This window comes from Salmonella sp. SAL00653 (genome assembly GCF_046552515.1).
GTDB lineage: Bacteria > Pseudomonadota > Gammaproteobacteria > Enterobacterales > Enterobacteriaceae > Salmonella > Salmonella enterica.
This window is the reverse complement of record NZ_JBGDTY010000018.1, coordinates 1-56698: the sequence shown is the minus strand read 5'-3', so window position 1 is coordinate 56698 and position 56698 is coordinate 1. Positions and strand designations below refer to the sequence as shown.

55 protein-coding genes, 3 tRNA genes and 2 pseudogenes (1 of these 60 cut by a window edge) are annotated in these 56698 nt (G+C 53.5%); 29 read left to right on the top strand and 31 right to left on the bottom strand.

From position 1 onward, the window contains the following. Window positions 1–394: the 3' portion of an inosine/xanthosine triphosphatase gene (yjjX, locus tag ACLJRU_RS19290; RefSeq protein WP_000554305.1), read on the top strand. 122 nt of this gene lie to the left of the window's left edge; only the last 394 of its 516 coding nucleotides appear in the window; its start codon lies off the left edge, out of view; its stop codon occupies window positions 392–394. 101 nt (window positions 395–495) lie between these two features. Here the strand turns inward: yjjX and trpR are convergent, their stop codons facing one another. Next, window positions 496–822 carry a trp operon repressor gene (gene trpR, locus ACLJRU_RS19285; RefSeq protein ID WP_000192005.1) on the bottom strand — a complete coding sequence of 109 codons (327 nt, stop codon included), beginning with the start codon at window positions 820–822 and terminating at the stop codon, window positions 496–498. A 57-nt stretch (window positions 823–879) separates the two neighbouring features. Then, entirely contained in the window at window positions 880–2850 is a 1971-nt protein-coding gene (gene sltY, locus ACLJRU_RS19280; RefSeq protein ID WP_223121673.1) for a murein transglycosylase, read from the bottom strand. A gap of 175 nt (window positions 2851–3025) precedes the next feature. On the opposite strand from sltY, the gene ettA reads away from it, so the two are divergent. Next, window positions 3026–4693, top strand: coding sequence for an energy-dependent translational throttle protein EttA (gene ettA / locus ACLJRU_RS19275; RefSeq protein WP_000046769.1), 1668 nt, complete (start codon window positions 3026–3028; stop codon window positions 4691–4693). Window positions 4694–4810: 117 nt separating this feature from the next. Here the strand turns inward: ettA and nadR are convergent, their stop codons facing one another. The 3 genes from nadR to serB all read right to left on the bottom strand — a co-directional run bounded on the left by nadR (window position 4811) and on the right by serB (window position 8628). Further along, window positions 4811–6043, bottom strand: coding sequence for a multifunctional transcriptional regulator/nicotinamide-nucleotide adenylyltransferase/ribosylnicotinamide kinase NadR (nadR, locus tag ACLJRU_RS19270; protein WP_001532645.1), 1233 nt, complete (start codon window positions 6041–6043; stop codon window positions 4811–4813). A gap of 150 nt (window positions 6044–6193) precedes the next feature. After that, window positions 6194–7576 (bottom strand): DNA repair protein RadA, encoded by a 1383-nt coding sequence (gene radA / locus ACLJRU_RS19265; RefSeq protein WP_001029720.1) that lies wholly within the window; start codon window positions 7574–7576, stop codon window positions 6194–6196. Between the two features lie 83 nt (window positions 7577–7659). Then, entirely contained in the window at window positions 7660–8628 is a 969-nt protein-coding gene (gene serB / locus ACLJRU_RS19260; protein WP_001541499.1) for a phosphoserine phosphatase, read from the bottom strand. Between the two features lie 116 nt (window positions 8629–8744). On the opposite strand from serB, the gene ACLJRU_RS19255 reads away from it, so the two are divergent. Both ACLJRU_RS19255 and lplA read left to right on the top strand, forming a co-directional pair. Continuing rightward, window positions 8745–9389, top strand: coding sequence for a YtjB family periplasmic protein (locus ACLJRU_RS19255; protein ID WP_000090067.1), 645 nt, complete (start codon window positions 8745–8747; stop codon window positions 9387–9389). A gap of 33 nt (window positions 9390–9422) precedes the next feature. Further along, window positions 9423–10439 carry a lipoate--protein ligase LplA gene (gene lplA / locus ACLJRU_RS19250; RefSeq protein ID WP_023235514.1) on the top strand — a complete coding sequence of 339 codons (1017 nt, stop codon included), beginning with the start codon at window positions 9423–9425 and terminating at the stop codon, window positions 10437–10439. Between the two features lie 4 nt (window positions 10440–10443). Here lplA and yjjJ read toward each other — a convergent pair whose 3' ends face one another. From yjjJ to deoC, 5 genes are all read right to left on the bottom strand, one after another. Beyond that, window positions 10444–11772: a type II toxin-antitoxin system HipA family toxin YjjJ gene (yjjJ, locus tag ACLJRU_RS19245; protein ID WP_024131409.1), complete on the bottom strand. Its 1329-nt coding sequence runs from the start codon at window positions 11770–11772 to the stop codon at window positions 10444–10446. 178 nt (window positions 11773–11950) lie between these two features. Continuing rightward, entirely contained in the window at window positions 11951–12670 is a 720-nt protein-coding gene (gene deoD / locus ACLJRU_RS19240; protein WP_000224865.1) for a purine-nucleoside phosphorylase, read from the bottom strand. Window positions 12671–12879: 209 nt separating this feature from the next. Next, entirely contained in the window at window positions 12880–14103 is a 1224-nt protein-coding gene (gene deoB, locus ACLJRU_RS19235) for a phosphopentomutase (RefSeq protein ID WP_000816459.1), read from the bottom strand. A 51-nt stretch (window positions 14104–14154) separates the two neighbouring features. Continuing rightward, a complete protein-coding gene (gene deoA, locus ACLJRU_RS19230) occupies window positions 14155–15477 on the bottom strand; it encodes a thymidine phosphorylase (RefSeq protein ID WP_000477844.1) in 1323 nt (440 codons plus the stop codon). Window positions 15478–15600: 123 nt separating this feature from the next. Next, window positions 15601–16380 (bottom strand): deoxyribose-phosphate aldolase, encoded by a 780-nt coding sequence (gene deoC, locus ACLJRU_RS19225; protein ID WP_001519713.1) that lies wholly within the window; start codon window positions 16378–16380, stop codon window positions 15601–15603. Window positions 16381–16639: 259 nt separating this feature from the next. Here deoC and ACLJRU_RS19220 point away from each other — a divergent pair, with 259 nt between their 5' ends. Both ACLJRU_RS19220 and ACLJRU_RS19215 read left to right on the top strand, forming a co-directional pair. Continuing rightward, a complete protein-coding gene (locus ACLJRU_RS19220; protein ID WP_001541493.1) occupies window positions 16640–18190 on the top strand; it encodes a YjjI family glycine radical enzyme in 1551 nt (516 codons plus the stop codon). Next, entirely contained in the window at window positions 18162–19025 is an 864-nt protein-coding gene (locus tag ACLJRU_RS19215) for a YjjW family glycine radical enzyme activase (protein ID WP_001064945.1), read from the top strand. The genes ACLJRU_RS19220 and ACLJRU_RS19215 overlap by 29 nt, the downstream gene beginning before the upstream one ends. Window positions 19026–19057: 32 nt before the next feature. On the opposite strand, the gene ACLJRU_RS19210 is transcribed toward ACLJRU_RS19215, so the two are convergent. From ACLJRU_RS19210 to ACLJRU_RS19175, 8 genes are all read right to left on the bottom strand, one after another. Beyond that, window positions 19058–19831 (bottom strand): metal-dependent hydrolase, encoded by a 774-nt coding sequence (locus tag ACLJRU_RS19210; protein WP_000119005.1) that lies wholly within the window; start codon window positions 19829–19831, stop codon window positions 19058–19060. Beyond that, entirely contained in the window at window positions 19828–20901 is a 1074-nt protein-coding gene (locus tag ACLJRU_RS19205) for a patatin family protein (RefSeq protein WP_011264475.1), read from the bottom strand. The genes ACLJRU_RS19210 and ACLJRU_RS19205 overlap by 4 nt, the downstream gene beginning before the upstream one ends. A gap of 123 nt (window positions 20902–21024) precedes the next feature. Beyond that, window positions 21025–21186 carry a DUF1328 domain-containing protein gene (locus ACLJRU_RS19200; RefSeq protein ID WP_000490276.1) on the bottom strand — a complete coding sequence of 54 codons (162 nt, stop codon included), beginning with the start codon at window positions 21184–21186 and terminating at the stop codon, window positions 21025–21027. 127 nt (window positions 21187–21313) lie between these two features. Beyond that, window positions 21314–21931 (bottom strand): molecular chaperone OsmY, encoded by a 618-nt coding sequence (osmY, locus tag ACLJRU_RS19195; protein WP_001541489.1) that lies wholly within the window; start codon window positions 21929–21931, stop codon window positions 21314–21316. 401 nt (window positions 21932–22332) lie between these two features. Next, entirely contained in the window at window positions 22333–23922 is a 1590-nt protein-coding gene (prfC, locus tag ACLJRU_RS19190) for a peptide chain release factor 3 (protein ID WP_000175965.1), read from the bottom strand. 91 nt (window positions 23923–24013) lie between these two features. After that, window positions 24014–24691 (bottom strand): pyrimidine 5'-nucleotidase, encoded by a 678-nt coding sequence (yjjG, locus tag ACLJRU_RS19185; protein WP_000870689.1) that lies wholly within the window; start codon window positions 24689–24691, stop codon window positions 24014–24016. A 21-nt stretch (window positions 24692–24712) separates the two neighbouring features. After that, the gene (gene rimI, locus ACLJRU_RS19180) at window positions 24713–25159 is read right to left on the bottom strand and encodes a ribosomal protein S18-alanine N-acetyltransferase (RefSeq protein ID WP_001092435.1); all 447 of its coding nucleotides are present in this window, start codon (window positions 25157–25159) and stop codon (window positions 24713–24715) included. Beyond that, window positions 25104–25541, bottom strand: a complete 438-nt coding sequence (locus ACLJRU_RS19175) for a DNA polymerase III subunit psi (protein WP_000203998.1) — start codon at window positions 25539–25541, stop codon at window positions 25104–25106. Before ACLJRU_RS19175 ends, rimI begins: the two co-directional genes overlap by 56 nt. 102 nt (window positions 25542–25643) lie before the next feature. Here ACLJRU_RS19175 and rsmC point away from each other — a divergent pair, with 102 nt between their 5' ends. The 4 genes from rsmC (at window position 25644) to ACLJRU_RS19155 (ending at window position 27181) form a co-directional block, all read left to right on the top strand. Continuing rightward, window positions 25644–26672 (top strand): 16S rRNA (guanine(1207)-N(2))-methyltransferase RsmC, encoded by a 1029-nt coding sequence (gene rsmC / locus ACLJRU_RS19170; RefSeq protein ID WP_001541483.1) that lies wholly within the window; start codon window positions 25644–25646, stop codon window positions 26670–26672. Window positions 26673–26862: 190 nt separating this feature from the next. Beyond that, window positions 26863–26949: transfer RNA gene (locus ACLJRU_RS19165), tRNA-Leu, on the top strand. Window positions 26950–26976: 27 nt separating this feature from the next. Then, window positions 26977–27063: transfer RNA gene (locus ACLJRU_RS19160), tRNA-Leu, on the top strand. A gap of 31 nt (window positions 27064–27094) precedes the next feature. Continuing rightward, a tRNA-Leu gene (locus tag ACLJRU_RS19155) sits at window positions 27095–27181 on the top strand. A 31-nt stretch (window positions 27182–27212) separates the two neighbouring features. Here ACLJRU_RS19155 and ACLJRU_RS19150 read toward each other — a convergent pair. Then, on the bottom strand, window positions 27213–27449 hold the full coding sequence (locus ACLJRU_RS19150) for a DUF1435 domain-containing protein (RefSeq protein ID WP_000941876.1): 237 nt from the start codon (window positions 27447–27449) through the stop codon (window positions 27213–27215). Between the two features lie 250 nt (window positions 27450–27699). On the opposite strand from ACLJRU_RS19150, the gene ACLJRU_RS19145 reads away from it, so the two are divergent. The 3 genes from ACLJRU_RS19145 (at window position 27700) to ACLJRU_RS19135 (ending at window position 30282) form a co-directional block, all read left to right on the top strand. Then, the gene (locus tag ACLJRU_RS19145; RefSeq protein WP_001541478.1) at window positions 27700–28764 is read left to right on the top strand and encodes a GGDEF domain-containing protein; all 1065 of its coding nucleotides are present in this window, start codon (window positions 27700–27702) and stop codon (window positions 28762–28764) included. 120 nt (window positions 28765–28884) lie between these two features. Continuing rightward, complete coding sequence (fhuF, locus tag ACLJRU_RS19140) at window positions 28885–29673, top strand: siderophore-iron reductase FhuF (RefSeq protein WP_187790668.1); 789 nt, start codon at window positions 28885–28887, stop codon at window positions 29671–29673. A 150-nt stretch (window positions 29674–29823) separates the two neighbouring features. Next, window positions 29824–30282, top strand: coding sequence for a YbaK/EbsC family protein (locus tag ACLJRU_RS19135; protein WP_001541475.1), 459 nt, complete (start codon window positions 29824–29826; stop codon window positions 30280–30282). A 50-nt stretch (window positions 30283–30332) separates the two neighbouring features. On the opposite strand, the gene bglJ is transcribed toward ACLJRU_RS19135, so the two are convergent. Together bglJ and ACLJRU_RS19125 are read right to left on the bottom strand one after the other, a co-directional pair. Beyond that, entirely contained in the window at window positions 30333–31007 is a 675-nt protein-coding gene (bglJ, locus tag ACLJRU_RS19130) for a DNA-binding transcriptional activator BglJ (protein ID WP_015899532.1), read from the bottom strand. Continuing rightward, a pseudogene (locus ACLJRU_RS19125) lies at window positions 30968–31692 on the bottom strand (helix-turn-helix domain-containing protein). Before ACLJRU_RS19125 ends, bglJ begins: the two are co-directional and overlap by 40 nt. Window positions 31693–32404: 712 nt before the next feature. Here ACLJRU_RS19125 and ACLJRU_RS19120 point away from each other — a divergent pair. The 6 genes from ACLJRU_RS19120 to opgB all read left to right on the top strand — a co-directional run bounded on the left by ACLJRU_RS19120 (window position 32405) and on the right by opgB (window position 38110). After that, on the top strand, window positions 32405–33181 hold the full coding sequence (locus ACLJRU_RS19120; RefSeq protein WP_001727653.1) for a threonine/serine exporter ThrE family protein: 777 nt from the start codon (window positions 32405–32407) through the stop codon (window positions 33179–33181). After that, the gene (locus ACLJRU_RS19115) at window positions 33172–33645 is read left to right on the top strand and encodes a threonine/serine exporter (RefSeq protein ID WP_000511329.1); all 474 of its coding nucleotides are present in this window, start codon (window positions 33172–33174) and stop codon (window positions 33643–33645) included. The genes ACLJRU_RS19120 and ACLJRU_RS19115 overlap by 10 nt, the downstream gene beginning before the upstream one ends. A 92-nt stretch (window positions 33646–33737) precedes the next feature. Next, on the top strand, window positions 33738–34277 hold the full coding sequence (gene dnaT, locus ACLJRU_RS19110) for a primosomal protein DnaT (RefSeq protein WP_000098578.1): 540 nt from the start codon (window positions 33738–33740) through the stop codon (window positions 34275–34277). 2 nt (window positions 34278–34279) lie between these two features. Continuing rightward, window positions 34280–35017 carry a DNA replication protein DnaC gene (dnaC, locus tag ACLJRU_RS19105; RefSeq protein WP_000799929.1) on the top strand — a complete coding sequence of 246 codons (738 nt, stop codon included), beginning with the start codon at window positions 34280–34282 and terminating at the stop codon, window positions 35015–35017. A 57-nt stretch (window positions 35018–35074) separates the two neighbouring features. Beyond that, window positions 35075–35536 (top strand): DUF2501 domain-containing protein, encoded by a 462-nt coding sequence (locus tag ACLJRU_RS19100; RefSeq protein ID WP_001090314.1) that lies wholly within the window; start codon window positions 35075–35077, stop codon window positions 35534–35536. A gap of 282 nt (window positions 35537–35818) precedes the next feature. Then, on the top strand, window positions 35819–38110 hold the full coding sequence (gene opgB, locus ACLJRU_RS19095) for a phosphatidylglycerol--membrane-oligosaccharide glycerophosphotransferase (RefSeq protein WP_023235510.1): 2292 nt from the start codon (window positions 35819–35821) through the stop codon (window positions 38108–38110). Between the two features lie 133 nt (window positions 38111–38243). On the opposite strand, the gene ACLJRU_RS19090 is transcribed toward opgB, so the two are convergent. The 7 genes from ACLJRU_RS19090 to ACLJRU_RS19060 all read right to left on the bottom strand — a co-directional run bounded on the left by ACLJRU_RS19090 (window position 38244) and on the right by ACLJRU_RS19060 (window position 45742). Further along, the gene (locus ACLJRU_RS19090) at window positions 38244–39254 is read right to left on the bottom strand and encodes an SIS domain-containing protein (RefSeq protein WP_001541465.1); all 1011 of its coding nucleotides are present in this window, start codon (window positions 39252–39254) and stop codon (window positions 38244–38246) included. A 17-nt stretch (window positions 39255–39271) separates the two neighbouring features. Beyond that, a complete protein-coding gene (locus ACLJRU_RS19085; RefSeq protein WP_000075421.1) occupies window positions 39272–40333 on the bottom strand; it encodes an SIS domain-containing protein in 1062 nt (353 codons plus the stop codon). A 12-nt stretch (window positions 40334–40345) separates the two neighbouring features. After that, complete coding sequence (locus ACLJRU_RS19080; protein ID WP_000178065.1) at window positions 40346–41194, bottom strand: PTS system mannose/fructose/sorbose family transporter subunit IID; 849 nt, start codon at window positions 41192–41194, stop codon at window positions 40346–40348. Continuing rightward, complete coding sequence (locus tag ACLJRU_RS19075; protein ID WP_000228865.1) at window positions 41172–41951, bottom strand: PTS mannose/fructose/sorbose/N-acetylgalactosamine transporter subunit IIC; 780 nt, start codon at window positions 41949–41951, stop codon at window positions 41172–41174. Before ACLJRU_RS19075 ends, ACLJRU_RS19080 begins: the two co-directional genes overlap by 23 nt. A gap of 25 nt (window positions 41952–41976) precedes the next feature. Next, window positions 41977–42438: a PTS sugar transporter subunit IIB gene (locus ACLJRU_RS19070; protein ID WP_000634729.1), complete on the bottom strand. Its 462-nt coding sequence runs from the start codon at window positions 42436–42438 to the stop codon at window positions 41977–41979. Between the two features lie 14 nt (window positions 42439–42452). Continuing rightward, on the bottom strand, window positions 42453–42875 hold the full coding sequence (locus tag ACLJRU_RS19065) for a PTS sugar transporter subunit IIA (protein WP_000820693.1): 423 nt from the start codon (window positions 42873–42875) through the stop codon (window positions 42453–42455). 101 nt (window positions 42876–42976) lie between these two features. Next, complete coding sequence (locus ACLJRU_RS19060; protein ID WP_001224211.1) at window positions 42977–45742, bottom strand: sigma 54-interacting transcriptional regulator; 2766 nt, start codon at window positions 45740–45742, stop codon at window positions 42977–42979. Window positions 45743–45878: 136 nt separating this feature from the next. Between ACLJRU_RS19060 and ACLJRU_RS19055 the strand changes: the two are divergent. Next, window positions 45879–45953: pseudogene (locus ACLJRU_RS19055) on the top strand (GNAT family N-acetyltransferase); the annotation flags it as partial. Between the two features lie 111 nt (window positions 45954–46064). On the opposite strand, the gene tsr reads toward ACLJRU_RS19055, so the two are convergent. Beyond that, complete coding sequence (gene tsr / locus ACLJRU_RS19050; protein WP_001541463.1) at window positions 46065–47726, bottom strand: methyl-accepting chemotaxis protein; 1662 nt, start codon at window positions 47724–47726, stop codon at window positions 46065–46067. Window positions 47727–48092: 366 nt separating this feature from the next. On the opposite strand from tsr, the gene btsT reads away from it, so the two are divergent. The 7 genes from btsT (at window position 48093) to ACLJRU_RS19015 (ending at window position 54482) form a co-directional block, all read left to right on the top strand. Beyond that, window positions 48093–50243, top strand: coding sequence for a pyruvate/proton symporter BtsT (gene btsT, locus ACLJRU_RS19045; RefSeq protein ID WP_000379933.1), 2151 nt, complete (start codon window positions 48093–48095; stop codon window positions 50241–50243). A 94-nt stretch (window positions 50244–50337) separates the two neighbouring features. Further along, entirely contained in the window at window positions 50338–50541 is a 204-nt protein-coding gene (locus ACLJRU_RS19040) for a YbdD/YjiX family protein (protein WP_000460616.1), read from the top strand. A 10-nt stretch (window positions 50542–50551) separates the two neighbouring features. Next, the gene (gene yjiA, locus ACLJRU_RS19035) at window positions 50552–51508 is read left to right on the top strand and encodes a GTPase (RefSeq protein WP_000187840.1); all 957 of its coding nucleotides are present in this window, start codon (window positions 50552–50554) and stop codon (window positions 51506–51508) included. 37 nt (window positions 51509–51545) lie between these two features. Beyond that, the gene (locus ACLJRU_RS19030; RefSeq protein WP_001128426.1) at window positions 51546–52361 is read left to right on the top strand and encodes an AraC family transcriptional regulator; all 816 of its coding nucleotides are present in this window, start codon (window positions 51546–51548) and stop codon (window positions 52359–52361) included. 47 nt (window positions 52362–52408) lie between these two features. Continuing rightward, window positions 52409–53050 carry a LysE family translocator gene (locus ACLJRU_RS19025; protein ID WP_000438687.1) on the top strand — a complete coding sequence of 214 codons (642 nt, stop codon included), beginning with the start codon at window positions 52409–52411 and terminating at the stop codon, window positions 53048–53050. Between the two features lie 324 nt (window positions 53051–53374). Further along, a complete protein-coding gene (symE, locus tag ACLJRU_RS19020) occupies window positions 53375–53707 on the top strand; it encodes an endoribonuclease SymE (RefSeq protein WP_001541462.1) in 333 nt (110 codons plus the stop codon). A 73-nt stretch (window positions 53708–53780) separates the two neighbouring features. Continuing rightward, window positions 53781–54482, top strand: coding sequence for a hypothetical protein (locus tag ACLJRU_RS19015; RefSeq protein ID WP_001237618.1), 702 nt, complete (start codon window positions 53781–53783; stop codon window positions 54480–54482). 74 nt (window positions 54483–54556) lie between these two features. Here the strand turns inward: ACLJRU_RS19015 and yjiS are convergent, their stop codons facing one another. Next, window positions 54557–54721, bottom strand: coding sequence for a DUF1127 domain-containing protein YjiS (yjiS, locus tag ACLJRU_RS19010; protein WP_001541461.1), 165 nt, complete (start codon window positions 54719–54721; stop codon window positions 54557–54559). Between yjiS and ACLJRU_RS19005 the strand changes: the two genes are divergently transcribed. Next, window positions 54688–54831 (top strand): hypothetical protein, encoded by a 144-nt coding sequence (locus ACLJRU_RS19005; RefSeq protein WP_001541460.1) that lies wholly within the window; start codon window positions 54688–54690, stop codon window positions 54829–54831. The genes yjiS and ACLJRU_RS19005 overlap by 34 nt on opposite strands. 95 nt (window positions 54832–54926) lie before the next feature. Here the strand turns inward: ACLJRU_RS19005 and ACLJRU_RS19000 are convergent, their stop codons facing one another. Further along, window positions 54927–56297, bottom strand: coding sequence for an NAD-dependent succinate-semialdehyde dehydrogenase (locus tag ACLJRU_RS19000; RefSeq protein WP_023235509.1), 1371 nt, complete (start codon window positions 56295–56297; stop codon window positions 54927–54929). Between the two features lie 183 nt (window positions 56298–56480). Here ACLJRU_RS19000 and ACLJRU_RS18995 point away from each other — a divergent pair, with 183 nt between their 5' ends. After that, window positions 56481–56618: a hypothetical protein gene (locus tag ACLJRU_RS18995; protein ID WP_023235508.1), complete on the top strand. Its 138-nt coding sequence runs from the start codon at window positions 56481–56483 to the stop codon at window positions 56616–56618. Window positions 56619–56698 lie beyond the last annotated feature (80 nt).

Sequence of the window (56698 nt, the reverse complement as noted above, 5' to 3'; positions counted from 1 at the left end):
ACCGGAGCAGCCCTTCGGAAGCGAGGAAACGCGTGCTGGCGCACGAAATCGCGTGGATAATGCGCAACGCCTGCACCCACAAGCTGATTTCTGGGTAGCCATTGAAGCCGGAATTGACGATGACGCCACCTTCAGTTGGGTGGTGATTGATAACGGCGTTCAGCGCGGTGAAGCGCGATCGGCCACGCTACCGCTGCCCGCCGTCATTCTCGACAGAGTCCGCCAGGGAGAAGCGCTTGGCCCGGTGATGTCCCACTATACCGGTATTGACGAGATTGGTCGTAAAGAGGGCGCCATTGGCGTATTTACCGCCGGAAAATTAACGCGCTCCAGCGTTTACTACCAGGCGGTGATCCTGGCGCTCAGCCCGTTTCATAACGCGGTGTATCGATAATTATTTGCGCTATATTGTAAGCCTGATAAGCACAGCGCCATCAGGCATTTCGCGGCGATGTTGCCGGATGGCCGCTTCGCCTTATCCGGCCTACGAGCAAATCAGGCGCTTTTCAGCAGTATCTGCTCAAGCCAATGACGCAGTTCAACCGGCGCGGATTTCAGGCTGTTTGACCCGCGCGTGATGGTGGCGATGCCCGCCCCCAGCTCGGTTTTCAACTCGCGCTGGCTCATTTCGCCACGCAACAACTCCTCAATAATGCGCACGCGCGTTCCCAGCGCTTCACGCTCGTCCGGCGTAAGCATCAGTTGTAATAAAGGCAGATGCAGATCCTCTGCATATGCCTGACGGAGTAACTCCACAAAACGAAGCCACTCCTGATTACGTTGTTCGGCGATAGCCGATGAATAAGGGGAATGCTGGGTCATGTTATACCGCCGTTTGTACTGTTACACGAGTACAAATGATAACATAACCCGTCTGCATTAATACCGTCGCTGCCACTCAGAGTCGCTCATTAAGGACTCTTTCTGCCCCATAAAGTGGCGATAGTAAGCGTCATAGGCCAGAACGTTTTTCACGTAGCCGCGCGTTTCCGAAAAGGGAATGCTTTCGACAAACGCTACGGCATCGATACGCCCGGCGCTATTGCCAAGCCAGGTGCGCACGCGCCCCGGCCCGGCGTTATACGCCGCCGAGGCGAAAATACGGTTATTACCAAACTGCTGATAGACATACTGCAAATAGCTGGTGCCAATGTTGATGTTGGTCTCCGGCTCCAGCAGTTGACCGGGGCCGCGGTAGTCCGGAATCGAAAACATTTTCACCGTATGGGTGGCCGTTCCCGGCATAATCTGCATTAAGCCGCTGGCCCCTACCGGCGATTTTACTTTCGGGTTCCAGGCGCTCTCCTGGCGGGCAATCGCCATGGCATAGCTTTGTGAGATATCTTTTCCGCGGGTATAGCGGGTAAAAAGATCGTTATACGCCAGCGGGAAACGCTCCTCCAGATGATCCCACAGTTTTCCGGCGATCGTCGCCTGTACGCTCAGATCCCACCAGTGCTGGTTAAACGCATAGCGCGCCAGCTGCGCCTGTTCAGATTTACTACGGCTTTTTACCAGATTCGCCCATTCGCTGCGCGCCGTGTTATCCAGGTTCCAGTACATCAGCTCCCGTACACGCGCCATCTCCGGCCCCTGCGTCAACGCGCTGTTTACGTTGGCGGGCGCTTTATCGATTTTAAGCGTGTACTCTTCGCCTAAACGCTGCGCCGCGACCATCGGATAAAAACCGCGCTTCTGCATTAAAGCATGAAGGATCTCTTTCGCTTCGGCGTCACGACCGCGCTCCAGCAATAAATCCGCCTGCCAGTAACGCCACTCGTCTTTCTCTTTCGCCTCCATCGGCAGGCGGGCAAGCCAGGTATTGAGACCGCGACGATCGCCCATCCCCAGCGCCATACGCACGCGCCGCTCGATAAGCGACGTCGATTGCGAGCGCATAATCGCGTCATCGCGCCATTTCGCTTGCGCATCGGTCACATCGTTGCCCATCAGTCGCCAGGCAACGATATCGCGCAGCGCCTGCGTTTGTTCCTCATTAAGTTTCTGCGCCTGTACCAGCGAGGGGATCATCAGACGCGCATTTTCCGCGTCCTGGTAGGCGACGCTGGCAAACGCGACTTCCGCCATCTGGCGGGTAAAATCGGTGGCGCCGGTGGTGCGTGCGAAGGTCAACACGTTATTAGGGTCATTAGCCAGGGTAATGATCGCTGAGGCGATCGTTTGATATTCCGCCGGCATCTGTCCGGCCAGCACCGTAACCAACCCCGTATTCCCGGCTTTCATCGCCAGCCGAATACGTTCCAGATACGCCAGCGGGTCTTGCTTGCCGGAGGCCCGCCAAACGCTGAAAAGTTTATCGCAGGCATTCGGCTGACTTTTGCCGGTCAGCCAAAGGTCTTTCGCGCCCTGCCAGGCCGCTTCCGTTTGCCCGGTACTCCATTTCGCGTAGTAATAGTTACATTGCGCTTCCGTGGTGCCGGGTTTCTCCGGGCTAAACGCCAGCAAGCCGCGCCAGTCTTCACGACGCGCCAGCTCATTGACGAAGCGTGATTGCAGCGTACGCGCAGGCGGAAGCGTAGGATTGGCGCGCACAAACTGCGTGACAGCAATCGCCGGTTGGTTCATCAAATCGTCGGTGATCTTACGGTATTCCAGATACGGGTAGAGCGGATAATCTTTCAGACCCGGCATCATCTGCTCTACCACATCCATCTGGCGGTTGTCCCAGGCCTGCTTAATCTGCGCATAGCGGTTACGCTGCTCTTCCAGTGAGTCGGCCCGCGCGAGGTGACAAAAGGTCAGCAGGCATACGCTGGCGGCGACGAGACGCCAGACAAATGGTTTGGCTCTATCCACAAGCACTTCCTCAATTGTTATCCAATGCAGCATCATGCCGCGTAATGAATTTATGCTAACCAGTCATAGCCATTTGCGCCACGTTACGGACACTTTTTTACTTTTATTGCGAGTGCGATCTGCTGGCTGGGCTTAGGCAGGGAAAAAGGCTACACTTCGCCTTTGACATCTATTCACCATCACGATAAACATAGAGGCGAAGTCCAACGTGGCTCAATTCGTTTATACCATGCATCGTGTCGGCAAAGTGGTTCCGCCGAAACGTCATATTCTGAAAAACATCTCGCTGAGCTTCTTCCCTGGCGCCAAAATCGGCGTGCTGGGCCTTAACGGCGCCGGTAAGTCTACCCTGCTGCGCATCATGGCGGGGCTCGATAAAGATATCGAGGGCGAAGCGCGCCCGCAGCCCGGCATTAAGATTGGCTACCTGCCGCAGGAACCTCAGCTAAACCCGGAACACACGGTACGCGAGTCGATTGAAGAGGCCGTTTCGGAAGTGGTTAACGCCCTCAAACGTCTGGATGAAGTGTACGCGCTGTATGCCGATCCGGATGCCGACTTCGACAAGCTGGCCGCAGAGCAGGGCCGGCTTGAAGAGATTATCCAGGCGCACGACGGTCATAACCTGAACGTGCAGCTTGAGCGCGCTGCTGACGCTCTGCGTCTGCCGGACTGGGATGCCAAAGTCGAAAAACTGTCCGGCGGCGAGCGCCGCCGCGTGGCGCTGTGCCGTCTGTTGCTAGAAAAGCCAGATATGCTGCTGCTCGACGAACCCACCAACCACCTGGATGCCGAGTCTGTTGCGTGGCTGGAACGTTTCCTGCACGACTTCGAAGGCACCGTCGTGGCGATTACCCACGACCGTTACTTCCTCGATAACGTTGCCGGTTGGATTCTGGAACTTGACCGCGGCGAAGGTATTCCGTGGGAAGGCAACTACTCCTCCTGGCTGGAACAGAAAGATCAGCGTCTGGCGCAGGAAGCGTCTGCCGAAGCGGCGCGCCGTAAATCCATTGAGAAAGAGCTGGAGTGGGTGCGTCAGGGCGCGAAAGGCCGTCAGTCGAAAGGTAAGGCGCGTCTGGCTCGCTTTGAAGAACTGAACAGCGTTGAGTATCAGAAACGTAACGAAACCAACGAACTGTTTATTCCACCAGGACCGCGTCTGGGCGACAAAGTCATTGAAGTCAGCAACCTGCGTAAATCCTACGGCGACCGCGTACTGATCGATGACCTGAGTTTCTCGGTGCCGAAAGGCGCTATCGTCGGGATCATCGGGCCAAACGGTGCGGGTAAATCGACCTTGTTCCGCATGATGTCCGGTCAGGAGAAGCCTGATAGCGGCACCATTACGCTGGGTGAAACCGTCAAGCTGGCCTCGGTCGATCAGTTCCGCGACGCGATGGACAACAGCAAAACCGTCTGGGAAGAAGTGTCCGGCGGGCTGGATATCATGAAGATCGGCAACACTGAAATGCCAAGCCGCGCCTATGTAGGCCGCTTCAACTTCAAAGGCGTCGATCAGGGCAAACGCGTTGGCGAACTGTCCGGCGGTGAGCGCGGTCGTTTGCACCTGGCGAAACTGCTGCAGGTGGGCGGCAACGTCCTGCTGCTCGACGAACCGACGAACGACCTGGATATCGAAACCCTGCGCGCGCTGGAAAACGCCCTGCTGGAGTTCCCTGGCTGCGCGATGGTTATCTCGCACGACCGTTGGTTCCTTGACCGTATCGCCACCCACATCCTGGATTATCAGGACGAAGGTAAGGTGGAATTCTTCGAAGGCAACTTTACCGAATACGAAGAGTACAAGAAACGCACGCTGGGCGCCGAGGCGCTGGAGCCGAAGCGTATCAAGTACAAGCGTATTGCCAAATAAATGTCTGAATGCCGGGTGGCGCTTGCGCTTACCCGGCCTACAAACCCAGCGATTCCAGTACGTTGTGAAACTGTAGGCCTGATAAGACGCGGTAAGCGTCGCATCAGGCATTGGTTCTTATCCCTGCTCGCCCATCATCTCTTTCACCAGTTCCACACAGCGCAAAAAGCGGCCATCGTAATCAGCCTCTTTAACGTGAACGAACTCAATGTTGTTTTCTTTCAGCATCTCGACCAGCAGGTTCTGGAACGCTTTGCGATCCACTGAACTGCCCAGGCTTCGCAGTCCGTCAGCTATCCACGGCGTATTATTCTCCAGCAAAATCACCAGGTCGAAGCGATACTCGTCGATCAGCGCCTGGACAAAGGGATGCTCGCGCCCTTCGTATTTTTTGCAAAATGCCTGGGTGGTGACGAAATCGGTATCGATAAACGCCACTTTATTCGCATATTTTACTGCGAAATCAATATATTGCGCATGACCCAGCGCGATTTTATCGTAGTCGGAATACTGTAACGCCATCTCATCGCCGCCCAGATGCGAAAAGACATAGTCGCGGCCATATTCCCAGGCGCTGGTGGTATTAAAAATATTGGCGAGCTTATTGACCAGCGTAGACTTGCCGCTTGATTCCCCGCCCAGAATCGCGACGGTACGCACGAAAAACGGCTTCACTTCGGTAGGAATATATTCCCAGTAACGAAACGGATTTTCGCGGATTTGCGCCCCGCTGATATTCATAAACGTGCGTTCAGGATCGACCAGCACCGTCTCAATCCCTAAATGCTCAAGGTACTGCGGCGCATCAGCCTCTTCGGAAGTGTAGATCCAGCTCGGCTGTATTCCCTTCTCTGCCATAAACGCTTTAATGCCGTTGCTCCAGACGTCCCAGCCATGCGGATAAGGCTCCATCCCCTCTTCATTAAAGGCGTGGATGCGAATATTTTTTTGGTATTTGAAGGTTTGCAGCAACCAGCGCAGGCGATCCGACACGGTGGGCTGCTGCGACATGGCGCTATCCTCAAACAGCCCGCGGTCGCGCGTATCGTCATATCCCATAATGATATGCAACTCATCCACCTGGCTACAGGCGCGCTGGATCAAGTAGATGTGTCCGGTATGCAATGGATAAAATTTACCGAACACCACGCCAATGTTTTTCTGTCGGCGGGGAAACTCCAGCCCGAGAAAACGGTGTAGCGCCTCCAGTTTTTGCGCGCTGGGGCTTTTGATTTTGGCGTTAAGTAACTGACTCAGATACCCCTTGGTCATACCGCTGGCGTCAGCCACCTGTTGCAGAGTGCAACCTTGCTGCTTAATCGCGGTTTTGAGATAGTCGAACGATGACACAAGAGCCTCCTGCTGGAAAAATCGCATAACACTGCCTGACGGCGCTTCGCTTATCAGGCCTACAACATCAATCCGTATCAATCCGTAGGCCGGATAAGACACATTGCATCGCCATCCGGCAAATTATACAACATCACTACATACAGAGAATTATAAGTCGTCAAACACGCTTAACGCATCTGCGAGCTTTTTAACACCGAACACCTGCATTCCTTCCGGCGGCTTTTTCGGTACGTTGGCGGCAGGCACAATCGCCCGACGAAAGCCGTGTTTCGCCGCCTCGGAAATACGCTCCTGCCCGCTCGGCACCGGACGAATCTCGCCTGCCAGCCCCACTTCGCCAAACACCACCAGATCCTGCGGCAACGGCCTGTCACGCAGGCTGGAGACCATCGCCAGCAGTAAAGCCAGATCCGCGCTGGTTTCGGTGACTTTCACGCCGCCGACCACGTTAACGAAGACGTCCTGATCCGACATTTGCAGACCGCCGTGTCGGTGTAGCACCGCCAGCAGGATTGCCAGACGGTTTTGTTCCAGACCGACCGCCACGCGTCTGGGGTTCGCCATCATCGAGTGATCGACCAGCGCCTGAATCTCCACCAGCAACGGTCGCGTGCCTTCCCAGACGACCATCACTGAACTGCCGGAAGTGACCTCATCGCCACGGCTTAAAAAGATGGCGGACGGATTGCTCACTTCGCGCAACCCCTGTTCGGTCATGGCGAAGACGCCCAGCTCATTGACTGCGCCAAAGCGGTTTTTGTGGCTGCGCAGCGTGCGAAAACGAGAATCGGCGTCGCCGTCGAGCAATACTGAGCAATCGATACAGTGTTCCAGCACTTTCGGCCCGGCCAGCGACCCGTCTTTGGTGACGTGGCCGACCATCACGATCGCCACGCCGCGCGTTTTGGCGAAGCGCGTCAGGTAGGCTGCCGTTTCGCGGACCTGGGCGACACTGCCCGGCGACGACTGGATGTCCGCCATATGCATCACCTGTATGGAGTCGATCACCATCAGTTTCGGCTGTTCTTCTTCCGCTATCAGGCAGATCTGCTCGATGCTGGTTTCGGAGAGCATATTCAGATTAGCGGTCGGCAGGCCGAGACGGTGCGCGCGCATCGCCACCTGCTGTAGCGATTCTTCGCCGGTGACGTACAGCGTTTTCATCTGCTCGGCGAGCTTGCACAGCGTTTGCAGCAGCAACGTCGATTTGCCCGCGCCGGGGTTACCGCCAATCAAAATGGCGCTGCCGGGTACCACTCCGCCGCCCAGCACACGGTCAAACTCTTTAAAACCGGTAGAAAAGCGCGGCAGTTCCTCAAGACTGATGTCAGACAGTTTCTGCACTTTTGATACGCCCGCACTGCCGGCGTATCCGCTCAGACGTTCGTTACGCGCCACCGTCGGCGACGCGGCAAGGCGCACCTCGGTAATGGTGTTCCAGGCCTGGCAGGCGCTGCACTGCCCCTGCCAGCGTGGGTAATCGGCACCACATTCATTACAAACAAAGGCGCGTTTGGGAGCTTTTGCCACGTTTTACCTCTTTCGTTAACGCTGTTGCCGGATGGCGCTGGCGCTTATCCGGCCTACGGTCGCCTTGCCATTGGGCAGGTTAATCATTTCTGGTTCATGCTGCCGGAGAGAATGCAAAACACGCCCATCAGGTCAGCGTGGCGGATCGTAATCTCCGTCTTTTCGTTTACTTTTGGCTTGGCATGGAAGGCAATACCTAACCCTGCCGCTTTGATCATTGGCAGATCGTTAGCGCCGTCGCCAATCGCCACCGTCTGCGCCAGCGGGATGTCATGCTCTTGCGCCAGACGAAGCAAGGTATTGGCTTTATACTCAGCATCCACAATATCGCCGATAACGTGACCGGTAAATTTACCGTCCATGATCTCCAGCTCATTGGCGACCGCCGCCATCAGGCGTAGCTGGTCACACAGATAGTCGGCGAAGAAAGTGAAGCCGCCGGAGGCGATAGCGATTTTCCAGCCGAGCGCTTCCAGTTTTAGCACCAACTGCGTTAATCCTGGCGTTAGCGGCAGATTCCCGCGCACCTGGCGCAAAATATCGGCATCCGCGCCTTTCAGCGTCGCCACGCGGCTGCGCAGACTGGCGGTAAAATCAAGCTCGCCGCGCATCGCGCGCTCCGTCACTTCAGCCACCTTCTCACCGGTACCAGCCAGCTTCGCGATTTCATCGATACACTCAATTTGGATCGCCGTGGAATCCATATCCATCACCAGCAGCCCCGGCGTGCGCAGATGCGGAATTTTACCCAGCGGCGCGACATCCAGCTGCGCCTCATGCGCCAGCCGCGTCGCACGCGGCGTCAGCGACCCCGCCAGACGAATGACCTGATAATCCTCCACGCACCAAGCGGCGACAATCACCATTGCGGCGCCCAGTTTGGTCTGATATTGAGTTAAACGCTGCTTATCCAGCCCGCGTCCATACAGCAGCCAACCGCTGCGGCCTGCATGGTAATCCAGAGGCATCACCTCGTCGCCGCTTAAAGAAAGAGGCAAACTAGGCCATAAAGAGACATCTTCAGGCAGATCGCACCAGGTAATGTTAGGCATTAAAGCTCCTGTAAATCGTTCAGGCCGGTAACCGCCCCGCGGAAAATAACGCATGAGGCTACCTTGTAACCATCGCTTCTGGCAACATTAAGCCTCAAATTTTCAGCAGGTGGAATATGGCTCGCGCAAAACTGAAATTTCGGCTGCATCGTGCAGTCATTGTATTGTTCTGTCTCACACTGCTCGTCGCGCTCATGCAGGGCGCGTCCTGGTTTAGTCAAAACCACCAGCGACAGCGCAATCCGCAGCTGGAAGAGCTGGCCCGCACGCTGGCGCGCCAGGTGACGCTCAACATCGCCCCGCTGATGCGCAGCGAAACACCGGATGAAAATCGCATCAACGCCGTGCTGCGTCAGCTCACGCAAGAGAGCCGTATTCTGGATGCCGGCGTCTATGATGAACAGGGCGATCTTATTACTCGCGCTGGCGAAAGCGTCAATGTGCGCGACAGGCTGGCGCTGGATGGCAAAAAAGCGGGCAGCTATTTTAACCAACAAATTGTCGAGCCTATCCAGGGGAAAAACGGCCCATTGGGCTACCTGCGTCTAACGCTGGATACCCACACGCTGGCCACCGAAGCAAAGCAGGTCGATAATACCACCAACATTCTACGCCTGATGCTGCTACTCTCGCTGGCGATAGGCGTGGTGCTGACGCGCACCTTGCTACAAGGTAAACGCACCCGCTGGCAGCAGTCGCCCTTCCTGCTAACGGCCAGCAAGCCTGTTCCGGAAGAGGAAGAGCGTGAGGAAAAAGAGTAAAATGACGGCTTAATAAAGGTAAGGAAAACCACTATGACAACATTACGCCTGCTTATTTCTGACTCTTACGATCCCTGGTTTAACCTGGCGGTCGAGGAGTGCATTTTCCGCCAGATGCCCGCCACCCAGCGCGTGCTGTTCCTGTGGCGCAACGCGGATACGGTGGTCATTGGACGCGCGCAAAACCCGTGGAAAGAGTGTAATACGCGGCGTATGGAAGAAGATAATGTCCGTCTGGCCCGCCGTAGCAGCGGCGGCGGCGCGGTATTCCATGACCTCGGTAATACCTGCTTTACCTTTATGGCTGGTAAACCGGAATACGATAAAACCATCTCCACCCATATTGTGCTCGCGGCGCTGAATTCGCTGGGGGTCATGGCCGATGCTTCGGGACGCAACGATCTGGTCGTAAAAACGCCGGACGGCGATCGCAAAGTCTCCGGTTCAGCCTATCGCGAAACCAAAGATCGCGGCTTCCATCACGGTACGCTGCTGCTGAATGCAGACCTCAGCCGTCTGGCAAACTATCTGAATCCCGATAAAAAGAAACTTGCGGCGAAAGGAATCACCTCCGTTCGCTCCCGCGTGGCCAATCTTACCGAGCTATTACCGGGTATCACTCATGAACAGGTCTGCCAGGCGGTGACGGAAGCCTTTTTCGCCCATTACGGCGAACGCGTCGACGCGGAAGTGATCTCACCGGATAAAACGCCGGATCTACCGAATTTTGCCGAAACCTTTGCGCGCCAGAGCAGTTGGGAGTGGAATTTCGGCCAGGCACCGGCGTTCAGCCATCTGCTGGACGAGCATTTCACCTGGGGCGGCGTCGAGCTGCATTTTGACGTCGAGAAAGGTGTGATTACCCGCGCACAGGTGTTTACCGATAGCCTGAACCCGGCACCGCTGGAAGCGCTGGCGGGGCGACTGCAAGGGTGTCAGTATCGGGCGGATGTGTTGGAGCAGGCCTGCGAATCTTTAATTGCTGAATTCCCGGCTCAGAAAGGTGAGCTGCGGGAACTGGCTGCGTGGATGGCTCAAGCTGTACGCTAAGCGTCTACGCCAGCCGCCCGATGGTCTGCGCGGCTAACTTCAATTTTCCCACCATCGCGCGGGCAATCTCCTGAAAGCCCGCGCTGATGCGTTTATCATCAGCGACCAGCACCCAAAAGCGCTCGGCCAACGGCAAGGCAAATTCCCACGCTTTCTTATCGATTGTGGCCTCCACACGAATGTCGACAGGCGCGTAGCGCAACATGCCCGATGCCGCCGGAGCGTAAGCCATCGGCAACATATCATAGACAGGCGCGAGCGCCATCGGGGCATCGGAGTAATAAAACGAGAGGTTACCCGCATGCATATCGCTGTTGGCGATAAGCCGACCAAACGCCCAAATTTTCTCAATTTGCTGATGGGCAACAGCATCTATAATGCCCTGCCCGGCAAGCCGATGCGTGACCACCGGCCAGATGCCTGGCGAAGATGCATACTCGCCTTGCAACGCCTCCAGGGAAACAATTTGCCGACGACCACGTATCCCGGTGCAGTCGAAGCGAATGCTTTCCAGAAAGACCTGTCCTCCCTCGCTGCAAATAGCCGTGGCTAAGCTGGCGTTGATGCTGGCGGCAGAAAGCACGGCTAATGCGATGGACTCGGCAATCAAGAGGTCGCTCCAGCGTTCAGAAACGGCGTTCCTTTCACGCGCACTGAATTTCACCAGTACGTTCTGATTGCCCCATCTTGTTTCTGCAAAACAGGCAAATTTAGGCTGCTCACCACCAGCTGAAGAGCCAATGACCTCACCTGCGAGCGCGTCTTCCGCCAGCTGCTGATAGCGATTGAGTTTTTCGGACTGCGTAATCGCCGTCGCATCCGGCGCGGTCACCCAACGCTGGTAATTCTCCTCACCCACGATCCAGCCGCCCGCATTTTCACCCTGATACGCCCGCAGCGCATACAGGACTTCATCCTCTTGCCACAACCGGATGTCATCAGGCAGATGCGCATACCCAGCCACGGCCCTTCCCCAAGCTCGCCCAAGGAATCCCTGTGGCCTAAGATCGGTCAGATACCATGGCAGGCTGTCAAACCATTGCCATTCACCTGTATCAAGCGCAACCAGGCAACTCCCCTGAGGCCAACACGGATAAAGAACGCCAAACTTAGCGGCCTGTCCTTGTGCATTGACCTGCCAGAGGGGAAAGGCCGCGACGCCGCGAACAGGCCGAACAAGCGCGTAGCGCGTAGCACGAGCTTTACCAAACTGGATGACGTCCTGATGCGCGGAAACCAGACGAGAGAACGTCGCCTGACTAACGGCCAGCGATGATCTTAATTCAGCGGCGGAACTCGGCCCCTGTAAGAGCAAATCGATTAATGCGCTCATAGATGAATAGATTAATGAATAGATACTTGAATGGATTTAAGGACACAGCCCTTTGATTGTCAATACAAACAAAGAAAGAGAGAGAGGAAAGATGAATAGATTATCAGAAGAGAGTGGATATAACGCTGGCATTACCCGGACCAGGCCTTGACGCACCTGGTCCGGGTCGATTTGCTGCTTACTCCTGGTCGCCCAGCAGCACGGATTCCAGTGCGATTTTGATCATGTCGTTGAAGGTCGTCTGACGCTCAGCGGCTGTGGTCTGCTCGTGGGTACGGATGTGGTCGGACACGGTGCAGATGGTCAGCGCTTTCGCGCCAAATTCAGCCGCAACGCCGTAGATGCCCGCTGCTTCCATCTCCACGCCCAGTACGCCGTATTTTTCCATCACGTCGAACATTTCGCCGTCCGGAGAGTAGAACAGGTCTGCGGAGAACAGGTTGCCCACGCGCGCGTCTACGCCCAGCGCTTTTGCCGCGTCAACCGCGTTACGTACCATGTCGAAGTCAGCGATAGCCGCGAAGTCATGATCTTTAAAACGGATACGGTTCACTTTGGAGTCGGTGCAGGCACCCATACCGATCACCACGTCGCGCAGTTTGACGTCCATGCGCACAGCGCCGCAGGAGCCGACGCGAATGATTTTCTTCACGCCGAAATCGGTGATCAGCTCTTTGGTGTAGATGGAGCAGGACGGGATACCCATACCGTGGCCCATCACGGAGATCTTACGGCCTTTGTAAGTCCCGGTGAAACCTAACATGCCGCGAACGTTGTTCACTTCGCGAACATCTTCGAGGAAAGTCTCAGCAATGTGCTTCGCGCGCAGCGGGTCGCCCGGCATCAATACGACGTCAGCGAAATCCCCCATTTCTGCATTAATATGTGGAGTTGCCATCTTCAGTTCCCTTTAAATTTGTTGTTATTGCCTGATGGCGGCTACGCCTTATCAGGCCTACAAAACATGTGTAAAAACAGTGAAATACCCTAAGGATTTCGCGTTATAGGAAGGCGACGAATTCGTGAATCCCCGGGAGCATAGATGAACTATGTGACCGGGGTGAGCGAATGAAGTCAACGCATCTACAGCGCGAAAGACAACAGGTATCACAGCATGTTTTTACCGTAGTCCATCGGCGATGTACCAAAGTAGGTCGCCAGCGTCTGGCCGATATCCGCGAAGGTTTCACGGTGACCTAAAGAGCCAGGTTTGACTTTTGGACCGTAGATCAGCACCGGAATGTGCTCACGGGTATGGTCAGTACCGGTCCAGCTCGGGTCACAGCCGTGGTCAGCGGTCAGGATCAGAATGTCATCTTCACCCACCAGCTCCATCAGCTCCGGCAGACGGCGGTCAAACAGCTCCAGGCCTGCGGCGTAGCCCGCGATGTCGCGACGGTGGCCCCAGGAAGAGTCGAAGTCGACGAAGTTAGTGAAGACGATGGTTTTATCGCCCGCTTCTTTCATCTCTTTGAGGGTCGCGTCGAACAGCGCGTCCAGACCGGTCGCTTTCACTTTCTTAGTGATGCCGCAGTTGGCGTAGATGTCGGCAATCTTACCGACGGACACCACGTGGCCCTGTTTTTCATCGACCAGTTTCTGCAGCACAGTCGGCGCTGGCGGTTCTACGGCCAGGTCGTGACGGTTGCCGGTACGCTGGAAGTTACCGGCCTTGTCGCCGATAAACGGACGCGCGATCACGCGGCCAATGTTGTAGCCGCCTTCGGTCAGCTCTTCACGGGCGATTTCGCACAACTCGTAGAGTTTATCCAGGCCAAAGGTCTCTTCGTGGCAGGCAATCTGGAACACGGAGTCAGCGGAGGTGTAGAAAATCGGCTTGCCGGTTTTCATGTGCTCTTCGCCGAGCTGGTCCAGAATAACGGTGCCGGAAGAGTGGCAGTTACCGAGATAGCCCGGCAGGTTGGCGCGTTTCACCAGCTTATCCAGCAGTTCCTGCGGGAAGCTGTTTTCGTGGTCGCTGAAATAGCCCCAGTCGAACAGTACCGGCACACCGGCGATTTCCCAGTGGCCTGACGGCGTATCTTTGCCGGAGGACAGTTCGTGCGCCCATGCGTATGCGCCAATAACGTCCGCGTTGCCGTCCATGCCGGCGGCAATTTTACCGGTAGAGCCTTCATGCGCTTTCACCAGCCCCAGACGAGTCAGGTTAGGCAGATTCAACGGGCCCTTACGGCCATTGTCAGCTTCGCCATTGGCGCAAGCTTCTGCGATGTGGCCCAGAGTGTCGGAACCTACGTCGCCAAAACGATCCGCGTCTTCAGTAGCGCCGATGCCGAATGAGTCCAGCACCATAATAAATGCACGTTTCATATCTTCTCCGTACTTAGTGCTTCAAAAATAATTGATCAGATCAGTATACAACTATTCAGTAATTCGACGATAGACCGAAGGTGTGCTTACTGGCGCTTTATCGTCAAGGATAATTGCCGCTTTGACGGCCTTCGCCGCTTCCTGCCAACTGGCTTCGTCTTTGGCATGAATCACCGCCAGCGGGCGCTGCCCGTCGATGCTGTCGCCCAGACGGGCCATGTCGGTAAAGCCAACGCTGTAATCAATGGTATCAGACGCCTGACGACGGCCGCCGCCCATCGAGACGACCGCCATCCCCAGCGCACGCGTATCCATTGCGCTGATAAACCCTTCGGTATCAGCATATACCGCTTTGCTCAACATGGCGGTCGGCAGGTATTTATCGTAGTTCTCAACGAAATCGCTCGGCCCTTTCTGCGCGGCCACCATACGACCAAAGACTTCTGCCGCTTTACCGTTATCCAGCACCGCCTGCAGTTTGGTACGCGCTTCGGCGTCGTCTTTCGCCAACTGACCGGAGATCAGCATCTCCACGCATAGCGCCATGGTAACGTCAAACAAGCGCGGATTGCGGTATTCACCGGTCAGGAACTGCACGGCTTCACGCACTTCCACCGCGTTACCGGCGCTTGAAGCCAGCACCTGGTTCATATCGGTTAACAACGCCGTAGTGCGAACTCCCGCGCCATTTGCCACGCCGACAATCGCTTCAGCAAGGGCTTCAGAAAGTTCATAGGTTGGCATAAACGCGCCGCTGCCGACTTTTACGTCCATTACCAGCGCATCCAGCCCTTCGGCCAGTTTCTTGGCGAGGATGGAGCCGGTGATCAGCGGAATAGAGTCCACCGTCGCGGTAATATCGCGGGTGGCGTAAAAACGTTTGTCCGCCGGTGCAAGCGAGCTGGTTTGCCCAATAATCGCCACACCCACGTCTTGAATAATTTCGCGGAAACGGTTGTCGTCCGGGAAGATATCGAAGCCCGGGATCGCTTCCAGTTTGTCGAGCGTACCGCCGGTATGTCCGAGGCCGCGACCGGAGATCATCGGCACATAACCGCCGCAGGCCGCTACCATTGGCCCCAACATCAGAGACGTCACGTCCCCTACGCCGCCGGTCGAATGCTTATCGACAATCGGGCCATTGAGATTCAGGCTTTTCCAGTCAAGGACAGTACCGGAATCCCGCATCGCCATGGTCAGCGAAACACGCTCCGGCATGGTCATATCGTGGAAGAAGATGGTCATCGCCAGGGCGGCAATCTGCCCTTCAGAGATAGTATTGTCACGAATACCATTGATAAAGAAACGAATTTCTTCGTCACTCAACGCATGACCATCACGCTTTTTACGAATAATTTCTTGTGCGAGAAACACGGTACCCTCCTGAGGGAAAAGAGTAGAAGGCTTACATCGCCGGATGGCGGTTAACGCCTTATCCGGCCTACAGGCCTGGATTTGTAGGCCGGATAAGCGCAGCGCCATCCGGCAAATCAGAGCTTAGTAGCTGCTGGCGCTCTTACCGTCGCCGTGACCCAGCGCTTTCAGCAGGCTTGCCAGCAGGCTGGATGCGCCAAAGCGGTAGTGACGAGAATCTGCCCAGTCAGCGCCAAACAGTTCGTCTGCAATCGCGAGGAATTTCTGCGCGTCTTCCGCCGTACGTACGCCGCCCGCCGGTTTGAAGCCAACGGTTTTGGAAACGCCCATGTCGCGGATCACTTCCATCATGATGCGCGCGCTTTCCGGCGTAGCGTTTACCGGCACTTTACCGGTAGAGGTTTTGATGAAATCCGCACCGGCTTTAATGGAGATTTCAGAGGCTTTACGAATCAGCGCCTCTTCTTTCAGCTCGCCGGTTTCGATGATCACTTTCAGCAATACGTTCGCTGCGGCACAAGCGTCTTTACAGGCTTTTACCAGGTCAAAACCCACCTGCTCGTTACCGGCGATCAACGCACGGTACGGGAATACCACGTCCACTTCGTCAGCGCCGTAGGCGATCGCCGCACGGGTTTCCGCCAGAGCAATATCGATGTCATCATTGCCATGCGGGAAGTTAGTCACCGTTGCAATGCGGATGTCCGGCGTACCTTGTTCTTTCAGAGTTTTACGCGCAATCGGGATAAAACGCGGGTAAATACAAATCGCCGCCGTATTCCCGACCGGAGTTTTTGCCTGATGACACAACGCGATCACTTTTTCATTGGTGTCGTCATCGTTCAGAGTGGTCAGATCCATCAGTTTGAGCGCACGCAGGCTGCTTGCTTTTAAATCAGTCATGACATTCTCCAACGGCATTGCCGTATAAAATTTCACCTTGCGAGTCTGTTAATATTCTAACATTCACTCGCGATTACACTTCGATATACATCACAGTTAATGAAAACTACGTACAAATTTGCATTACTGTAATGAGATCTGAATCAAATTATCCCGCCGTCACCGCCTGTTCTTCGAGCGATAAGCGCATCAGGATCAAAGTCGGTTTGCCGCCATTTTCTACAATAGCGCATCGTCCCGGCATAAAGAGGAAACGAAGATGCCTGCCTCATGCGAAACTGCGCTCCAGCAGCGTTGCCAGCAAATTGTGACCAGCCCGGTGCTCACGCCTGAACAAAAACGCCATTTTCTGGCGCTGGAAGCTGAAAACGCCCTGCCTTATCCCACCCTGCCGGAAGATGCCCGCCAGGCGCTGGATGAAGGCGTCATTTGCGATATGTTTGAGGGGCACGCCCCCTTCAAACCGCGCTACGTGTTGCCCGATTACGCCCGATTTCTGGCTAACGGTTCACAGTGCCTGGAACTGGAAGGCGCGAAAGATCTGGATGATGCGTTATCCCTACTCACCATTCTGTATCATCACGTTCCTTCCGTGACGTCCATGCCGGTTTATCTCGGCCAGCTTGATGCGTTGCTGCAACCGTATGTTAGAATTCTAACACAAGATGCGATCGATATTCGAATAAAACGTTTCTGGCGTTATCTCGACAGAACGCTGCCAGACGCCTTTATGCATGCCAATATTGGCCCTGCCGATACGCCTGTCACACGAGCGATTTTGCGCGCCGATGCCGAGCTAAAGCAGGTGGCGCCTAACCTGACGTTTATCTACGATGCGGAAATTACGCCGGACGATCTGCTGCTGGAGGTCGCCAAAAACATTTGCGAATGCAGTAAGCCACACATTTCCAACGGCCCTGTAAATGATAAAATTTTCACAAAAGGTCATTATGGCATCGTCAGTTGTTATAACTCGCTACCGCTTGGCGGCGGCGGCAGTACGCTGGTACGTCTCAACCTGAAAGCCGTGGCAGAACGCAGTACGTCTGTCGATGACTTCTTTTCACGTACGCTACCGCACTACTGCCGACAGCAGATCGCCATCATTAATTCACGATGTGAATTCCTCTATGAAAAGTCACATTTCTTTGAGAATAGCTTTCTTGTACAGGAAGGTTTGATCGATCCCGAACGTTTTGCGCCGATGTTCGGTATGTACGGGCTGGCGGAAGCCGTGAACCTGCTGTGCGAAAACGCGGGCCTGAACGCCTGTTATGGCAAAAATGAAACGGCGAACGAGCTGGGCTACCGTATCAGCGCCCAACTGGCGGATTTCGTCGAAAATACGCCAGTGAAGTATGGCTGGAAGCAACGGGCGCTGCTCCATGCCCAGTCTGGCATCAGTTCCGATATTGGCACTACGCCGGGCGCACGTCTGCCGTATGGCGATGAACCGGACCCTATCACCCATTTGCAAACCGTCGCGCCGCACCATGCCTTTTATCATGCCGGGATCAGCGACATTCTGACGCTGGACGAAACCATCAAGCGTAATCCGCAGGCGCTGGTTCAGCTTTGTCTTGGCGCGTTCAAAGCCGGGATTCGGGAATTTACCGCCAATGTCAGCGGCAACGATCTGGTGCGCGTCACCGGTTATATGGTGCGCCTGTCGGATCTGGCGAAATTTCGCGCCGAAGGCTCGCGCACGAATACCACCTGGCTGGGAGAAGAAGCCGCACGTAATACCCGCATCCTGGAACGACAGCCACGCGTAGTCAGCCATGAACAACAGATGCGCTTTAGTCAGTAAGATCATTGCGTTTTCCTGCGTCGATGGGCCAGGCAGCCGCCTGGCATTATTCTTACAGGGCTGCAATTTGCGCTGCAAGAATTGCCATAACCCGTGGACGATGGGACGCTGTAACGACTGCGGGGAATGCGTATCGCAGTGTCCGCACCACGCCCTCAGCGTTGATGGCGGGAAAGTGGTATGGCGGTCGGACGTCTGCGAGCAGTGCGATACCTGCCTGAAAATGTGCCCACAGCAGGCAACGCCAATGGCGCAGACCATGAGCGTTGACGATGTGCTGCGTCATATTCGTAAAGCATCGCTGTTTATTGAAGGTATTACCGTCAGCGGCGGAGAGGCGACCACGCAATTACCGTTTATTGTGGCGCTATTTACGGCGATCAAAGCCGATCCGCAGTTACAACGGCTGACCTGTCTGGTGGACAGTAATGGTCAGTTAAGCGAGACCGGCTGGCAGAAACTACTGCCGGTTTGCGACGGCGTAATGCTCGATCTGAAAGCCTGGAAGAGCGAGTGTCATCACCGTCTGACCGGACGTGATAACACGCATATTAAGCACAGTATCCGCTTTCTTGCTGCGCGGGGAAAACTGGCGGAGCTGCGGTTGCTGGTTATCCCGGGTCAGGTGGACTATGCGGCGCATATCGATTCACTGGCGGCGTTTATTACTTCGCTGGGCGAGGTTCCGGTGCGTTTGAATGCCTTTCATGCGCACGGTGTCTATGGCGAAGCGAAAGCTTGGCCAGGCGCGACGCCGCAAGAGGTGGAACGGCTGGCTGACGGATTGCGCGCGCGTGGGGTGGCGAAGCTGATTTTGCCGGCGCTATATTTGTAAGCGTCGCCTGCCGGACGGCGGCTGCGATGCCATCAGAGCCGAAACAAGGTAATGGTATTGCGATACAGCGTATCGGCTATCACCTCTGCGGGCTCCGGACGTAATTCGCAGAGCGCATCAAATACGCGCGCCGCCTGCTCCGGGCGGTTCGGCTGCCCCTGAAACCCCTTTAGCGGCATATCCGGCGCATCGGTCTCCAGCAACAGCGCGTCCAGCGGCAACCGCGCCATAACATCACGGGTTTTACTGGCGCGCGGGTAGGTGATGGTGCCGCCGACGCCGATTTTATAGCCCAGTCGCACAAAGCGTTCGGCCTGCTGCAGACTGCCGGCAAAACCATGCACCACACCGGTTCGCGGCAGATCCTGGCGCTTTAAGTGCATCGCCAGTTTGTCATGCGTGCGCCGCGAGTGCAGGATCACCGGCAGATCGTAGCGTTTTGCCAGTTGCAGTTGCGCGTCTAAAAATCGCTCTTGCCTGGCGAACTGCGGGTCGTCGCGATAAAGATCGAGCCCGATCTCGCCTACCGCCACGACGTTCTGTTGCTGCGCCAGCGCTTGTTGCAGCTTATCAGGATCGTCATCGGCATGACGCTCAATCACAATGGGGTGCAATCCCAGCGCAGCATAAAGCGACGGGAAACGCGCCGCCAGCGCCAGCACGCGGGGAAAGTGCGCCGCCTCGGTCGCCGGCACGATGATTTTTTCAACGCCCGCCTCACAGGCACGCTGAATACTGGCGCGCTCATCGCCCGTAAAGGGCGGGAAATCAAAATGGCAGTGTGTATCGATAAAGCGCCAGCTCACGCCAGATCCTCGTCGGTAAAGGTGGTGTCGTTTGCCTGCGGCGCGCTAATGACCTCCGCCACATGCGTATCATTGGCCACCGGCGCCGGAGGCACGACCACCGTTTCCGGCACGGCAATCCGCGACGTATGGCGCAAGAGAGGCGGCGTTGCGGTGAGCAATTTACCAACGGTGGCAAGGAAATAACGCCCGCATAATCGCCCGGTTTTGTAATCCTCACGCAGCGCCGGGATACGGCTGCCCAGCGCCATGCTGTGCAGAGGTTTCGGCGGATAAATTTCAATGATCCGCAGCTTACCCGGCGGCTTTTCAATAAATTGTTGGATCGCGCTGTAGGACGTTTCATGATGCTGCACCAGGTTGACCAACGGCTGTAGACTGCTCTCCCCCAGCCAGCGCTCCATACGCTTAAACCACTGCGGCGTGTAATACATTTGCGAGGGTACGGTGCGGATCACCACAATGGTTTTCGCCCCTCGCTTTGCCGCCTCCTGAACCGGAATGGCGTCGCTAATGCCACCGTCCAGATAGTTGATGCCCTCTAACGTAACGCCGGTACGGTAGAAACCCGGTATGGCGCTGGAGGCGCGAATGATATCAAGCCAGTTTTGTTTTGTCGGCGAAAAATAGCCCGGCGTGTAATCATCCCCCCGGCAGGCGCACATATAAAAGGATTTTCCGCTGTCGAACAGGCGCGCTGCGGTATCCATTTGCAGCGGCATCCGGGCGGCGGTGGATTCCACCAGCCAGTCGAGGTCAATAAGGTTTCCTCCGCGTACAAATCGCAGCGGATCAAAAAATTCGCGCCTGGTGGTATAGCGCATAATGACTTCACGCCCGTAGCCGGGCTGGTTGCAGAGATACGCCGAGAGATTTTGCGCACCGGCTGATGTGCCGAAGTAGAGATGGAAAGGATTAAACTGCGCACGCATAAACTCATCCAGCACGCCTGCGGTAAAGATACCCCGCTGCCCCCCGCCCTCACAGACCAGCGCCATACGGCCTGGCCGGAACGGTGTTAATGATAACGGCGCAATATTGCCGAGCGTAACCGGTATTCGCTGGCCCACCTCTGCCTTCCTGTTTTTCATTTTTTTCCAGGCTGACAAGGTAACGCAAAACGTTAACGGCTAAAACTGTAAAAGCCAGTCCGCTGGACTGGCTTGATAGCAATATATCTTTACAGATGCCTGCTAGGGTCGTTTACGGCCCATGAACAGGCTGACCAGGAAGAGCACGATCCCGACGACGAAGACGATTTTCGCCGCGCCGGCAGCCGTACCAGCCAGTCCACCAAAACCCAATGCGGCGGCAATTAACGCGATAACCAGAAATATAATGCCCCAACGAAACATAAGCCTCTCCTTTACCATAGTTAATGTCGACCCTAAATATGAGCGCTCAGGCTACTCATTCGCGATATTTTTAGTGTGGTGCACATTACGCCTCCCGACAAACGTCGGGAGGACGAATTACGACGAATTACTGAACTTTCAGATCGTTTTTAACACTTTTTACGCCATCAACGGCTTTCGCGATGCTTTCAGCGCGGTCGCTTTGTTCCTGAGTTTCAACGGTACCGGAGAGCTGTACGACGCCATCGGTCGTTTCCACTTTCACTTTACGGGAAGGGACGAGATCGTCCGCCAGCAACTTGGCTTTGACTTCACTGGTCGTGGCCGTATCGCCGGCATAACCTTTCACGGAACCTTCTTTATTGTCGCGAACGTGAAGTTTGTCGCTAACGGAGGTCACGCCTTCTACGCCTTTCGCCACTTTCACGGCGGCTTCAGCCTGCGCCAGGCTTTCTACAAAGCCGCTCAGGGTGACGACTTTCTGATTGGTTTCGACAGAAATATCGGTGCTTTTAATATTGTCATGGTCTACCAGCGCAGCTTTTACTTTCGCAGTGATGGCGCTGTCATCCATGAAGTTACCGACTTTATTCATAGAGCTATCGACTTTTTGCCCTGCGGTTTCGGTTCCGCTTTGCGCCTTGTCCGTTGTTGCGTTTTCTGCAAAGGCAGAACCTGTCGCAACAGCAGAGGTCAACATTACGGCCAGCAGAGTTTTAGAAATCTTCAGTCTTGTCATAGTCATCGATTTTGTCCTGTATAGTTTGCTCGTAATTTGAGCTCAGGCAACACGAGGTTGCATTGCTGAATGCGGTGAAACTCACCGGTTTCTGAAGTCAATGACTGGCATCACATTCGTGAATTTGTAACGACGCGTCGCCTGCCACCCTTCCGTTTCAGTTATTAATATCGTGACTGAAACAAATCTCAGCTTTAAGCTCTCATATTCACGCATTGAACAGGCATTAAAGCCGACATTTATGTCATCACTTTGTTAAATATAGATCACAATTTTAAAATCGCTTGTCGGTGCGTATAAAAAACAGGCAGATCGGAGAAAAAACGCGGGATTTAAGAACATTCCGTAAGCGGTTAAAAAGGCAGGGAAAGTACGAAGGCGCGGCGGATGCCGCGCCCGGAAAGGGATCAGTGTTCGCGCGTTTTACGGAACTGAACGTCAGGGTAACGTTCCTGGGTCAGGTTCAGGTTAACCATTGTTGGGGCGATATAGGTGAGGTTGTCGCCGCCATCCAGCGCCAACTGCGTTTCATTCTTACGCTTGAACTCTTCGAATTTCTTCGCATCGGCGCTTTCCACCCAGCGCGCCGTCGCCACGTTGACGGATTCATAAATCGCCTCAACGTTGTATTCGCTTTTCAGGCGCGCGACAACAACGTCAAACTGCAAAACGCCCACGGCGCCGACAATCAGATCGTTGTTGGAGATGGGACGGAATACCTGCACCGCCCCCTCTTCAGAAAGCTGCACCAGCCCTTTCAGTAGCTGCTTCTGCTTGAGCGGATCTTTCAGGCGAATACGACGGAACAGTTCCGGCGCAAAGTTCGGGATACCGGTAAACTTCATCATCTCGCCCTGGGTGAAGGTATCGCCGATCTGAATGGTGCCGTGGTTATGCAGACCCAAAATATCGCCCGGGTACGCTTCTTCAACGTGCGAACGGTCGCCCGCCATAAAAGTTAACGCGTCGGAAATCACCACATCTTTGCCGGTACGGACCTGGCGTAGCTTCATGCCCTTCTCATACTTACCGGAAACCACGCGCATAAACGCCACGCGGTCGCGGTGTTTCGGGTCCATATTGGCCTGAATTTTAAAGACAAAACCGGTGAACTTCTCTTCCGAGGCTTCCACTGTGCGGGTATCGGTTTGACGCGGCATCGGCGCGGGCGCCCACGCCACTAAACCATCCAGCATATGGTCAACGCCAAAGTTACCCAGCGCGGTACCGAAAAATACCGGGGTAATTTCCCCTGCCAGGAACAGCTCTTCATCAAACTCGTTAGACGCGCCCTGCACCAGTTCCAGCTCGTCGCGCAGCTGCTGCGCCAGATCTTCACCGACGGCAGCGTCCAGATCCGGGTTATTCAGCCCTTTAACGATGCGCACTTCCTGAATGGTGTGGCCCTTACCGGTCTGATACAGATAAGTTTCATCTTTATAAAGGTGATAAACGCCCTTAAACAGCTTGCCGCAGCCAATCGGCCAGGTGATCGGCGCGCAGCCGATTTTCAGCTCGTTCTCGACTTCATCCAGCAGCTCCATCGGGTCGCGGATGTCACGGTCGAGTTTGTTCATAAAGGTCAGGATCGGCGTATCGCGCAGACGGGTAACTTCCATCAGCTTACGGGTCCTGTCTTCAACGCCTTTTGCGGCGTCGATCACCATCAGGCAACAGTCCACCGCCGTCAGGGTACGGTAGGTATCTTCGGAGAAGTCTTCGTGCCCCGGGGTGTCCAGCAAGTTCACCAGACAGTCGTGATACGGGAACTGCATCACCGAAGTGGTGATGGAGATACCACGCTGTTTTTCCATCTCCATCCAGTCAGATTTTGCATGTTGGCTGGAGCCACGGCCTTTTACCGTACCGGCGGTCTGAATCGCCTGTCCGAACAGCAACACTTTTTCGGTAATGGTGGTTTTACCGGCGTCCGGGTGAGAAATGATGGCAAAAGTGCGGCGTTTGGCCACCTCTTGCAAATAAGGAGACAACGTCATAGTCAAATCTTCTTGAGTAAGCGCGGCGTTTGACCACGCATGTTGAATACGAAAAATGCGGCTATTTTACCCATCAACCTGGGGGAGGCAATCAGTGTTTACACAGGAGCTGCTCCAGTTCGCTTAATGACGCCACAGTCCAGGTTGGATGGATACCCGCGGGCTGCTCGCGATGATGCGCGTTAAGCCAGCAGGTCGACAGTCCGGCGTTAATGCCGCCAAGAATATCGGATTCCGCGGTATCGCCAACCATTAATACGCGCGAGCGGTCAGGATTCCCTGCCTGCTCCAGGGCGTAGTTAAAGATTTTCGGATCGGGCTTCGCGACGCCAACCTGCTCGGAAATCACCAGCAGATCGAAATACTCGCGCAGCCCGGTGCGCTCCAGACGAGTTTGTTGTAGCGCGGTAAAACCATTAGTAATAATACCGATTTTAGCCTGCCCGCGAATCGCATTAAGTAGCGAAACGGCGCCCGGCAAAGGAGAACAGATCTCCGCCATCGCACTAATAAAAGCGCCATTCAGCAGCCCCGGCGCAACGTTTAGCCGTTCAGCCCAACTTTGAAAGCGCGCGTGCTGCAATTGTAATGAGGTAATCGCGCCGTTCTGATAATCCACCCATAGCGGCTTATTCACGGCCTGGTAATCCTGGAAATCCTCAGCGGTAAAGGTGACGCTATAGTCAAGGAACATCCGCTGTAAGCCGGTGAAAGAATCAAACGTAAACAGCGTTTCATCGGCATCAAAGAAAATCCAGTCCCACTTCATCATTACACCTTGCCTCTTTTATTACATGCTTATCGGTAACGCCATGATGATGGCGTCCTCATGCCCTTGTGCCGTAGGATAGTAATTGCGGCGAATCGTCGCCTCGTTAAACCCCAGACTTTCATACAGCGCGATGGCGGCAGCGTTAGAGGCGCGTACCTCCAGCCATAACGTTACAACACCGCGTTTTTCCAGTTCATCAATCAGATGCTCAAGCAGCATACGCCCCAGCCCCCGACGCTGAAAATCCGGATCGACGGCGATATTGAACAGCGTCGCTTCGTCCAGCACCACCTGTGTAATGGCAAACGCGGCCATTCTGTCATCAGCGGTCAGCTTAAGGTTGAGATACCGTTCGCCCTGGTTGCCGAAAAACGTTTTTTCGCTCCACGGAAACGCATGAGCGCGTTGCTCAATCTGCCAGGCTGCGGGGAGATCGGTCGTGCTGAGGATAGAAATCGTGTTCATGTTCGCAGATTTGTTGCCATAGTGCGGCGCGTGCCGCCGGGTTTGCCCGGAGTTCATTAAACGCCGGCGTCGTGACCTGAGCGCCTTCGAGTTGGAGAGGCGCGTCAGTTCCTAACCGCCAGCTATTACAACGGCTGCCCTGCGGCAGCATGGCGACGCGCTCAGGCGTCAGCGGTAAAACCTGATCGGGACTCACGGTCAACGCGCGTAAGATATCGCGCATTAGCGGCTCGTTCAGCGCGGGTAATTCCTCTGCAACCACGATCAGACGAACGTGCGCGGGAAGGGAAATCGCAATCTCGCCCTGTAGCGCGCCAGGACGTCGCAGCGCCCACTGCGTAATACCCAGTTGCTGTAACTGCCAGTCTCGTCGGGATGTCATAGCGAAACGCTCCTGTAATCAGGGGCGCAAATATAGCAAATCTGTCGAATCTGCGCCATCAAACTACTATAATCGCCGCCAGTCTGAATTAAGGAGCATTCCATGTCTGCTTTTACCCCGGCAAGTGAAGTCTTGCTGCGCCACAGTGATGATTTCGAACAAAGCCGTATTCTTTTTGCCGGAGATTTGCAGGATGACCTGCCCGCGCTCTTTGAATGCGCCGCCAGCCGCGCGCATACGCAACAGTTTCACCACTGGCAGGTATTAAGCCGCCAGATGGGCGATAACGTCCGTTTTAGCCTGGTCGCGCAAGCCAGCGATGTCGCCGACTGCGATACGCTGATCTACTACTGGCCGAAAAATAAACCCGAAGCGCAGTTCCAGTTGATGAATATTTTGTCGCTGATGCCGTCGGGCAGCGATGTTTTCGTCGTGGGGGAAAACCGCAGCGGCGTGCGTAGCGCCGAACAGATGCTGGCGGACTATGCGCCGCTGAACAAAGTAGATAGCGCGCGACGTTGCGGCCTTTACCATGGTCGTCTGGAAAAGCAGCCGCAGTTTAGTCTCGAATCCTGGTGGGCCGAGTACAACATCGACGGGCTGACCATCAAAACATTGCCGGGCGTATTCAGCCGCGACGGACTGGATGTTGGTAGCCAACTGCTGCTGTCTACGCTGACGCCGCACACCAAAGGTAAAGTGCTGGATGTCGGCTGCGGCGCTGGCGTGCTTTCCGCCGCGCTGGCCAGCCATTCGCCGAAAGCGCGCCTGACGCTGTGTGACGTCAGCGCTCCGGCGGTGGAAGCCAGCCGCGCTACGCTTGCCGCTAATGGTCTTGAAGGCGAGGTATTCGCCAGCAACGTCTTTTCGGAAGTCAAAGGACGTTTTGACATGATCATCTCCAACCCGCCGTTCCACGACGGAATGCAAACCAGCCTCGATGCGGCGCAAACGCTCATTCGCGGCGCAGTGCGTCATCTCAACAGCGGCGGGGAGTTACGCATCGTGGCGAACGCCTTTCTGCCCTATCCTAAGATTCTGGATGAGACTTTTGGCTTCCATGAAGTCATCGCGCAAACCGGGCGCTTTAAGGTTTATCGTACCGTGATGACCCGTCAGGCGAAGAAATAGTTGGCCTGATAAGCGCAGCGCCATCTGGTTGCATGTGCCGGATGGCGACGCAAAGCGTCTTATCCAACCTACGTCTCGCGCCCATTTTTGCAGCAATCAATCTATCCCATGCAATTAACTATTGACGAATAGCTGAAAACCACTAGAATGCGCCTCCGTGGTAGTGATTCTTTTCAAGAATCGATGGTATGCGAAGGTGGCGGAATTGGTAGACGCGCTAGCTTCAGGTGTTAGTGTCCTTACGGACGTGGGGGTTCAAGTCCCCCCCCTCGCACCAAAACCACGTTGATATTGCTCGCACTGGGCGAAGGTGGCGGAATTGGTAGACGCGCTAGCTTCAGGTGTTAGTGTTCTTACGGACGTGGGGGTTCAAGTCCCCCCCCTCGCACCAACGAGGCGATATCAAAAAGTAAGATAACTGTGCGAAGGTGGCGGAATTGGTAGACGCGCTAGCTTCAGGTGTTAGTGTCCTTACGGACGTGGGGGTTCAAGTCCCCCCCCTCGCACCAATTATCTTATCCTTCCTTTGTCTCTTCATTTTCATCCCTGATTCCAGTTCATCATTGCCAACATCATGCCGCCAATAAGCGCTATACACGATGGCAGCAGTACAAAATGCCGTAATTGTTTGTGATACAACATCAGCGCAGACAGTAGCAATCCTGATACAATCAACAGCTTCAGCGCATCAGCTGACAGGCCGATAAACGCCAGTCCAACGATAATCACTCCAGGCAATAATACGCCCCATCCGCTGCCTAACGTCCGCTGCAACATGGTTTCACCTCTGGAATTGATAATGATAACCAATATCATATGATATATTTTCTCATTTGTCAGCCAGGGAGAAAGCTAAAGAGATGAGTTTTACTTAACGGTTGATGACACGTATTCAGTAAGGTGATAAATTGTCCGACTGTTAACGTAAAAACAACAACACCTCGCTTTAGGCGACCTTTTCTCATACGTTATTTTCATGTTGGCGCCCGATTCCGTGTATATCACCGATAAATAACGACAATTACCCATGACAACACCATCCTGGCGGTCGCTTCGTATTAAGAAGTATCAGTTTTCTTTACGTCTTTTCTTGTTTCTCAACGCTGTGTCGGCGCTATTTACTCTCGTTTTCCCCCTTTATCAGATCAATGTATTTTGCATGCCAATGATCGGGATAGTAGTCCTGAGCGTATTACTGTTGATATGGCATGGGAAATATGGGCAAAAAAGAATTAATCTCCCCTTTATCTCCCTACTCTTTGGGGGAATATGGGCGGCGCATATTGCGTTAAAGTATCCGGCGTTAGGCCATTATGATTTCTCTTTTTTACTGATCTCCCTGCTTAGCGTTCTGTTTATCGACTCGATAGCCTTTGCCGCGAATATCGTCGCGTTTACGCTCTATTCGCTACCGCCAGTCGCGGTCTGCCTGTGGCTGAACGGTAATGAACAAGGTTTGCGAATTCTCTATTTGCTGGCCCTGCCAATGGTAGGAATCGCTATTCAACATGTTATCCAGAAACGCTACGATAATTTTGCCCAACAGCTCATGTTTAAGCTGCTGGCCGAGCGGGAAACCCTCAATGGCCTGAGTATGCTTGATCCATTAACCGGCTTATATAACCGCCGTGGCCTGCAAAATCGGCTGGATACGTTACAGGCGCCGGGCAGCCATGAACACTACGTCCTGCTATTGGATATCGATCATTTCAAAGCGTATAACGATCACTACGGTCATATGATGGGCGATCAGGCGTTAATTCGCGTCTCAGCGGCAATTCGGGACGCCGTGCGATCGCGCGATGTCGTCTGCCGTTTTGGCGGGGAAGAATTTCTGGTGTTGCTGACCACCGCCGAACCACAGCAAGCCCGCGCTACCGCAGAACGTATCCGACAGGAAGTATACGATCTTAAAATCCCGCATATGTTTAACGAAAGCGTCGCCACCAATGTCACTATCAGTATCGGCATTGCGCCCCTGACGGATCGCAATATCGGAGACGCTATCGAAAAAGCGGATAAAGCGCTCTACGAAGCCAAGCATCTTGGGCGTAACCATATTCTGGTCAGCGACGACATGCGCGCCCTATGAATCCTGCTGACGTAATCGTGCTACGCCAACAGCGTTAACCATAAACCGCTTGCCATCGTTTATCGCTATCGATAGGATTAGCAATCATTATCATTTAGATTAATATCATTAAACTGCGCTATGGCCTACCGTTCCGCACCGATTGCTGACGATATTATCTGGCGAGCCGCTCCCCAGCCGGAAGACGCCTCGCTGGCGGACGCAGTACGCGAGACGATCGCCTCTACCCGTAAGCACCTGTTGGACTTCATCCGGCTGGATGAAACGCCGCCGCCAACGGCGATGACTCTTGCCCAGTGGACGCGCCCCGCGACGTTTCGTTCATTGCTGGCCGCCTATTCCGATCACATCTATCGGCACACGCCAGGCCTACCACGTGAAAATAAGCCGTTACTCTCCCTGTGGGCGCAATGGTATATCGGGCTGATGGCGCCGCCGCTGATGCTGGCATTACTGACGCAAGCGCGCGCTATCGATGTCTCGGCAGAACATATTCACGTTGAATTTCATGAAACCGGGCGCTCCGCGTGTTTCTGGCTTGACGTGCATCAGGATAACCTGGCAACGGAGCGTTCCCCGGAAGAACGAATGGAAACGCTAATAGTCTCCGCACTACAGCCGGTCATTCAGGCGCTGGAGGCGACTGGCGACATCAACGCGAAACTTATCTGGAGCAATACCGGTTATTTAATCAACTGGTATCTGACTGAGATGAAACCGCTGCTTGGCGAAGCCCTGCTGGCAACGCTACGCCAGCGCTGTTTTTTTGAAAAGCAGCTATCCGACGGTCAGGATAACCCGCTGTGGCGGACCGTCGTAATGCGCGACGGTCTTCTGGTACGCAGAACCTGCTGCCAACGTTACCGCTTACCTGACGTACAGCAGTGCGGCGACTGCACGCTAAAGTAAACCGCTTTACGTTGCCTTCAGTTATCGTCACGGCTTACTGCTGCTGGCCTGTCACATTATTATATTTACAGCGGCGCTCTCCGTATGCCAAATTACGTTTTGCCATTTTTGGGTCTACCGTGGCTATTGGTAAGGTCTCAGGAGAGAAGAATGAGTCTGCAATCTGTACGGCAATTTCTGGCCGATCATGCTCCCGATATTGAAATTATCGAATTAAATCAAAGTACAGCGACTGTCGAACTGGCAGCCAAAGCGCACAACGTAGAGCCAGGGCAGATAGCTAAGACGCTCTCGCTTAAAGTAAAAGACACCATTATCCGGGTGGTCGCGAAAGGCGATGCCCGCCTGGATAATAAGAAGCTTAAAACCACTTTCGGCGCAAAAGCCCGTATGTTGAGCAGCGATGAAGTGGTCAATGCAACCGGACATCCTGTCGGCGGCGTATGTCCTTTCGGGCTGGAGCACCCGCTGCCCGTTTATTGCGACATCTCTCTGAAGGGGTATAACGAAGTATTGCCTGCCGCAGGCGCCACGCACAGCGCGGTACGCATCACGCCGGAAAGAATGGCTGAACTAACATCGGCGACCTGGGTAGACGTGTGCCAATAACGTGCCTGGCACCCTGATTCCCCGAACAAGCACGGCGCATCCGGCGCGGGCTATACCCGATGCTGGAGCGCGGTAGCATCGCCGGCGCGCAGATATAACAGAATATCCGCCGCATCGAGTAACCCGGCATCAGAACTCACGCCCAGCTTGGACATCACATTAAACTTATGCGCCCGGATAGTCTTAATGTTACATTCTAACTGGACGGCAATTTGCGGCATTGAGTAGCCGTTCGACATGAAACGCAGAATCTCCCGCTCGGTTGGACTAAGCATACAATTCTGGTGAAGCTCCCAAAGATTGTCTGTACGCTCCGTTGTCCGTCGGGCGCTATTAAGCGATGTAAATAAGGCATCCTGTAAAACATCCAACGGCGACGCTTTGCTGATGACCCCATCCAGCGGCAGCGGGGATAATGCGCTGATTAAGCGGGCCTCAGCATCATCATCGGCAATCACCAGACGCCGCATATGGGGATAATTTATCGCCAGTTCCGTCAGGCTGGATAATCCTGTCCGGCGTTCAGTTCTTAACGCAGAAAGAGAAAAAATAACGGCAGAAAACGGCGTCTTTAGCGCAGCCTTATAAAACGCGGATGGTTTTGAAAAAATATGAAGCGTATGTCGGCAATCCGGCATTGCATCAAATAGCCCTTTAATACCAATGGTGCTCATCACGCATTTTTCTACGAGCGCAACATTTCTCTTGCTGATTCTGTTTTCCATTCCATGGTTTCTCCATATACCGAAGGTAGGTTCAATTCTCTGGCTCCCTGAGAACTGTTTATCCATGCATACATCTCTGCATTACTGTGTATTGATAAGCGTCGCATGGCGCTATTTTTTTGGGCGCTAATTGTTTTATTACTTTTTTAAGTAACGCCGCAATTTGGTTAATGCCCCACCCTTTTCCTAAAAGGCGTAATACTTTTCGTTCAGACAGCGTAAGGACAATCGGCCTGTCGTGGGACTGCTGAATTTCAGACGGTACCTGAGGCGATAATAATGTTTTGCTTATTCTTTCTGAGCGAGCGTTTCCCGCATGGATAACGCTAATAAGATTCTCGATTGGCTCTTCGTCTGAAAGCAAGGTGCTGACGGGGCCCATCAGGAGATCAACTGCATGTGGATAGCAGGATTTAGGAACCAGAAATACCCAATGTATGTCGCGATATTGCGAGAGTAAGCTATAAAAATATTCGCAGATAGCGCGGGGAGAGGCATTGTTAACTGCTAAATCAGCAATAACTAAATTACTTCGGCGTAGCTGTAGCAGCGTTAGCTCTTCTATCGTACGACAATACGCCAGTTTATAATCGGGGAAATTACCTGTTATAGCCCCTTTAAGGCCTTCCTGTATAAGAGGGGTTTTACTGATAATAAGTCCATTTTTGCAGCATCCTGGCAGCATAATTCCTCCGCACCCACGCCGCCACTTTTCATTGCCCCATTAATAAAAAAACTATTAACAATGATTGCAAAGAAATATAGGCCGAGTGGATTAATTATCCTTGTTTTATTTTTAAATATCTAACATTGATTGCGCTACAATCCACATAGCACAAAAACATGAAATCACTATCGCATAGTTACTCATAAAACCAGAAGCAAGACAATTAAATTAACTAAATTTGCACATTAGCAATTCTAACGAAAACGCATCATATTAATAAATTTAAAATATGAGTTCGCTCTTTATTCATATTGCTAAGTCCTAAAACAAAAGCCCAACAATACTGTCTACAATCCATAAAACCCATGTAATATCTGCGAATTACACTAAGTCATGCCTAATTTTACGCCCGCTGCTCACGCCATTGTGGTTAAACCATTAATGCATATCGTTGATAAAATTCACCACATCATTGATTCAAAAATGAGCGGCCAGGCTGGCATAATGCCTCTATTCTGGAAACGGACATACGAGAACCGTCGCCCATAAGGATATCCTGCCTGTGACGAAGCGCACGTCTCAGGAAGCTTATGCGTTGCGTCTGGCGGCTGACGTTTTTATCAACAAGAAATTGATCTTAACCAACGCCATCATGCCTGCGCTTCGTGTTAAAAAGAAAGCCTCTGTCATAGTGGCGGCGCATAGAATGTCTTTTCGGACAGGACGAGTCATGCAAGAAGAGCAATCAATTCAACGAGCAGTAACACGGTTATGTATTCAATGCGGGCTGCTTTTATTGCAGCACGGGGCGGAAAGCGCACTGGTTGATGAGCTTTCCACCCGACTCGGTTTGGCGCTCGGTATGGATAGCGTCGAAAGCGCGATCTCCTCTAACGCCATTGTCCTGACGACCATTAAAGACGGACAATGTCTGACATCGACACGTAAAAACCAGGATCGCGGCATTAATATGCACGTCGTCACGGAGGTTCAGCATATCGTTATCCTCGCGGAACATCGTCTGCTGGATTACAAAGGCGTGGAAAAACGCTTTAGCCAGCTCCGCCCGCTGCGTTATCCACGCTGGCTGGTGGCGTTTATGGTCGGTCTCTCCTGCTCCTGCTTTTGTAAGCTGAATAATGGCGGCTGGGATGGCGCGGTTATCACCTTTTTCGCCAGCATGATAGCCATGTATATCCGCCAGATGCTGGCGCAGCGGCATTTACATCCGCAGATCAATTTTTGCATTACCGCCTTTGTCGCTACCACGATTTCCGGGCTGATGCTCACCCTTCCCGCCTTTAGCCAGACGCCCACTATCGCCATGGCGGCGAGCGTACTGCTACTGGTGCCGGGCTTTCCGCTGATTAATTCCGTCGCAGATATGTTTAAAGGACATATTAATACCGGGCTGGCGCGCTGGGCTATCGCCAGCCTGTTGACACTGGCCACCTGTGTGGGCGTAGTGATGTCAATGACAGTATGGGGGCTACGAGGATGGGTATAATCGACTTTTTACTGGCGCTTATGCAGGACATGATCTTGTCTGCGATCCCCGCCGTCGGGTTTGCGATGGTCTTTAATGTTCCCCACCGGGCGCTTCCGTGGTGCGCGCTACTGGGGGCGCTGGGTCATGGCTCGCGTATGCTGATGATGAGCGCTGGCTTTAATATCGAATGGTCGACGTTTATGGCTTCGCTGCTGGTCGGCAGTATTGGTATTCAGTGGTCACGCTGGTATCTCGCTCACCCTAAAGTGTTTACCGTCGCGGCCGTGATCCCGATGTTTCCGGGGATTTCCGCCTATACCGCGATGATTTCCGCAGTAAAAATTAGTCATCTGGGCTATAGCGAACCGATGATGATCACGCTGCTGACCAATTTTCTGAAAGCCTCTTCCATTGTTGGCGCGCTCTCAATTGGCCTCTCTGTACCGGGATTATGGCTGTACCGCAAACGCCCCCGCGTGTGATTGGTGGAACGCCTCCTGCTGTTCTTACAGGTCTGTGTGGTACTATAAAAACAGTCGCCCTTCTCGGTTGTTGTTCCATATTGAGAAACATTATGTCTTCCAGAATTTTAACGTCGGACGTCATCGGTATTGACGTCCTTTTACACGATCATCATGCTGTGCTGGCGAAGTCAACGGGCGGCGCAGTGGCGGTATTCGCTAATAATGCGCCTGCCTTTTATGCCGTGACGCCTGCACGCATGGCTGAACTGCTGGCGCTTGAAGAAAAGTTATCACGTCCGGGAAGCGATGTGGCGTTAGACGCGCAATTTTACGAAGAACCCGAAGCCGCCCCCGTTGCGATTCCCTGCGGAAAATTCGCCATGTATCCCGCCTGGCAACCGGATGCGGATTTTCAGCGTCAGGCTGCCCTTTGGGGCGTGGCGCTTCGGGAGCCGGTCACCGCAGAAGAGCTGGCGGCGTTTATCGCCTACTGGCAGGCGGAAGGTAAGGTTTTTCACCATATCCAGTGGCAGCAAAAGCTGGCGCGCAGCGTGCAAATCAGCCGTTCCAGCAATGGCGGAATGCCGCAGCGCGACATCAATAGCGTCAGCGAACCTGACAATCATATTCCACCAGGTTTTAGGGGGTAACGATGAAAAATGTTGGCGACCTGATGCAGCGTCTACAAAAAATGATGCCTGCGCATATTACGCCGGCGTTTAAAACGGGCGAAGAACTGCTGGCCTGGCAGAAAGAGCAGGGCGAGCTCCGGGCGGCAGCGCTGGCGCGGGAAAACCGGGCGATGAAAATGCAGCGCACCTTTAACCGTTCCGGCATTCGACCGCTGCATCAGAACTGCTCGTTTGATAACTATCGGGTTGAGTGCGACGGACAAATGAACGCGTTAAGCAAAGCCCGACAGTACGTTGATGAGTTTGACGGCAATATCGCCAGCTTTGTCTTTTCCGGCAAGCCGGGAACCGGTAAAAACCATCTCGCCGCGGCTATTTGTAACGAGCTGCTGCTGCGCGGAAAGTCGGTACTGATTATCACCGTAGCGGATATTATGTCAGCGATGAAAGACACGTTCAGCAATCGGGAAACCAGCGAAGAGCAGTTGCTTAACGATCTGAGTAACGTTGATCTGTTGGTGATCGACGAGATCGGCGTGCAGACCGAATCTCGCTATGAAAAAGTGATCATCAATCAAATTGTCGATCGTCGTTCCTCGTCAAAACGTCCCACCGGCATGTTGACGAACAGCAATATGGAAGAGATGACGAAAATGCTTGGCGAACGCGTCATGGACCGTATGCGTCTCGGCAACAGTTTATGGGTTAATTTTACCTGGGACAGTTACCGCAGCCGGGTGACGGGTAAAGAGTATTAAATTGCAACGTGCGCCAGGGCGATACGACGCCTGACTGGCATAACACAGGTGATTACCATGAATACAGCGAAACATGTTCTGTGCTGCGCGGCGATCGCCAGCGTACTGATTTCCACCAGCGGTATTGCCGCCAGTCAGTTAAGCGCTCAGGGCGCGAACGCACAGCAGGGCGGGATGTCGCTTTCTGCGCTAACCGGTCTGCTCAGCAGAGGTGCCCAGTCGCTCAGCGCCGATAATATGAATAATGCCGCCGGTATTTTGCAGTACTGCGCCAAACAGAAACTGGCGTCCGCTACCAACGTGGAAAACGTTAAAAATCAGATTCTGAACAAGTTGGGGTTGGATACCACACAGCAGGAGCAGGACACTAACTACCTGAACGGCCTGCAAGGGTTGCTCAAGACGAAGGACGGCCAGCAGTTGAACCTCAATAATATCGGCAGTACGCCGCTGGCGGAAAAGGTGAAAACCAAAGCTTGCGATCTGGTGTTGCAGCAAGGGCTGAATTTCCTCTCCTGACTGCGTTTTTCTGACCGTGCGCCACGCCGGGACGCCCTGATAAAAGCCGTGTTTTGGCCCTTTACCCGCCAACACGGCATTAACCCGATTTTTCTCTTCGTCTTTTCCTGTTATTAACCGCTATGGCAGGAAGTGATGCCGATCAAAAAACCAACTTTCTAAACTCATTCTAAATAACAGCGCCGTGTAAAGTTATTAGAATTGCAGCAATGTGACATCGCTATTACATTGTTAGAAATTTTTTCCTGCCAGCGATAAGCCTGGTTTATTGAGGATCGTCAGTTGTCCGAGTTGCTCTCTGTCGCTCTGTTTCTCGCCTCTGTGCTGATATATGCCTGGAAGGCGGGCCGTAACACCTGGTGGTTTGCCGCCACTCTCACGGTGCTGGGACTTTTTGTCATTCTGAATATTACCCTGTATGCCAGCGACTATTTTACCGGCGACGGGATCAACGACGCAGTGCTTTATACGCTCACGAATAGTCTGACGGGAGCGGGAGTCGGCAAATATATTCTGCCGGGAATCGGCATTGCCCTGGCGTTAGTGGCGGTATTCGGCGCGCTGGGATGGGTACTACGCCGCCGCCGTCACCATCCTCATCATGTCGGTTACAGCCTGCTGGCGTTACTGCTGGCGTTGGGTTCGGTCGACGCCAGCCCGGCGTTTCGCCAGATTACCGAACTGGTAAAATCACAAATGCGCGATGGCGATCCGGATTTTGCCGTTTATTATAAAGAACCAGCAAAAACCATTCCTAATCCGAAGCTCAATCTGGTCTATATCTACGGCGAGAGCCTGGAACGGACCTATTTTGATAATGACGCTTTCCCCAATCTCACGCCAGAGTTGGGCGCGCTGAAAAATGAGGGGCTGGATTTCAGCCATACCATGCAACTGCCGGGAACGGATTACACCATCGCCGGGATGGTGGCTTCCCAGTGCGGTATTCCGCTGTTTGCACCGTTTGAGGGCAATGCCTCAGCGTCGGTTTCCAGCTTCTTCCCGCAGAATATTTGCCTCGGCGATATTCTGAAAAACTCCGGCTACCAGAACTATTTCGTGCAGGGAGCTAACCTGCGTTTTGCCGGGAAAGACGTGTTCCTGAAATCACACGGATTTGATAATCTGTACGGCGCTGAAGAGCTAAAAACGGTGGTGGCGGACCCATCTTATCGTAACGACTGGGGCTTCTACGACGATACGGTGCTTGATGAGGCATGGAAGAAATTTGAAGCGCTTTCCCGCTCAGGCCAGCGTTTTTCGCTGTTTACGCTGACGGTGGATACCCATCACCCGGACGGTTTTATCTCACGCACCTGCAACCGCAAACGCTACGATTACGACGGCAAGCCCAACCAGTCCTTTAGCGCCGTAAGTTGCAGCCAGGAAAACATCGCCGAGTTTATCAACAAAATCAAAGCGTCGCCGTGGTTTAAAGATACCGTTATCGTCGTCTCTTCCGACCATCTGGCGATGAATAATACGGCCTGGAAATACCTGAATAAGCAAGATCGCAACAATCTGTTTTTCATTCTGCGCGGCGATAAACCACAGCAGGAGACTCTGGCGGTCAAACGCAACACGATGGACAACGGCGCAACGGTGCTGGATATTCTCGGCGGCGATAATTTTATCGGTCTGGGACGTAGCAGCCTTTCCGGGCAGTCGCTGTCGGAAGTGTTCCTGAATGTAAAAGAGAAAGTGCTGGCGATGAAGCCGGATATCATTCGCCTGTGGAATTTCCCGAAAGAGATAAAAGATTTTACCGTCGATCGGGACAAAAACATGATCGCGTTTTCCGGGAGCCACTTCCGCCTGCCGTTACTACTGCGCGTATCGGATAAGCGCGTCGAGCCGTTACCGGAAAGTGAATACTCCGCTCCGCTACGGTTCCAGTTGGCCGACTTCGCCCCGCGCGATAATTTCGTTTGGATCGATCGCTGCTACAAAATGGCGCAGCTATGGGCGCCGGCGCTGGCGCTCTCTACCGACTGGTGCGTCTCGCAGGGGCAGCTTGGCGGGCAGCAAACCGTACAGCATGTCGATAAAGCGCAGTGGCAGGGTAAGACGGCGTTTAAAGACACGATGATCGATATGGAGCGCTACAAAGGCAACGTCGATACCTTAAAGATTGTCGATAACGATATTCGTTATAAAGCCGATAGCTTTATCTTTAATGTCGCGGGCGCGCCGGAGGAGGTGAAGCAGTTTAGCGGCATTTCCCGGCCGGAGTCCTGGGGGCGCTGGTCAAATGCGCAGTTTGGCGATGAGGTTAAAATCGAATATAAAGCGCCGCTGCCGAAAAAGTTTGATCTGGTGATCACCGCCAAAGCCTTCGGCGATAACGCAGAGCGCCCGATCCCGGTACGCGTCGGCAACGAAGAACAGACGCTGGTGCTGGGTCACGATGTGTCCACTATCACGCTGCATTTCAACAACCCGACGGATGCGAATACCCTAGTCATTGCGCCGCCCGCTCCCGTCTCCACCAACGAAGGTAATATTTTGGGCCATTCGCCACGCAAATTGGGGATTGGCATGGTGGAGATCAAAGTGGTGAATGTTGAGGGTTAAAAGAGAAGGTCATATATGCCGGGTGGCGGCTGCGCCTTACCCGGCCTACACATCATCTTTATCAATAAACTGGCGCACAGGCCTGATAAGCGAAGCGCCATCAGGCACTGTATATATTACACGCCCCTTTCTGTTAATAATCGAACTGACGGTAGTAACGACGAATATCCAGACTGTGGCCGGTATATTTCTCGAAGTGCGCCGCCAGCCGATCAACCAGCAGTGTCGAGACGACGCAGGGCGCCATGATCCAGCGGAACTCATCATCAATGCCGTCCAGCGCATACGCTTTCGGATCAATCACCACCAGGTTATCGGTAATCTTACTGGCGAAGCGCTCCACGCGTTCATCCAGCACGCGGCATTTCCCTTCCCCTTTCACCAGAATGAGCGGAACGTCTTTTTCCAGCAGCTCCAGAGCGCCGTGGAAAAATTCCGCAGAGCTGACGGGGCGCGTGCGCTTCCACTGCATCTCTTCCAGGATACACATGGAGAACAGATAGACCTCGCCCCACATCTCCGCGCCGCCGACCCACATCATATAATCGCAGTTATGATAACGGCTGGCGATAGCATCGGCCTGCGGATCAAATTTTTGTTTCGCTTTCAGCAGATTCGCCGGCAGAATTTCCAGTTGGCTGGCGAAGCGATCGTAACTGGCGAATTCGTTATTGCGCGACAGCACGCGGAAAAACAGCCAGTACAGCAGCATATATTCATATTCCACGCCATTTTTGTGACGCATCGGAATATGCCATGTCGCCGCCTGCGCCAGCGGAGAGTCCGCATTTTTGGTAATAGCGACTACGCGTATTCCCTGTGCTTTACACCACTCGGCGATCGCCACCGATTCTTTGGTATCGCCGGATTTAGACAGAGTAATAACCACAGAGTCGTTATTCAGCCGCTTATTTCCTTTATGAATTAATTCTGCCGCCTGCTCAACATAAACCGGCAACGTTGTTAATTCTTTGGCAAATTCATTAATTGCCATCATTGGCGCCAGTGAACCGCCAACAGAGGCGAAAAATAAAGAACTGAACCCGGCCTGATAAATCTCGTCAGCAACCTGTTCTGCCTTCTGGCGCGCAGCGATGATCTCACGAGCACTCGTCAGGTACTCGTCCTGATTAAAACCCAACATATTTTTCTCCTGATTGTTCAGATTTTACTTTTTAAAACGCGATCGAAATCGTCAAAAATGCGTACCGAAAGGTCGATGCCTTTCAGTGAGGCGATATGAAACGCCATGAGTTGTACCGGCACAATCAACAGTAATGGCGAGAAATGGTGATCAACCGCTACATCCAGCGCAAGCGTCTGGTCATCCTGCGCCGCCTTCGCCAGCGTGAGAGTAAAGGTTTTGGCGACCGCAGGCGTCATATACTCCCGTAGCGCCCTGGAGCGCGCGTCGGGCCGGTCCTCAAAGAAGAACATCACGTGTTCCGCATTGGCTTCCAGATACGGGCCGTGCATATAGGCTTCCAGCTCAAACCCGCTTGAGGGAACACGCACCGTCTCGGTAAATTTAGTTTCCAACTCTTTTGCCACCCCAACCAGCGCGCCGTAGCCTGTCGCCACAAAACGCGTCCCGTTTCGTAAAACGGCCTGGTGCTGGTGAATAAACGCTTCCGTACGCACGATAACCAACGGCAGGGTTGCCGCGATGCGTTGAAGCTGCGCCACATACTCCTCGACCTGCGATTCCGTCAGTCGCTGCTGCTGACGGGCAACTAACAACGCGATAAGCAACAGATTCAGTACCGTCGCGCTAAATCCACGGGTAACAAAGCCGACGGACTCAATCCCGGTCAGAATATCCAGTGGATAATCACTGGCCTTGCCAAGAGGGCTTTGCGGATCGGCGGTCAGAGCGAATACCGGACGTCCCTGCGCCTGAACTTTACGCATCGCCTCCAGGGTAGAAGCGCTTTTCCCGCTCTGGGAAATAGCAATAACCATATCGGCTTGCGGATCGCTATTCTCATACTGGCTAAAGGTGTACGGCTCTTTAATATCGATAGAGATACCGCAGCGCTCAAAGAAATAACGGGCGCAAAAGGCGGCATTCAATGACGATCCGGTGGCTAATATCAGTATTCGTCGTAACGTTTTTTGGCTGGCGAACCGCGATACTTCTTCCAGCGACTGGCGATGGCAGCGAATAATATTCGCCAGGACGTCAGACTCTTCGTTAATATAGGTCAGCATGGTTGGTGACATTGTGTATCCCTCTTAAAATAACCCTATCCAGGAACCGAAAATTCCCACCAGCGCAATACCGCCAATGATGGTTAACGGTTTCACTTTTTTCCCTAACAGCCAGTACACAATGGCGAAGCTAATTAACGGCAGCAGACAAGGCATGATGTCGTTAATAATGTCCTGAACATGGGTTTTCGCCTCTCCCGTACCAAACGTAATGGGAATGGTGATATCAATCATGGAGGCTGTCATCGCGCCAACCACCATCAGACCGATAATCGAGGCGCCATAGGTTAGGCTTTCCATCATTCCGCTTTGCTGAATGCGTTGCAGTACGCCGGTTCCCAGCACATAGCCCCAGCGGGTAAAGAACCAGCGGGCCAGAATATGCGGTACGTTAAACACCAGCAGAAATAAAATCGGCCCCAGAATATTGCCTTTCAGCGCCAGACTGGTACCGATGCCAGTGGCGATAAGACGCAATGTTCCCCAGAAAAAAGAGTCGCCAATACCCGCCAGCGGCCCCATTAACGACGCTTTGACGTTATCGATAGAACTGGCGTCCATCTCTTTCTGCTGGCTATTTTTCTCCTCCATCGCCACGGTAATACCGAGGATCAACGTCACAATGTGCGGCGTGGTATTAAAGAAAGCCAGATGGCGTTTTAGCGCTTCGGCAAGATCTTCTTTTCGGCTATACAGTTTCTTTAATACCGGAATGAGCGTATAGACGAACGCCAGGTTCATTTGTCGTTCATAGTTCCAGGAAAACTCCATCTGGAATGACCGCCAGAAGACGCGGCGTAAATCACGCGCGGTGACCAGACCAGTGGTTTCCGCCTGCTGGCGGTCTTTATCAGAAATCATCTTCATCGTCATGAGATGCTCCTTGCGCAGGTGCCGGTTGCGAGGCCGCAAATTTCGGCATATTGACCATCACGACGGCGACGATCGCGCCGAGAATCGCAATACCCGTCACCGGAATTTTTAAATACGCCATTAAAACAAAACCGAGGAAAAAATAGGGGGCGACCTTTTTATTAATTAATAAGCGCGCCAGCATGGCAAAACCCAGCGCGGGAATAATACCGGTGGCAACGCTTAATCCATGTTTAATAAATTCTGGAATGGCATCCAGAAAACCTTTAACCATATTCACGCCCGCTAAATAAGAGACCGTGACGATAATCCCCAGCATCAGCGACAGCCCAATGCCGGAGATTAAATGCATACGCTCAATGCCCCGGGTATCCCCCACCTCAGCGTAAGCATCGGCTTTATGACAGAGCAACGGAATAAACATTCCGTTATAGATATTTTTCACAATTAACGCCAGTGTCGCGATAGGCAAACCTAATAACAGCGCGGTTTCCGCCCCAGCGCCGGAATTAATCGCAAAGGCCACACCTAAAATACCGCCAGTGACCACATCCGGGGGCAGCGACGCGCCCACCGAAAAGGAACCGATAAACGCCAACTCCAGCGTCGCGCCCATCACAATTCCGGTTTCCATGTCGCCCAGCACCAGTCCGGTTAAAAGTCCGGTCACGATAGGTCTGGAAATCAGCGACGTCCCTAATGCATATTCAGACTGGGCGATAAACGCCACCAGTCCAAGTAAAAGCGCCTCTACCATAATATGTCCTCAGGAGGGTATCCGCTCAGGCAAAAAGTTGTTTACGATCGTTAGGCACCAGCCGAATTTCTATCTCTACTCCGCCAGCCGCCAGCTCCCGAAGTTGAGTCATTTCATCCGCTAACAGATTGATGGCTTTAGCAATATTCTGGCTCCCTTCACGTACCTTCGTGCCGCCTAAATTAATACTTTTAATGTCGGGTAATTCGCGCGCCAGCCGGTACGCATCCGCCACGGATTCAACAACAATAAAAAGTTTATATTTATCGGTAACGCCGCTTTTTATCGCTTCAATTGAATCGGCAATATTTTTAATAACCAGCTTCACCGCGGGCGGCTTCGCCATCTTAATGGTGGTTTTACGCAGGTCATCATTAGGTACGCTGTCGTTGGCAATTAAAATACAGTCTGCGCCAACGTACTGCGTCCAGGAAAAGGCGACCTGTCCATGTAATAAACGATGATCCACCCGTAAAAAAACAATCATGACGCTTCCTCCCCTTAAAAATCTTTATCGCTTTGCATGGCGCTGGTGATAGTTTGATTGCAGTACTGAATATTTTCTTTTGAATCCGCTAACGCCGTCATTATGGTATGCGTGGTATTGCCATCGTTTTCCGACATAAAGAGATCGATAACCAGCGGCAGGTTAATCCCTGCCAGCAGATGAAAATTTTCCCGTGATAAATAACGGACAAATTCGTTATTCACGCTGCCGGCAAAAATATCGGTCAGCGCAATAATTTCATCTTCCGGCGGGATCCGGGCAATTAGCGTATCTACCTGCTGGCTTAAATCTACGCTCTCTTCAACGTAAGCGCACAGCGTCCAGACATTTGACCGTTTGCCTAAAATCAGCTCCACGGAGTTTAAAACCCCGCTGGCCAGCGTGCCGTGGCTGGCGAAAATATAATGTCTCTTCATCCTGACCTCTAAAACACATTCCACTGTGATAAAAGAGAGCAAGCGGCGTGCCAGAAAAAGTGGCGCGCCGAAAAAAGATGCGGGTTAACAGAGGGAAATCGTTAAAACTGTTGATCTTGCTCGATAAGTTCTGTTTCGAAGGTCAGGATATTATGGATATAGCCAAGCTCGGCGGTGGGGATTTTGACACTGTAGTTACTCTCAATGACACTAAACGCTTCCCGTAGCCGATTCAGTTCCTGTTCCGGACACTGTTGCCCACTCCAGGCAGTAATGCCCGCATGGCGGATCAGACGCTCAATCAGGCAACTAATATGCACATAGAGCGCCACCTTTCTTTCATTCGAGACGGTAACGCCCGCCAGATGCTCATAGCGCAGCAGAAACTGCTCAACGTGGTTGATGACTTTGCTGGTGTCGAGGATGGTGACGGATTCAATCACTCGTCGGAGCGAGAAGTTTTTCAGCAGCAGGTTGTTGATCTCCGCCACCTGCTCCGGCGTGGTCAGCGAACCAAACAGCCGCATCAGATAGTGATTCCCCTCGCCGGAGATCAGCGAGTCGAGCGAAATCCACGGCACGCTGGCGATGTGCGGGTCCAGCGTGCCGACTATCGCCAGTACGTCGTAGCGCATAAATACCGGCTCTTGGGTTTTATTGCTCGCCAGCATCGCATAATCGCAGGCGACGACGTCAATCTCCAGCGCCTGCGGAATACTGGCGCTCAGTAATGCGCAAAGATTCGTCGCCACACCGATACCGGTCGCGCAGGTGGTCAGTATGGCGCGCGGTTTGTTGCTTTTCGGCCAGTAGAGCTGATACTCGACCGGCACATCCCGGGCGATATCGCGGGCGATCTCTTCAATAAAATGCCCCTGTAAAATACGCTCCCCTACATACAGGGCCATGCTGGTCGAGACGTTGTTGATAATCGTCACCGGCGTGGAAAGCGCGCGATCAAAATGACGATGAATGGCCTTGAGCGATCCCATATCCACCAGAATCATCAGGCCGGAGGCGAGCGGATGCTCTTCCAGATAGCGCATCACCTGCTGCGCTATCGCCTCCGGCGTGACGTCCAGCGGCATATCGAACGATTCAAAAATCGTATTTTTCAGTAACCGGTTGGCGACGTTGGCGATACTGCTGGCGGTGGCATAGCCATGCGCCAGAATCACCGCATGCGTCACCTGTTTTTGGTTGTTAGCCCCCTGTTTATGCAGCCAAAGCGCCAGCAGCAGCATATCAATGCGTCTCGGCTCCAGATCCAGCTTCTGGCCCAGCGTCTCCAGAATTTGTAAACAGAAGCTGTACAGCAGTGGATATTTCTGGGCGAGGAAGGCGTCCAGTTGGCGGATCTGCTCGCTGTTGAGACGAGAAGGCGCCAGTGCGGTACGATGGATTAAATAGTGGCTAAGCGCGTAAATACAGTTGCCGTTAAGCTGCATATTGAAGCGCTTCTCCAGACGATAAAACTCTTCCCGCACCTGGCTTGTAATTAACAGCAACCGCTGTGAGTGCACATTATCGTCGCCGGTAAAAATCAGGCGATCGAAGAGAGTTTCAATTTCATCGCCCATTCTTTTTTGTACCGTCTCCCACCCCTCTTTCCCGCTACGTACCAGCTCGTACAGCGCCAGCACATGACACTGCGTATCATGGATCATGCCCTGCATCTCGTCGCGGGCGCGCAGCAGCCAGGTAAGGTTCGTGTCGGGCGAGATGCTCACCGGCGTGTCGTCCGCCAGCGGTTCATTCAGTGACGGCAATGCCGACAGCATGGCATCCGGCAGATCGTGCAGCGACACGGTAACGGTTTCCTGCCCAGGCTTTTTCGCCCATGCCGTCGCCACCGCATACTTCACCACATTTTTCAGCTCGCCGACGTTGCCGCGATAAACATATTGATTGAGGATCTGCAACAAACGCGGTTTGAGGATAAGCGTGGCCGAAAGTTTTTTCGCCTCCGTCCAGAAAAACAATAAGATCAGCGCCTCTTTTTCCTGGCGGCTACGGTGCTGGAGATCCGGCAGGTTGACCTGAATCGGGATGCGTCGCAAAAATGTCGTCAGAAAGGTACTGTGTATCTCTTCGGTCGTCGCAAATACCAGACGTACCGAAACCGGATGCCCCTGCGCGGTGTCGCCTACCCGATAAATTTCACCACGATCGAGCCAGGTAAAGAGCTTCTCCTGCCCTTCGGCGCTCAGCCGGTGGACTTCATCCAGAAATAACATGCCGCCGTCAGCCGCCTCGAACGCGCCCGGTCTGTCGCTCTGCGCGCCGGTAAACGCGCCCTTCACATAGCCAAAAAGATTCGCCGCCAGCAGTTCGGGATTGCTCGCATACTGGGCGCAATTAAAACTGATAAATGGCGCATCCGGCGACAGAAGCGCCTGGGCGATGGCATATTCGTGCATGAGCTGCGCCAGATAACTTTTCCCGGTGCCGCTTTCGCCGGTCATCAGTAGCGGCAGTCCGCCGTCGGGATAAAACAGCGCGGTTTTCAGTTGCTCAATCGGGCGCTTCAGGCTTTCGTTATGGCCAATCAACAGGGAAAAGTGATCGTCCGGCGCGCACTCCTGTTCCCCGTGCGCTAACAGCTCCGCGACGCTGGCGTATTCATTACGCGAAAGGGTAAAAAACTGTTGGCTAAATGCCTGCTTATGCAGGAAATAGACGGGACGGGTATTGATTTTGCAGAGCACGCCCTGCGCCACCAGTTGGTTCAGATAATGGCTGGCGGTATTGCGCTGCATATTAAAACGCTGCGCCAGATAGCGCGCGGTAAACACCTCACTGACATTTTCCGGATCAAAAAAATCCGTTTGGTTCATCAGGAAAGCAAGCAGGGCATCTTTGCGCATCGTATCCTCTCACGATTATCACATCAGCAATTATGATGCCGCGAAACAAGGCTATCCTGCCGTGCGTTCTCTCGCTTTATTCATTTTTTGTGGATCACCGCACACCTTCACTCAACGTTGGATTAGCGCGCGATATCAGAAAAGAGAGGAGGAAGCGGCGCACGGCCTCGCGTATGAATCACGCTGCGCCATGCGCCTGATGCTGGTTTAAAATCGGCCTGCGCGGACTGCCAGGCCTGGTAAGCGCTACACCATCAGGCAAAAGTGTGAACATCTCATCCGGCCTACGATCATCTGTAGGCCGACTGTTCACCATACGCCCTTAAAACGTTTCCCAATTATCGCTGCCGTCGGCCACAGCGGCCTTTGGTGACGACACGGCTGCCGGGGTTTTTACCGCAGCCACTTCACGCGCACGCTGCTGTTGCTGGTGAATACGGAACACCGCGACGGCCTGGGTCAGACGGCTGGCTTGCTCTTCCAGCGCCGCAGCCGCGGCGGCGGACTCTTCCACCAGCGAGGCGTTCTGCTGCGTTACGCGATCCATCTCCGCTACCGCCAGGCCCACCTGGTCGATACCACGGCTTTGCTCGTCAGACGCCGAGGCAATCTCGCCCATGATATCGGTCACGCGGGTCACTGCATTGACGATCTCATCCATGGTTTCACCGGCGCTTTCGACCAGCGTCGAACCTACATCAACACGGCTCACGGAATCCTCAATCAGACTCTTGATCTCCCGCGCTGCCTGCGCGCTCCGCTGGGCCAGATTACGGACTTCACCGGCCACCACCGCGAACCCGCGTCCCTGCTCGCCTGCGCGCGCCGCTTCTACCGCCGCATTCAGCGCCAGGATATTGGTCTGGAAAGCAATACCGTCGATTACGCTGATAATATCGGCGATTTTCTGCGAACTGGAGGCGATATCGCGCATTGTTTGTACGACGTTATCCACCACTTTGCCGCCTTTTTGCGCTGTTTCAGAGGCGCTCAATGCCAGGTGACTGGCCTGACGGGCGTTTTCGGCGTTCTGTTTCACGGTGGCGGTCAGTTGTTCCATACTGGCGGCGGTCTCTTCCAGAGACGCTGCCTGCTGCTCAGTACGGGAAGAGAGATCGTTGTTGCCCATCGCAATCTCGCTGGCACCGCTGTAAATGGCATTCGCGCCGTTACGTACATCGCCAACAGTACGCATCAGCTCACTTTGCATATGACGCAGGTTTTCAGCCAACTGCCCCATTTCGTTGGAGCCTTCCACGTCGATACGCTTCACCAGATCGCCGCTGGCGATATGACGAATGCTTTCAATCAGACGATTCATCGGGGCGATAAGCGACAGTTTGATGCCGAACCAGACGGCGATAATGACCACCAGAACGGCAATCAGCACACTGACCAGTACCCACATCGCCTGGTTGTAGGAACTGTTGTTATCCTCAACAGCAATATCGTACAGACGATCGTTTTGCTGCATATAGGCCATGTACTGCTTCTCAAAAGCGTCCTGATAGCTTTGAGTCGGTTGATCAAAAAACTCGTTAATCTTACCCGCGCCAAGAAGCTGAATAAGCTCCGCCAACGCGCCGTGGTAGATATCATAGGTTCGTTTGATCTCAAGGAAAGCCGCTTCACTCTGACGTGGATCGCGCGGTAACGCCTCATACTGCTCCCAGTTTTTTTCGGTCAGCTTCAGCGTATTGGTCGCCCCCTGCATCAGTTCAGCGACAGTTGCGCCGCTGCCAATATTGCTCTGGTCCATCATCCAGCGGATACCCGCGCGATTCAGGGTATTACGCGTTTGCAACAGCTCCACCCAGGTTGCATTCAGGGCAGACTGCTGCTGACGAATAGTTTGCAATACGGTGAAGTTTTCTTTGTCATTCTTCAGCGAGTTGAAGAACAGCCCGCCGGATGCCAGTTGTAAAAGGCCAAATAGCGCCAATACCAGCAGTAAGCTGGTAACAATTTTAATTCGCTTTAACATGTTTTCTCTTTCCGCTAGACAGATACAGAATTTTCGGCCTGGAAAGGGAAAACTTTATGGGATGCGCGCCATTAATATCACGATTAGCTCAGTGAAGTCGTTATGACGCCCCGCGCAACAAGGATCGTCCCATTTTATATCGTGATCTCAATCACATAAAATAGCCCACGCCCTCCTCCGCGAAACCGCTTACCGGTACGTCCGACCGCTTAAACCGCCATACAACCACTCACTGATTTACCTAACTTTACGCGCGCGATGATCTGGCAAGATCCTCTCAGCATAGCAGTCAATCTACCTCCTCAAACACGAACTCAATGTCCACCCAGCTTCGGCTGATAATTAAACTTACAACCAGGTTTTACTATGGATACGAAAAAGATATTCAAGCACATACCCTGGGTGATTCTCGGAATCATCGGTGCTTTCTGCCTCTCGGTCGTTGCCCTACGTCGGGGTGAACACGTGAGCGCCCTGTGGATCGTGGTCGCTTCCGTTTCCGTCTATCTGGTGGCTTACCGCTACTACAGCCTGTATATCGCCCAGAAGGTCATGAAACTCGACCCGACGCGCGCGACGCCGGCGGTCATCAATAACGACGGCCTGAACTACGTGCCGACTAACCGCTACGTGCTGTTTGGTCACCACTTCGCCGCCATCGCCGGCGCAGGTCCGCTGGTCGGGCCGGTATTGGCCGCGCAGATGGGCTATCTGCCGGGGACACTGTGGTTACTGGCGGGCGTGGTGCTCGCGGGCGCAGTGCAGGACTTTATGGTGCTGTTCATCTCTTCCCGCCGTAACGGCGCCTCTCTTGGCGAGATGATCAAAGAAGAGATGGGTACCGTTCCAGGCACCATCGCGCTGTTCGGCTGCTTCTTAATCATGATCATCATCCTCGCGGTGCTGGCATTAATCGTGGTTAAAGCGCTGGCCGAAAGCCCGTGGGGCGTCTTCACCGTCTGCTCCACGGTGCCGATTGCGCTGTTTATGGGCATCTACATGCGCTTCCTGCGTCCGGGACGCGTAGGCGAAGTCTCCGTTATTGGTATCGTGCTGCTGGTGGCGTCTATTTACTTCGGCGGCGTGATTGCCCACGACCCTTACTGGGGCCCGGCGCTGACCTTTAAAGACACCACCATTACCTTCGCGCTGATCGGCTACGCCTTTGTTTCCGCGCTGCTGCCGGTATGGCTGATCCTCGCCCCGCGCGACTATCTCGCCACCTTCCTGAAAATCGGCGTGATCGTCGGTCTGGCGCTGGGGATTGTGATCCTCAACCCGGAACTGAAAATGCCGGCATTGACGCAGTATGTCGACGGTACTGGCCCGCTGTGGAAAGGCGCTCTGTTCCCATTCCTGTTCATCACCATCGCCTGTGGCGCCGTCTCTGGCTTCCACGCGCTCATCTCTTCCGGTACCACGCCGAAACTGCTGGCCTGTGAGACCGATGCGCGTTTTATCGGCTACGGCGCGATGCTGATGGAGTCCTTTGTTGCGGTGATGGCGCTGGTGGCGGCCTCGATCATTGAACCGGGTCTCTACTTCGCGATGAACACCCCGCCGGCAGGTCTGGGCATTACCATGCCAAACCTGCACGAGATGGGCGGCGAGAACGCGCCGCTGATTATGGCGCAGTTGAAAGACGTTACCACACATGCAGCGGCAACCGTCAGCTCCTGGGGCTTTGTGATTTCCCCGGAACAAATCCTGCAAACTGCGAAAGATATCGGTGAACCGTCAGTATTGAACCGCGCAGGCGGCGCGCCAACGCTGGCAGTAGGTATCGCGCACGTGTTCCACAAAGTCCTGCCGATGGCGGATATGGGCTTCTGGTATCACTTCGGTATTCTGTTCGAAGCGCTGTTTATCCTGACCGCACTGGATGCGGGTACCCGTTCCGGCCGCTTTATGTTGCAGGATTTGCTGGGTAACTTCGTCCCGTTCCTGAAAAAAACCGATTCTCTGGTCGCGGGTATCATCGGTACCGCAGGCTGCGTCGGTTTGTGGGGCTATCTGCTGTATCAGGGCGTGGTCGACCCGCTGGGCGGCGTGAAGAGCCTGTGGCCGCTGTTCGGTATCTCTAACCAGATGCTGGCCGCCGTGGCACTGGTGTTGAGCACCGTGGTACTGATCAAAATGCAGCGCACCAAGTACATCTGGGTGACGGTGATCCCGGCGGTATGGCTGCTGATCTGCACCACCTGGGCACTGGGCCTGAAACTGTTCAGCGCCAACCCACAGATGGAGGGTTTCTTCTACATGGCAAACCTGTATAAAGAGAAGATTGCCAACGGCACCAACCTGACCGCGCAGCAGATTGCCAACATGAACCATATCGTGGTGAACAACTACACTAACGCTGGTTTGAGTATTCTGTTCCTGGTGGTGGTGTACAGTATTATCTTCTACGGTTTCACCACCTGGATGAAGGTACGCAACAGCGATAAACGTACCGATAAAGAAACCCCGTATGTGCCCGTGCCGGAAGGCGGCGTGAAGATCTCTTCACACCACTAAAACTGATGCCGGGTAGCGCACAGCGATCCCGGCTAGTGTAGGCCGGATAAGGCGCAAGCCGCCATCCGGCTTTATTCATTAACAGGACGGCAGAATGTTTGATACTTTAGGTCAGGCAAAAAAATATCTCGGCCAGGCGGCAAAAATGTTGATTGGTATTCCGGACTACGACAACTATGTCGAGCACATGAAAACTAATCATCCCGACAAGCCGTACATGACCTATGAAGAGTTCTTCCGCGAACGTCAGCAAGCACGTTACGGCGGCGATGGCAAAGGCGGTATGCGCTGTTGTTAATGGAGAGACTATGACCCCGATTGCAGTTACCCTACTTACCGGTTTTCTTGGTGCCGGCAAAACCACCCTACTACGCCATATCCTCAACGAACAACATGGTTTTAAAATTGCTGTTATCGAAAACGAATTTGGCGAAGTCTCCGTTGACGATCAACTGATTGGCGATCGCGCCACACAGATCAAAACCCTGACTAACGGCTGCATCTGCTGTACCCGCTCCAACGAGCTGGAAGATGCGCTATTAGACCTGCTCGACAGCCGCGACCGCGGCGATATTGCTTTCGACCGCCTGGTGATTGAATGCACCGGCATGGCTGACCCCGGCCCGATTATTCAGACCTTTTTCTCCCATGACGTATTATGCGAACGCTACCTGTTAGACGGCGTGATTGCGCTGGTCGACGCGGTGCACGCTAACGAGCAGATGAACCAGTTCACCATCGCCCAGTCGCAGATAGGCTACGCCGACCGCATTCTGTTGACCAAAACCGACGTGGCAGGCGACAGCGAGAAACTGCGCGAACGGCTGGCGCGTATCAATGCCCGCGCCCCGGTTTACACCGTGGTACACGGCGATATTGACCTGAGTCAGTTGTTTAATACCAGCGGCTTTATGCTGGAAGAGAACGTGCTGGCAAGCCAACCGCGTTTCCACTTTATTGCCGATAAACAGAACGATGTGTCGTCAATTGTGGTGGAACTGGATTACCCGGTGGATATCAGCGAGGTGTCGCGGGTGATGGAAAACCTGCTGCTGGAATCAGCGGATAAACTGCTGCGTTACAAAGGGATGCTGTGGATCGACGGCGAACCCAACCGTCTGCTGTTCCAGGGCGTGCAGCGTCTCTACAGCGCCGACTGGGACAGACCGTGGGGCGACGAAACGCCGCACAGCACGCTGGTATTTATCGGGATCCAGTTACCGGAAGACGAGATTAGAACGGCATTTGCGGGGTTAAGGAAGTAAACGGGCGCAGAAAAGCCGGGACCGCACAGGAGATTGTATGCCCCTTATCCGAGATATTCACCAACGCTTCTGGCGTCTGCCACAACTGCCGTGGCTGGAGCTACGTACCACCAGTGAAAGCCGTCAGGCCTATAAGCGCCACAGCCACCCGCAACTGTCGCTGGGCGCGATCATCGCCGGAGAAACCCGCTGCATCAGTAACGGGCAAGAGTATCTGTTACGCCCCGGCGAGCTGATCCTGATCCCCCCGCAATCTCCACACAGTTGTAACCCGCTCCACGAGCGACCACGCAGCTATCATATGCTGTATCTCGATGCGGACTGGTGCCTGACGCAACTTCCCCATTTGCCGGCGGATAGCCGCCTGCATACCACGCAGCCACAGTTGCAGGACCCGCAGCTTTTCCAGCTTTATCAGCAAATTGTGACGTCTATTACTCAGCAGCAAACCGCCGGACTTCCGGCGCTTATTATCCACCTGTTGCGCGCCCTGCCGCTACAAAGCGCCGACGCCGAACCGCCATGCGCCATCAGCCGCCAGTTGGTTGCCCGCTTAGTCAGCAACCTTCAGGAACCGCCGACGCTGGACACACTGGCGCAGGAGTTTGCGCTCCGTAAGGAGACTCTGATTCGCACTTTTAAGCAGGATACAGGCCTGACTCCTGTCAGCTTTACCAATATGGCCCGCATTGAATATGCCCGGCACCGATTGCGCGCCGGGGACGATATTGCCGATGTTGCCTATCAGACCGGTTTCGCCGATCAAAGTCATTTCCACAAAACCTTCGTCAGCTACACGGCGGCAACGCCGCGTCAGTACGCGCAGAACAGATCAATATCCGACAATAAATAGCGCATCCGCAGGTATAGGCTGGCCTCAGTATCATCACTGAGGTTACTATGGAACAGGTTACAACGTTATTTCCCCCGGCGTTTCCCGCACTGGCGCTGGCGCATTTTATGGCGCTGCTCAGCCCGGGCCCGGACTTCTTTTTGCTGGTCGGTTACGCCGTACGCTATCGGCTGCGCGGCAGCGTCGGGCTGTGCCTCGGCATTGCGGCGGGAAATGGGCTCTATATTCTGCTGGTGGTGATTGGGTCAGGGCTACTACGTCAGACGCCGCTGCTCTTTACCATCATCGAACTATTGGGTGCCGCCTACCTGCTATGGGTGGGCCGTCAACTGTTGAAAAGCCGCGCCGGGCCGCTGGAGTGGCGGTACGCCGCATCGGCATGTCCGTCACTGGCAAAACAACTATTACTGGGGCTAGGTTCATCGCTGTTGAATCCGAAAAATGCTCTGTTTTATCTGGCGCTAATGACCGCCCTGCTGGGCCCAAACGTGACCGTTACACAGCAGGCCATATGTGGAATCTGGATGACAAGCGTAGTGTTACTCTGGGATCTGCTGCTGATAACGCTTATCGCCCTGCCGCAAATTCAACGTCGCTTGGGTAATCTTGTCTGGAAAATTGAACGCGCCGCCGGCGGCATTCTGATCGCCTTTGGCTGCTGGATTGTGTGGCAGTTCATTACCAGTTAAATCGATGAGGGGCAGCTTTATACGGTGGTCAACGTTGCCCGGGCAGATGAATAGGGTCTGCATCATTCGAACCCTTTCCTTCTTATAATGCTGACGCCGCCATAAATTAACCTGCCCCAGAAACCAATAAAGCGACTAAATAGCCGCTTTATTCTCATCACCAAATATAATATCACCTCTCATCCAGCGGCTTATTTTCATTGATTTTCAGCTGGACTTTTCTTTTATTTACTGATGATATATCCAGGTATTTAGCACGGTGCGAGCGTGCGCCAACACGCCCGCACCGCTAATCACAATCCCTATTGAAAAGGAATAGAGACCATGACTACCCCGCATTCTATTGCAGAATCCACCGATCCAGAAGTCTTCCCGGCAAATAACCGTCATCTGACCGTGAGTTATGCGAGCAGCTACCCGGAATACACTCGTATTCCCGCCATTACCCTGAAAGGTCAGTGGCTGGAAGACGCCGGGTTTACCACCGGTACGCAGGTCGATGTGAGGGTGATGAACGGCTGTATTGTGCTGACGGCACAGCAGCCGCAACCAGAAGAAAGCGAGTTGATGCAGTCGCTGCGCCAGGTGAGCAAGCTATCGGCGCGTAAGCAAAAGCAGGTGCAGGCGTTTATCGACGTGATGGCAGGTTCTAAGTAAACGCATAAAATAAGCTGGCAAAGAACCCTTGCCAGCTTTAATTATAATTCATATCAATGAGTGAAGGAAAATCATGCGGCTAAAAGTAAAAGAAAACATTACGCTTTGGAGAAGTGAAGGTTTAATTGCTTATGTCGCCCTTGGATTTCTATGTACTTTTTTTATGGAGGTCAACGCTCTATTACCATACTATCTTCAGCAAAGTATATTTTTCGAAACGCTGATGAGCTACATGGCCTTCAATACGTTATTTTCGCTTGCTTTATCTGAGATTTTTTTTGCGATGTTGGTAGTGATTTGTCATAACACTAAACTGGAAAAGCTCACAAATAGTATTTTGCAAGAGTTGCATAAAAGAATTATGCAAGGTTCTTTCATTATATCCTTCTTATGCTTCGGAATATTTCTATTTTGTGTGATGGCATTCTGTATTGGTTCGCTAACAATAAATAATAATTACTATGGGAAACATGTCATAAATTTCGCTTACCCATTTGTTTTATTTCTATCTTTTCCTTATCTTATACATAAGGGTATAACAATCCTGTGTACTCTATTAAAAGCATTTCCCAAAGGCAAAATTCATGCAGCAATAATAATATTACTGATAATTGCAGCCGCGATTATTATCCCTAGCATGTTTAACAAAAAAGAAAAAATGACTATAACCATTGATAAGGAAAAATATCATGCGATTGAGCAAAAAACTAAGGTAAAACCAGAAAAATATATTGAGAAAAAGATTAATGATATTAATATTAATGATATAAAATAGTGAGCATGCATAACATAAGGGCATAGTAATATATCATAAAATCCTTTAACTACTATTGCCCTTGAATAGATCCACTATTCCACATCCTTCCTTTCCAACCCAATATCCTTTAACTGCTCGTCACTCATTCGTCGCAGCGCCTGACAGGCCCACTTACGCAGCCACCACCTTTTTAGCGCCCGTCTGAGCTGCACAAAGCCAATGAATGGTTGTCTGGGGCGGTTCTCGTAAAATTCCATACCGGCCTCCGCATAGAACAGAAAATGCGGGCATCATGAATGTCTGTACAAACAATATCGGGATAAAAAGCACGGTTAGTGCAACGTGGATAAATAAGGAGGGCGATTGAAGGTGTTTTGTTCGCTTATTTCGTTCTGATTTAAGATCCGCGTCCTTCGCTGCAAAAAAGCCAGGCCCCTCCCGTTTTCAGAGGGGCAACAGGGATTAGCAGCGCACCACTACCAGCTTCTGGTTCACAAACTCCTTAATCCCCAGATCCGATAGCTCGCGTCCGAAGCCCGAACGCTTAACGCCGCCGAACGGCAGCTCCGCTGCGGTGTCGGTCAGCCAGTTGATATAAACCATCCCGGTTTCAATCCGGGAGGCCATGCGTTTAGCACGCTCAATATCCTGACTAAACACCGCACCGCCCAGGCCGTAGTGGGAATCGTTGGCGAGTTTTACCGCCTCGTCATCGTCTTTCACCACATACATCTGCGCCACCGGGCCGAAGAACTCTTCAAAGTACGCCGGGTTGTCACGCGTAATGTGGGTCAGAATGGTCAGCTCAAAGAAGTTGCCTTTGCTTTCCAGCGGCTTGCCACCAACGTGCAGCGTCGCGCCATTTTTCACCGCTTCCTCGACCTGTCTGGTCAATGTTTCCAGCGCATCTTTCGACGACAGCGGCCCCAGTTCGGTAGAAGCGTCCATCTGATCCCCCACCTTCACCTTCCTGAACGCCTCGGTGAACTGGCTGAGGAATTGATCGGCGATTTTCTCATGCAGGATAAAGCGCTTCGCCGCCGTACATACCTGCCCCGCATTAGTGAGCCGTGCCTGCACGCCAATTTTCACCGCTTTCTCAAGATCGGCATCGTCCAGCACGACGAACACATCGTTCCCGCCCAGTTCCAGCGTCGATTTTTTAATGTGCTTCGCCGCCTGTGCCGCCACGGCGCTCCCCGCTTTTTCAGATCCGGTCAGCGCCGCGCCCTGCACGCGCGGGTCGGCGATGATATTCGACACCTGATCGGAGGAAATAAACAGGTTGGTCCATGCGCCTTCCGGCGCGCCGGCTTCACGCACCAGATGGGCAAATGTCTCGGCGCAGTGCGGTACGATGCTGGCATGTTTCGCCAGCACCGGGTTACCAGCGGCCAGGTTCGGCGCCAGCACACGCATCAACTGATAGTACGGGAAGTTCCACGGCTCAACAGCCATGATGACGCCAATCGGATGATGTTCTACCCACGCGTCGCCAAACTCGGTTTTATAAGGCACCGGGGCAAGAAACTGCTTCGCGTTATCCGCATAATAGCGAGCGATCTGCGCGCACAGTTTGACTTCGCCACGGCTCTGCTCGATGAGCTTGCCCATCTCCTGGCTGGCGATTTTTGCCAGTTCTTCAACACGGCTGTCGATCAAGTCAGCCAGCTTATGCAGTACCGGCAGACGTTGGTCAATCTCTCCTTTGGACCAGTCGGAGTGATAGAGCGCGTCAGCTTTTTGCAGCGCGGCTTCAATATCCGCGTCCGTGTGCGGGGGGTACTCTTTAATGAGCTGATTATTGGCAGGATTCACTGTCTGGTAAGCCATATCACATGTCTCCTTGTTATCGTCATTAAGGCAGCCGTAAATGCCGCTCAGAACAATAAGGGTAGTAGAGATGGCTGGCGCTATCGGTAAAGTTCGGTATATTCGTGCGGTTATCAACGATAATTATAGAGCGCGTTGCCCAGCGGGCACCGTGCCTGCAACATTCAGACAGGAACCGCGTTAGTGACTAACATCCTGAAGCTCTTCAGCCGTAAGGCCGGTGAACCGCTGGACAGTCTCGCGGTCAAGTCCGTCCGCCAGCATCTGTCTGGCGATACGCAATGCGGCAACATGCTGACCTTTTTCCAGCCCTTTTTCTAATCCTTGACCCGTCCTGAATAGCGTTGACACGTTCCAGACTTAAATCCGGAGAACGTAATGATGACTGAGTTCAAACGCCC

Coding starts and splice junctions, on each gene's coding strand:
- trpR (WP_000192005.1), bottom strand. CDS start 822: ATGACCCAGCATTCCCCTTATTCATCGGCTATCGCCGAACAACGTAAT.
- sltY (WP_223121673.1), bottom strand. CDS start 2,850: ATGCTGCATTGGATAACAATTGAGGAAGTGCTTGTGGATAGAGCCAAA.
- serB (WP_001541499.1), bottom strand. CDS start 8,628: ATGCCTAACATTACCTGGTGCGATCTGCCTGAAGATGTCTCTTTATGG.
- ACLJRU_RS19255 (WP_000090067.1), top strand. CDS start 8,745: ATGGCTCGCGCAAAACTGAAATTTCGGCTGCATCGTGCAGTCATTGTA.
- lplA (WP_023235514.1), top strand. CDS start 9,423: ATGACAACATTACGCCTGCTTATTTCTGACTCTTACGATCCCTGGTTT.
- yjjJ (WP_024131409.1), bottom strand. CDS start 11,772: ATGAGCGCATTAATCGATTTGCTCTTACAGGGGCCGAGTTCCGCCGCT.
- deoD (WP_000224865.1), bottom strand. CDS start 12,670: ATGGCAACTCCACATATTAATGCAGAAATGGGGGATTTCGCTGACGTC.
- deoB (WP_000816459.1), bottom strand. CDS start 14,103: ATGAAACGTGCATTTATTATGGTGCTGGACTCATTCGGCATCGGCGCT.
- deoC (WP_001519713.1), bottom strand. CDS start 16,380: ATGACTGATTTAAAAGCAAGCAGCCTGCGTGCGCTCAAACTGATGGAT.
- ACLJRU_RS19220 (WP_001541493.1), top strand. CDS start 16,640: ATGCCTGCCTCATGCGAAACTGCGCTCCAGCAGCGTTGCCAGCAAATT.
- ACLJRU_RS19215 (WP_001064945.1), top strand. CDS start 18,162: ATGAACAACAGATGCGCTTTAGTCAGTAAGATCATTGCGTTTTCCTGC.
- ACLJRU_RS19200 (WP_000490276.1), bottom strand. CDS start 21,186: ATGTTTCGTTGGGGCATTATATTTCTGGTTATCGCGTTAATTGCCGCC.
- osmY (WP_001541489.1), bottom strand. CDS start 21,931: ATGACTATGACAAGACTGAAGATTTCTAAAACTCTGCTGGCCGTAATG.
- prfC (WP_000175965.1), bottom strand. CDS start 23,922: ATGACGTTGTCTCCTTATTTGCAAGAGGTGGCCAAACGCCGCACTTTT.
- yjjG (WP_000870689.1), bottom strand. CDS start 24,691: ATGAAGTGGGACTGGATTTTCTTTGATGCCGATGAAACGCTGTTTACG.
- rimI (WP_001092435.1), bottom strand. CDS start 25,159: ATGAACACGATTTCTATCCTCAGCACGACCGATCTCCCCGCAGCCTGG.
- ACLJRU_RS19175 (WP_000203998.1), bottom strand. CDS start 25,541: ATGACATCCCGACGAGACTGGCAGTTACAGCAACTGGGTATTACGCAG.
- rsmC (WP_001541483.1), top strand. CDS start 25,644: ATGTCTGCTTTTACCCCGGCAAGTGAAGTCTTGCTGCGCCACAGTGAT.
- ACLJRU_RS19150 (WP_000941876.1), bottom strand. CDS start 27,449: ATGTTGCAGCGGACGTTAGGCAGCGGATGGGGCGTATTATTGCCTGGA.
- ACLJRU_RS19145 (WP_001541478.1), top strand. CDS start 27,700: ATGACAACACCATCCTGGCGGTCGCTTCGTATTAAGAAGTATCAGTTT.
- fhuF (WP_187790668.1), top strand. CDS start 28,885: ATGGCCTACCGTTCCGCACCGATTGCTGACGATATTATCTGGCGAGCC.
- ACLJRU_RS19135 (WP_001541475.1), top strand. CDS start 29,824: ATGAGTCTGCAATCTGTACGGCAATTTCTGGCCGATCATGCTCCCGAT.
- bglJ (WP_015899532.1), bottom strand. CDS start 31,007: ATGGAAAACAGAATCAGCAAGAGAAATGTTGCGCTCGTAGAAAAATGC.
- ACLJRU_RS19120 (WP_001727653.1), top strand. CDS start 32,405: ATGCAAGAAGAGCAATCAATTCAACGAGCAGTAACACGGTTATGTATT.
- ACLJRU_RS19115 (WP_000511329.1), top strand. CDS start 33,172: ATGGGTATAATCGACTTTTTACTGGCGCTTATGCAGGACATGATCTTG.
- dnaT (WP_000098578.1), top strand. CDS start 33,738: ATGTCTTCCAGAATTTTAACGTCGGACGTCATCGGTATTGACGTCCTT.
- dnaC (WP_000799929.1), top strand. CDS start 34,280: ATGAAAAATGTTGGCGACCTGATGCAGCGTCTACAAAAAATGATGCCT.
- ACLJRU_RS19100 (WP_001090314.1), top strand. CDS start 35,075: ATGAATACAGCGAAACATGTTCTGTGCTGCGCGGCGATCGCCAGCGTA.
- ACLJRU_RS19090 (WP_001541465.1), bottom strand. CDS start 39,254: ATGTTGGGTTTTAATCAGGACGAGTACCTGACGAGTGCTCGTGAGATC.
- ACLJRU_RS19085 (WP_000075421.1), bottom strand. CDS start 40,333: ATGTCACCAACCATGCTGACCTATATTAACGAAGAGTCTGACGTCCTG.
- ACLJRU_RS19080 (WP_000178065.1), bottom strand. CDS start 41,194: ATGACGATGAAGATGATTTCTGATAAAGACCGCCAGCAGGCGGAAACC.
- ACLJRU_RS19075 (WP_000228865.1), bottom strand. CDS start 41,951: ATGGTAGAGGCGCTTTTACTTGGACTGGTGGCGTTTATCGCCCAGTCT.
- ACLJRU_RS19070 (WP_000634729.1), bottom strand. CDS start 42,438: ATGATTGTTTTTTTACGGGTGGATCATCGTTTATTACATGGACAGGTC.
- ACLJRU_RS19065 (WP_000820693.1), bottom strand. CDS start 42,875: ATGAAGAGACATTATATTTTCGCCAGCCACGGCACGCTGGCCAGCGGG.
- ACLJRU_RS19060 (WP_001224211.1), bottom strand. CDS start 45,742: ATGCGCAAAGATGCCCTGCTTGCTTTCCTGATGAACCAAACGGATTTT.
- tsr (WP_001541463.1), bottom strand. CDS start 47,726: ATGTTAAAGCGAATTAAAATTGTTACCAGCTTACTGCTGGTATTGGCG.
- btsT (WP_000379933.1), top strand. CDS start 48,093: ATGGATACGAAAAAGATATTCAAGCACATACCCTGGGTGATTCTCGGA.
- ACLJRU_RS19040 (WP_000460616.1), top strand. CDS start 50,338: ATGTTTGATACTTTAGGTCAGGCAAAAAAATATCTCGGCCAGGCGGCA.
- yjiA (WP_000187840.1), top strand. CDS start 50,552: ATGACCCCGATTGCAGTTACCCTACTTACCGGTTTTCTTGGTGCCGGC.
- ACLJRU_RS19030 (WP_001128426.1), top strand. CDS start 51,546: ATGCCCCTTATCCGAGATATTCACCAACGCTTCTGGCGTCTGCCACAA.
- ACLJRU_RS19025 (WP_000438687.1), top strand. CDS start 52,409: ATGGAACAGGTTACAACGTTATTTCCCCCGGCGTTTCCCGCACTGGCG.
- symE (WP_001541462.1), top strand. CDS start 53,375: ATGACTACCCCGCATTCTATTGCAGAATCCACCGATCCAGAAGTCTTC.
- ACLJRU_RS19015 (WP_001237618.1), top strand. CDS start 53,781: ATGCGGCTAAAAGTAAAAGAAAACATTACGCTTTGGAGAAGTGAAGGT.
- ACLJRU_RS19005 (WP_001541460.1), top strand. CDS start 54,688: ATGGTTGTCTGGGGCGGTTCTCGTAAAATTCCATACCGGCCTCCGCAT.
- yjiS (WP_001541461.1), bottom strand. CDS start 54,721: ATGGAATTTTACGAGAACCGCCCCAGACAACCATTCATTGGCTTTGTG.
- ACLJRU_RS19000 (WP_023235509.1), bottom strand. CDS start 56,297: ATGGCTTACCAGACAGTGAATCCTGCCAATAATCAGCTCATTAAAGAG.